Origin of the sequence: Pseudomonas sp. NFPP25 (assembly GCF_900116505.1) — a bacterium.
Lineage (GTDB): Bacteria > Pseudomonadota > Gammaproteobacteria > Pseudomonadales > Pseudomonadaceae > Aquipseudomonas > Aquipseudomonas protegens.
Genome location: NZ_FPBG01000002.1, coordinates 398,993 through 455,020, shown reverse-complemented (window position 1 = coordinate 455,020; position 56,028 = coordinate 398,993). Strand labels below are relative to the sequence as shown.

The 56,028-nt window shown below is 62.2% G+C and carries 56 protein-coding genes (2 of these 56 only partly in view); 29 read left to right on the top strand and 27 right to left on the bottom strand.

Features of this window, described 5'->3' with window-relative positions; translation table 11 throughout:
• Positions 1–1,223, bottom strand: partial view of a 5-guanidino-2-oxopentanoate decarboxylase gene (locus tag BM382_RS09080; protein ID WP_011063066.1) — the 5' portion only. Its footprint begins 415 nt before the window's first position; the window shows 1,223 of its 1,638 coding nt (coding positions 1–1,223); it begins with the start codon at positions 1,221–1,223; its stop codon lies beyond the left edge, outside the window.
• Between the two features lie 159 nt (positions 1,224–1,382).
• Here BM382_RS09080 and BM382_RS09075 point away from each other — a divergent pair, with 159 nt between their 5' ends.
• Complete coding sequence (locus BM382_RS09075; protein ID WP_011063067.1) at positions 1,383–2,264, top strand: LysR substrate-binding domain-containing protein; 882 nt, start codon at positions 1,383–1,385, stop codon at positions 2,262–2,264.
• A gap of 104 nt (positions 2,265–2,368) precedes the next feature.
• Here the strand turns inward: BM382_RS09075 and BM382_RS09070 are convergent, their stop codons facing one another.
• Together BM382_RS09070 and BM382_RS09065 are read right to left on the bottom strand one after the other, a co-directional pair.
• A complete protein-coding gene (locus BM382_RS09070; RefSeq protein ID WP_015636794.1) occupies positions 2,369–2,983 on the bottom strand; it encodes an NAD(P)-dependent oxidoreductase in 615 nt (204 codons plus the stop codon).
• A 69-nt stretch (positions 2,984–3,052) separates the two neighbouring features.
• Positions 3,053–3,937: an MBL fold metallo-hydrolase gene (locus BM382_RS09065; RefSeq protein ID WP_072442658.1), complete on the bottom strand. Its 885-nt coding sequence runs from the start codon at positions 3,935–3,937 to the stop codon at positions 3,053–3,055.
• Between the two features lie 113 nt (positions 3,938–4,050).
• Here BM382_RS09065 and BM382_RS09060 point away from each other — a divergent pair, with 113 nt between their 5' ends.
• Both BM382_RS09060 and BM382_RS31860 read left to right on the top strand, forming a co-directional pair.
• Entirely contained in the window at positions 4,051–4,956 is a 906-nt protein-coding gene (locus BM382_RS09060) for a LysR family transcriptional regulator (protein WP_011063070.1), read from the top strand.
• A 141-nt stretch (positions 4,957–5,097) separates the two neighbouring features.
• Positions 5,098–5,274 carry a hypothetical protein gene (locus BM382_RS31860; protein WP_015636796.1) on the top strand — a complete coding sequence of 59 codons (177 nt, stop codon included), beginning with the start codon at positions 5,098–5,100 and terminating at the stop codon, positions 5,272–5,274.
• On the opposite strand, the gene BM382_RS09050 is transcribed toward BM382_RS31860, so the two are convergent.
• Positions 5,267–6,181 (bottom strand): helix-turn-helix domain-containing protein, encoded by a 915-nt coding sequence (locus tag BM382_RS09050; RefSeq protein WP_011063072.1) that lies wholly within the window; start codon positions 6,179–6,181, stop codon positions 5,267–5,269. The two genes, BM382_RS31860 and BM382_RS09050, sit on opposite strands and share 8 nt — an antisense overlap.
• Positions 6,182–6,577: 396 nt before the next feature.
• On the opposite strand from BM382_RS09050, the gene BM382_RS09045 reads away from it, so the two are divergent.
• On the top strand, positions 6,578–8,095 hold the full coding sequence (locus tag BM382_RS09045) for an MDR family MFS transporter (RefSeq protein WP_019092982.1): 1,518 nt from the start codon (positions 6,578–6,580) through the stop codon (positions 8,093–8,095).
• 65 nt (positions 8,096–8,160) lie between these two features.
• Here the strand turns inward: BM382_RS09045 and BM382_RS09040 are convergent, their stop codons facing one another.
• The 4 genes from BM382_RS09040 to BM382_RS09025 form a co-directional block, all read right to left on the bottom strand.
• Positions 8,161–9,006, bottom strand: coding sequence for a cache domain-containing protein (locus BM382_RS09040; protein WP_072442656.1), 846 nt, complete (start codon positions 9,004–9,006; stop codon positions 8,161–8,163).
• A gap of 123 nt (positions 9,007–9,129) precedes the next feature.
• Complete coding sequence (locus tag BM382_RS09035) at positions 9,130–9,969, bottom strand: coiled-coil domain-containing protein (RefSeq protein WP_011063075.1); 840 nt, start codon at positions 9,967–9,969, stop codon at positions 9,130–9,132.
• Positions 9,970–10,075: 106 nt separating this feature from the next.
• On the bottom strand, positions 10,076–11,068 hold the full coding sequence (locus BM382_RS09030; RefSeq protein ID WP_072442654.1) for an NAD-dependent epimerase/dehydratase family protein: 993 nt from the start codon (positions 11,066–11,068) through the stop codon (positions 10,076–10,078).
• Between the two features lie 97 nt (positions 11,069–11,165).
• Complete coding sequence (locus BM382_RS09025; RefSeq protein ID WP_015636800.1) at positions 11,166–12,065, bottom strand: LysR family transcriptional regulator ArgP; 900 nt, start codon at positions 12,063–12,065, stop codon at positions 11,166–11,168.
• Between the two features lie 110 nt (positions 12,066–12,175).
• Here BM382_RS09025 and BM382_RS09020 point away from each other — a divergent pair, with 110 nt between their 5' ends.
• From BM382_RS09020 to BM382_RS08985, 8 genes are all read left to right on the top strand, one after another.
• Positions 12,176–12,580 carry an ACT domain-containing protein gene (locus BM382_RS09020; RefSeq protein WP_011063078.1) on the top strand — a complete coding sequence of 135 codons (405 nt, stop codon included), beginning with the start codon at positions 12,176–12,178 and terminating at the stop codon, positions 12,578–12,580.
• A gap of 2 nt (positions 12,581–12,582) precedes the next feature.
• Positions 12,583–13,185 carry a LysE/ArgO family amino acid transporter gene (locus BM382_RS09015; protein WP_011063079.1) on the top strand — a complete coding sequence of 201 codons (603 nt, stop codon included), beginning with the start codon at positions 12,583–12,585 and terminating at the stop codon, positions 13,183–13,185.
• A 176-nt stretch (positions 13,186–13,361) separates the two neighbouring features.
• A complete protein-coding gene (locus BM382_RS09010) occupies positions 13,362–13,958 on the top strand; it encodes a superoxide dismutase (protein ID WP_011063080.1) in 597 nt (198 codons plus the stop codon).
• A gap of 303 nt (positions 13,959–14,261) precedes the next feature.
• Positions 14,262–16,313, top strand: coding sequence for a putative bifunctional diguanylate cyclase/phosphodiesterase (locus BM382_RS09005; protein WP_011063081.1), 2,052 nt, complete (start codon positions 14,262–14,264; stop codon positions 16,311–16,313).
• A gap of 162 nt (positions 16,314–16,475) precedes the next feature.
• On the top strand, positions 16,476–17,816 hold the full coding sequence (locus tag BM382_RS09000) for an imelysin family protein (RefSeq protein WP_011063082.1): 1,341 nt from the start codon (positions 16,476–16,478) through the stop codon (positions 17,814–17,816).
• Between the two features lie 200 nt (positions 17,817–18,016).
• Positions 18,017–19,438 (top strand): di-heme oxidoreductase family protein, encoded by a 1,422-nt coding sequence (locus BM382_RS08995; RefSeq protein ID WP_019092984.1) that lies wholly within the window; start codon positions 18,017–18,019, stop codon positions 19,436–19,438.
• A 43-nt stretch (positions 19,439–19,481) separates the two neighbouring features.
• On the top strand, positions 19,482–20,546 hold the full coding sequence (locus tag BM382_RS08990) for an imelysin family protein (protein ID WP_011063084.1): 1,065 nt from the start codon (positions 19,482–19,484) through the stop codon (positions 20,544–20,546).
• Between the two features lie 2 nt (positions 20,547–20,548).
• Entirely contained in the window at positions 20,549–21,646 is a 1,098-nt protein-coding gene (locus BM382_RS08985; RefSeq protein WP_072442944.1) for a DUF1513 domain-containing protein, read from the top strand.
• A 62-nt stretch (positions 21,647–21,708) separates the two neighbouring features.
• Here BM382_RS08985 and BM382_RS08980 read toward each other — a convergent pair whose 3' ends face one another.
• The 5 genes from BM382_RS08980 to colR all read right to left on the bottom strand — a co-directional run bounded on the left by BM382_RS08980 (position 21,709) and on the right by colR (position 25,486).
• Positions 21,709–21,933 (bottom strand): hypothetical protein, encoded by a 225-nt coding sequence (locus tag BM382_RS08980; protein WP_011063086.1) that lies wholly within the window; start codon positions 21,931–21,933, stop codon positions 21,709–21,711.
• A gap of 2 nt (positions 21,934–21,935) precedes the next feature.
• Entirely contained in the window at positions 21,936–22,649 is a 714-nt protein-coding gene (locus BM382_RS08975; RefSeq protein WP_011063087.1) for a lipopolysaccharide kinase InaA family protein, read from the bottom strand.
• Positions 22,650–22,653: 4 nt separating this feature from the next.
• Positions 22,654–23,337, bottom strand: coding sequence for a class I SAM-dependent methyltransferase (locus BM382_RS08970; RefSeq protein ID WP_015636804.1), 684 nt, complete (start codon positions 23,335–23,337; stop codon positions 22,654–22,656).
• Between the two features lie 195 nt (positions 23,338–23,532).
• Positions 23,533–24,813 carry a sensor histidine kinase gene (locus tag BM382_RS08965; protein WP_011063089.1) on the bottom strand — a complete coding sequence of 427 codons (1,281 nt, stop codon included), beginning with the start codon at positions 24,811–24,813 and terminating at the stop codon, positions 23,533–23,535.
• A complete protein-coding gene (gene colR, locus BM382_RS08960; protein ID WP_011063090.1) occupies positions 24,803–25,486 on the bottom strand; it encodes a two-component system response regulator ColR in 684 nt (227 codons plus the stop codon). The genes BM382_RS08965 and colR overlap by 11 nt, the downstream gene beginning before the upstream one ends.
• Positions 25,487–25,690: 204 nt before the next feature.
• Here colR and BM382_RS08955 point away from each other — a divergent pair, with 204 nt between their 5' ends.
• Complete coding sequence (locus BM382_RS08955) at positions 25,691–27,640, top strand: LTA synthase family protein (protein ID WP_072442652.1); 1,950 nt, start codon at positions 25,691–25,693, stop codon at positions 27,638–27,640.
• A gap of 141 nt (positions 27,641–27,781) precedes the next feature.
• Here the strand turns inward: BM382_RS08955 and groL are convergent, their stop codons facing one another.
• From groL to BM382_RS08935, 4 genes are all read right to left on the bottom strand, one after another.
• A complete protein-coding gene (gene groL, locus BM382_RS08950; RefSeq protein ID WP_011063092.1) occupies positions 27,782–29,425 on the bottom strand; it encodes a chaperonin GroEL in 1,644 nt (547 codons plus the stop codon).
• Positions 29,426–29,474: 49 nt separating this feature from the next.
• On the bottom strand, positions 29,475–29,768 hold the full coding sequence (locus BM382_RS08945; protein WP_011063093.1) for a co-chaperone GroES: 294 nt from the start codon (positions 29,766–29,768) through the stop codon (positions 29,475–29,477).
• A 252-nt stretch (positions 29,769–30,020) separates the two neighbouring features.
• A complete protein-coding gene (locus BM382_RS08940; RefSeq protein ID WP_011063094.1) occupies positions 30,021–30,497 on the bottom strand; it encodes an FxsA family protein in 477 nt (158 codons plus the stop codon).
• A 66-nt stretch (positions 30,498–30,563) separates the two neighbouring features.
• The gene (locus BM382_RS08935) at positions 30,564–31,295 is read right to left on the bottom strand and encodes a HugZ family pyridoxamine 5'-phosphate oxidase (protein WP_072442650.1); all 732 of its coding nucleotides are present in this window, start codon (positions 31,293–31,295) and stop codon (positions 30,564–30,566) included.
• Positions 31,296–31,459: 164 nt separating this feature from the next.
• Between BM382_RS08935 and BM382_RS08930 the strand changes: the two genes are divergently transcribed.
• Complete coding sequence (locus BM382_RS08930; RefSeq protein WP_011063096.1) at positions 31,460–32,218, top strand: SDR family oxidoreductase; 759 nt, start codon at positions 31,460–31,462, stop codon at positions 32,216–32,218.
• A 63-nt stretch (positions 32,219–32,281) separates the two neighbouring features.
• Here the strand turns inward: BM382_RS08930 and apbC are convergent, their stop codons facing one another.
• Positions 32,282–33,376, bottom strand: coding sequence for an iron-sulfur cluster carrier protein ApbC (gene apbC / locus BM382_RS08925; RefSeq protein ID WP_011063097.1), 1,095 nt, complete (start codon positions 33,374–33,376; stop codon positions 32,282–32,284).
• A 162-nt stretch (positions 33,377–33,538) separates the two neighbouring features.
• Here apbC and metG point away from each other — a divergent pair, with 162 nt between their 5' ends.
• From metG to BM382_RS08885, 8 genes are all read left to right on the top strand, one after another.
• Positions 33,539–35,584 carry a methionine--tRNA ligase gene (gene metG / locus BM382_RS08920; RefSeq protein ID WP_072442648.1) on the top strand — a complete coding sequence of 682 codons (2,046 nt, stop codon included), beginning with the start codon at positions 33,539–33,541 and terminating at the stop codon, positions 35,582–35,584.
• Positions 35,585–35,714: 130 nt separating this feature from the next.
• Positions 35,715–36,296: an Rnf-Nqr domain containing protein gene (locus BM382_RS08915; RefSeq protein WP_072442943.1), complete on the top strand. Its 582-nt coding sequence runs from the start codon at positions 35,715–35,717 to the stop codon at positions 36,294–36,296.
• Positions 36,293–37,498 carry an RnfABCDGE type electron transport complex subunit B gene (locus BM382_RS08910; protein ID WP_072442646.1) on the top strand — a complete coding sequence of 402 codons (1,206 nt, stop codon included), beginning with the start codon at positions 36,293–36,295 and terminating at the stop codon, positions 37,496–37,498. The genes BM382_RS08915 and BM382_RS08910 overlap by 4 nt, the downstream gene beginning before the upstream one ends.
• Positions 37,485–38,477, top strand: a complete 993-nt coding sequence (locus BM382_RS08905) for an RnfABCDGE type electron transport complex subunit D (protein ID WP_072442644.1) — start codon at positions 37,485–37,487, stop codon at positions 38,475–38,477. The genes BM382_RS08910 and BM382_RS08905 overlap by 14 nt, the downstream gene beginning before the upstream one ends.
• A complete protein-coding gene (locus tag BM382_RS08900) occupies positions 38,474–39,085 on the top strand; it encodes an RnfABCDGE type electron transport complex subunit G (RefSeq protein WP_065365280.1) in 612 nt (203 codons plus the stop codon). Before BM382_RS08905 ends, BM382_RS08900 begins: the two co-directional genes overlap by 4 nt.
• Positions 39,078–39,674 carry an Rnf-Nqr domain containing protein gene (locus BM382_RS08895; protein ID WP_072442642.1) on the top strand — a complete coding sequence of 199 codons (597 nt, stop codon included), beginning with the start codon at positions 39,078–39,080 and terminating at the stop codon, positions 39,672–39,674. The genes BM382_RS08900 and BM382_RS08895 overlap by 8 nt, the downstream gene beginning before the upstream one ends.
• Positions 39,675–39,681: 7 nt before the next feature.
• The gene (gene nth, locus BM382_RS08890; RefSeq protein WP_072442640.1) at positions 39,682–40,320 is read left to right on the top strand and encodes an endonuclease III; all 639 of its coding nucleotides are present in this window, start codon (positions 39,682–39,684) and stop codon (positions 40,318–40,320) included.
• 107 nt (positions 40,321–40,427) lie between these two features.
• Complete coding sequence (locus tag BM382_RS08885; protein ID WP_011063105.1) at positions 40,428–40,607, top strand: PA3496 family putative envelope integrity protein; 180 nt, start codon at positions 40,428–40,430, stop codon at positions 40,605–40,607.
• Positions 40,608–40,754: 147 nt separating this feature from the next.
• Here the strand turns inward: BM382_RS08885 and BM382_RS08880 are convergent, their stop codons facing one another.
• The 3 genes from BM382_RS08880 to BM382_RS08870 form a co-directional block, all read right to left on the bottom strand.
• Entirely contained in the window at positions 40,755–41,381 is a 627-nt protein-coding gene (locus tag BM382_RS08880; protein WP_011063106.1) for a response regulator transcription factor, read from the bottom strand.
• A gap of 386 nt (positions 41,382–41,767) precedes the next feature.
• A complete protein-coding gene (locus BM382_RS08875) occupies positions 41,768–42,985 on the bottom strand; it encodes an argininosuccinate synthase (protein ID WP_011063107.1) in 1,218 nt (405 codons plus the stop codon).
• A 129-nt stretch (positions 42,986–43,114) separates the two neighbouring features.
• On the bottom strand, positions 43,115–44,029 hold the full coding sequence (locus BM382_RS08870) for a flagellar protein MotY (protein WP_011063108.1): 915 nt from the start codon (positions 44,027–44,029) through the stop codon (positions 43,115–43,117).
• Between the two features lie 156 nt (positions 44,030–44,185).
• Here BM382_RS08870 and pyrC point away from each other — a divergent pair, with 156 nt between their 5' ends.
• Positions 44,186–45,232, top strand: a complete 1,047-nt coding sequence (gene pyrC / locus BM382_RS08865) for a dihydroorotase (RefSeq protein WP_011063109.1) — start codon at positions 44,186–44,188, stop codon at positions 45,230–45,232.
• Positions 45,229–45,900 (top strand): ribonuclease T, encoded by a 672-nt coding sequence (gene rnt / locus BM382_RS08860; protein WP_011063110.1) that lies wholly within the window; start codon positions 45,229–45,231, stop codon positions 45,898–45,900. Before pyrC ends, rnt begins: the two co-directional genes overlap by 4 nt.
• 70 nt (positions 45,901–45,970) lie before the next feature.
• Here rnt and BM382_RS08855 read toward each other — a convergent pair whose 3' ends face one another.
• Positions 45,971–46,573 carry a peroxiredoxin gene (locus BM382_RS08855; RefSeq protein ID WP_011063111.1) on the bottom strand — a complete coding sequence of 201 codons (603 nt, stop codon included), beginning with the start codon at positions 46,571–46,573 and terminating at the stop codon, positions 45,971–45,973.
• A 324-nt stretch (positions 46,574–46,897) separates the two neighbouring features.
• Here BM382_RS08855 and BM382_RS08850 point away from each other — a divergent pair, with 324 nt between their 5' ends.
• Both BM382_RS08850 and bfr read left to right on the top strand, forming a co-directional pair.
• On the top strand, positions 46,898–47,116 hold the full coding sequence (locus tag BM382_RS08850; protein ID WP_011063112.1) for a bacterioferritin-associated ferredoxin: 219 nt from the start codon (positions 46,898–46,900) through the stop codon (positions 47,114–47,116).
• Between the two features lie 212 nt (positions 47,117–47,328).
• Positions 47,329–47,802, top strand: a complete 474-nt coding sequence (gene bfr / locus BM382_RS08845; RefSeq protein WP_011063113.1) for a bacterioferritin — start codon at positions 47,329–47,331, stop codon at positions 47,800–47,802.
• 176 nt (positions 47,803–47,978) lie between these two features.
• Here bfr and grxD read toward each other — a convergent pair whose 3' ends face one another.
• From grxD to BM382_RS08830, 3 genes are all read right to left on the bottom strand, one after another.
• A complete protein-coding gene (gene grxD / locus BM382_RS08840; protein WP_011063114.1) occupies positions 47,979–48,317 on the bottom strand; it encodes a Grx4 family monothiol glutaredoxin in 339 nt (112 codons plus the stop codon).
• A 96-nt stretch (positions 48,318–48,413) separates the two neighbouring features.
• Entirely contained in the window at positions 48,414–50,522 is a 2,109-nt protein-coding gene (locus BM382_RS08835; RefSeq protein WP_072442638.1) for a molybdopterin oxidoreductase family protein, read from the bottom strand.
• A 135-nt stretch (positions 50,523–50,657) separates the two neighbouring features.
• Complete coding sequence (locus tag BM382_RS08830; protein WP_015636818.1) at positions 50,658–50,948, bottom strand: hypothetical protein; 291 nt, start codon at positions 50,946–50,948, stop codon at positions 50,658–50,660.
• Between the two features lie 415 nt (positions 50,949–51,363).
• Between BM382_RS08830 and argF the strand changes: the two genes are divergently transcribed.
• Positions 51,364–52,284, top strand: coding sequence for an ornithine carbamoyltransferase (argF, locus tag BM382_RS08825; RefSeq protein ID WP_019096003.1), 921 nt, complete (start codon positions 51,364–51,366; stop codon positions 52,282–52,284).
• A complete protein-coding gene (locus tag BM382_RS08820; RefSeq protein WP_011063118.1) occupies positions 52,281–53,390 on the top strand; it encodes an ABC transporter ATP-binding protein in 1,110 nt (369 codons plus the stop codon). Before argF ends, BM382_RS08820 begins: the two co-directional genes overlap by 4 nt.
• A 76-nt stretch (positions 53,391–53,466) precedes the next feature.
• On the opposite strand, the gene BM382_RS08815 is transcribed toward BM382_RS08820, so the two are convergent.
• Both BM382_RS08815 and ybaK read right to left on the bottom strand, forming a co-directional pair.
• Positions 53,467–54,249, bottom strand: a complete 783-nt coding sequence (locus BM382_RS08815) for a PhzF family phenazine biosynthesis protein (protein ID WP_041752529.1) — start codon at positions 54,247–54,249, stop codon at positions 53,467–53,469.
• 117 nt (positions 54,250–54,366) lie between these two features.
• Entirely contained in the window at positions 54,367–54,837 is a 471-nt protein-coding gene (gene ybaK, locus BM382_RS08810; protein WP_011063120.1) for a Cys-tRNA(Pro) deacylase, read from the bottom strand.
• A gap of 371 nt (positions 54,838–55,208) precedes the next feature.
• Between ybaK and BM382_RS08805 the strand changes: the two genes are divergently transcribed.
• Positions 55,209–56,028, top strand: partial view of an MIP/aquaporin family protein gene (locus BM382_RS08805; protein ID WP_011063121.1) — the 5' portion only. It continues 29 nt past the right edge of the window; only the first 820 of its 849 coding nucleotides appear in the window; it begins with the start codon at positions 55,209–55,211; its stop codon lies beyond the right edge, outside the window.

Below are 56,028 nucleotides of genomic sequence, written 5' to 3'. Positions count from 1 at the left end.
CCGGTGGAGGAGTTGAACCAGCGTCGTGGCTGCTCGGGGTTGAAGGTCAGGTTGCCGCTGTACACCGGCTGGGTGGAGTCGCCCACGAGGACAATCTCCGGCAGTTCCTGGACCACGGTCTGCAGAAACAGGGTCTGGGCCTGGGTCGGGCCGTCCCAGAGCTGGCTCAGCTCACTGCGCAAGGCGGCGGCGCGGACCTGGCCCCAGTCGCTGCGACGCGCTGCCAATTCCAGCCCGGCAAGTTGCGCCAGCAGCGCTTCGGCAGCGATCCGGGCGTCGGCCACCAGTGCCACTTTCGGCGGATAGTTGCGCACGGTCTGGTCGGCATCGATATCGATACGCAGCAGGGTAGCGGGAATCTCGAAACCACCGGCGAAGGTCACGTCGTAATCGGTTTCCGCCAGCTCGGTGCCAATGGCCAAGACCACATCGGCCTCTGCCACCAGGGCCCGGGTCGCCACCATGGACTGGGTGGAACCGATCAGCAGCGGATGCGCCGAAGGCAGCATGCCCTTGGCATTGATGGTCAGGGCCACCGGCGCTTGCAACAGCTCGGCCAGGCGGGTCAGGGCCGGGGCGGCATCGATGGCGCCCCCGCCCGCGAGAATCAGCGGCCGCTTGGCACTGGCCAGCAGTTGGCTCATCTGCGCGACAGCGGCCGGGGCGGCGCCGGCGCGGGCGATCTGCACCGGCTCGCTGGTCAACAGGTGGTCGGCGTCCTGGACCAGCACATCGAGGGGAATCTCGATATGCACGGGGCGTGGGCGCCCGGCCTGGAACAGGGCAAAGGCCCGGGCCAGCACCGCTGGCAACTCGTCGGCACACATCAGGGTGTGGGAAAACGCCGCCACGCCACTGACCAGCGCACTCTGGTTGGGCAGCTCGTGGAGCTTGCCGCGCCCGCCCCCCAGCTGGCTACGGGCCTGCACGCTGGAGATCACCAGCATGGGAATCGAATCGGCGTAGGCCTGGCCCATGGCGGTGGTGATGTTGGTCATGCCGGGGCCGGTGATGATGAAACACACACCGGGCTTGCCGCTGGTTCGGGCGTAGCCGTCGGCCATGAAGCCGGCGCCTTGCTCGTGGCGCGGAGTCACATGATGGATGGGCGAACGGGCCAGGCCGCGATACAGCTCCACGGTGTGTACCCCGGGAATGCCGAACACCTGCTCGACGCCATAACCTTCCAGTAGCTTGACCAGTACTTCACCGCACGTCGCCATCTCATCGCCCTTCTTATTGGAGGAAAACCGCACGTCGGCCACAGGCTGGAAAACGCCTGCGGGCGCCGATAGAGGGGCTATTGGAACGGTGGGCCTGTAGCCGCAACAATGGATAAAAAGTCATACTAGCCATGTCCCCACGTCATGCCTCGGCCAGCCATGAAACGCCTTCCTCCCTTACCCGCGCTGCACACTTTTCTGATCACCGCCCAGTGCTGCAACTTCACTCGCGCCGCCGAGCAGTTGCACATCACCCAGGGAGCGGTGAGCCGGCAGATCGCCGGGCTGGAAAGTCACCTGGGCTATCCGTTGTTCCTGCGCCAGGCCCGGGGCCTGAGCCTCACGGCCGAGGGGCTGGAATGGCTGCCACGGGTGCAGCAGGTGTTCGAAATGATCAATGGCGCGGTGGACGAGATCGGCGGCCAGAAGCGCAACCTGCGGCTCAAGGCCCCGACCTGCGTGATGCGCTGGCTGCTGCCGCGGTTGCTGCAGTGGCAGAAGGAGCGCCCCGATGTGCCGGTGCAACTGACCACCACCATTGCCCATGGCGTGGATTTCGGCCGCGAGCCGTTCGACGCCGCGGTCATGTACGGCGCGCCACCGGCACCGACCCTGGGCTCGCGACACCTGTTCAATGAACAGCTGACTCCGGTCTGTTCCCGGCCCCTGCTGGAAGGCCCGGTGCCGCTGACGAGCCCCAGAGACCTGCAACAGCACCTGCTGCTGCACCCCTCCCATGATCAGCGGGACTGGCAAACCTGGCTCAAGGCCGCTGGCACGCCCCTGGACACCCTGGGCAAGGGCCAGCACTTCGAGACCCTGGACCTGGCGATGTCCGTCGCCTCCCAGGGCACAGGTGTGGCGATTGGCGACTGGGCATTGATTGGCGATGACCTGAGTGCCGGGCGGCTGGTCATGCCCTTTGAATTGAAGGTGCCGACAGGGCAGGCGTATTACCTGGTGTACCCGGAGCGCCCGGGGCCTTCGCCGGCCCTGCAGGAACTGCTGGACTGGCTGGTGGAACAGGCCCGGCAGCGCTGAAATACCGGCAGACAGCGAAAAGCCCCGCGAGGGGCCTTCAACGCTTGCCGGAACAACCCGTTAGCCGCCTGCAACAGGCGGCTAACGGGTCAATCGGCCAGTGATCAGTAGCCGACGGTGAAACGCTGACGGCTATGGGCGGGCTTTTCCACCTCGTCGAGCATGGCGATGGCGTAGTCGGCAAAAGTGATCCAGCTACGGCCCTCTGCGCTGACCAGCAGGTCGTCCTGGCCCAGGCGGAAGTGCCCGGTACGCTCACCCTCGACGAACTCCGCCGATGGCGAAAGGAAGGTCCAGTCCAGGTCCTGCTCCTTGCGCAGGGTCTCCAGGTACACCCCGCCGGCGCTGGCTTCGGCCTTGTATTCCTCCGGGAAGCCCGGGCTATCGATGACCTTGCTGCCACCCGGCAGCAACAGCGAACCGGCACCGCCTACCACCAGCAGGCGCTTGACCCCGGCCTTTTTCACCGGGTCGATGATGGCATTGGCAGCGATGCTGGAAAAATGCGCCGCGCTGATCACCACATCGTGACCGGCCACTGCCGCTTGCAGCGCGGCGCTGTCGGCCACATCCACATCGCGGCTGACCACGCCGGCACGCGGACCGATCTTCGCCGTGTTGCGGGCGATGGCGGTCACGCTGTGGCCGCGACGCAGGGCTTCTTCCAGCAGTTGGCTACCGGCACGGCCGGTGGCACCAATGATTGCGATCTTGCTCATGACATGTCTCCAGTTGGCTAAGAGAGTACAGAGGCATCCGCCCCCACAAGGGAGCGGGTCAAACCGTTTTCACCACTTCATTTCGCCCTTGGCGACCTTGGCGCTCAGCTCCAGGGAGCTGTCCTCGCCCAGGTCCGGGTAACGCTTTTTCATGGCCTCGATCAGCTCGGCGGAATCCTTGGCCTTGGCGGTTTCCTCGTCGAAGGCCTTGATGTAGTCCGCGGTGAAGTGCACCGGGGCCAGGGAACGCGCGCTGTCACCGAGGAAGTGCCCGGGGATCACGGTCTTGGGTTGCAGGCTGTCGATGGTCTTGAGGGTAGCCAGCCAGTCCGCATGGGACTGCGGGGTCTGGGTGTCGGCCATCCACACGTGGATGTTTTCCGCGACCACCACGCCACCGACCACCGCCTTGATCGACGGGATCCACACAAAGCTGCGGTCCGGCTGCTTGCCGTCCAGGCCAATGACGTCGAGCTTCTGCCCTTCCAGGGTCAGGCTGTGGCCCTTGAGCACGCCCGGCACGATGGTCTTGGCCGGTACGTCAGCGCCCATTTTCGGGCCCCAGAACGCCAGCTTGCCATCCACCGTGGCCTTGATGTGATCCACGGTCGGCTGCGAAGCCACCACCTTGGCGTCGGGGAAGGCGGCGGTCAGGGTGTCGAGGCCGAAGTAGTAGTCCGGGTCACCATGGCTGATGTAGATGGTGGTCAAGTGCTTGCCGCTGGCGCGGATCTTGTCCACCAGTTGCTGGGCCTGGGACTTGCCGAACTGGGCGTCCACCAGGATCGCGTCCTTCTTGCCGCTGACCAGCACCGAGGTCACCGGGAAGATTGCGTTGGCGCCCGGGTTGTAGACATCCAGGCTCAGGGTCGGCTCGGCGGCCGCGGCATGGGCGGCAAAGCCCAGGGTGGCAGTGGCCAGCAGCAAGCGTTTGAGTGAAGTGAATCCGATCATGAGGGCAGCTCCGGCATCTGTTGGCTGGGTTGGGATGGACAGAGCTTAGTTGCCAGACTCGTTACAAAAAATGCGATGCTTGAACATAGTTTGTTTCTGAAAGCGGGCAAATCATGGATCGTCTCCAAGCAATGCGGGTCTTCGTCACCGTCGTCGACCTGGGCAGCCAGTCGGCCGCCGCCGATCACCTGGACCTGTCGCGTCCGGTGGTATCACGTTATCTGGCGGAATTGGAGGACTGGGTCGGCGCCCGGCTGATGCACCGAACCACGCGCAAGCTCAGCCTGACCGCCGCCGGCGGTGAGATCCTGCCCCGCTGCCGGCAGATGCTGGAGCTGTCCAGCGACATGCAGGCCGCGGTCGGCGAGCCGGACGATGCACCCCGCGGTCTGCTGCGCATCAGCGTCAGTACCTCGTTCGGCCAGTCGCAACTGGCGGATGCCGTGGCCGACTACGTCAAGCGCTACCCGGGGGTCAGCATCGACCTGCAGATGCTCGATCGCACGGTGAACCTGGTGGATGAACGCATTGACCTGGCGATCCGTACCAGCAATGACCTGGACCCGAACCTGATCGCCCGGCGCCTGACGGTCTGCCGCTCGGTGATCTGCGCCTCGCCGGCCTATCTGCGAGAGCACCCCGCGCCCCAGCGGGTGGAGGAACTGAACCGGCACAACTGCCTGACCCACTCCTACTTCGGCAAGAGCCTGTGGCATTTCGAACAGGATGGCGAACAGGTATCGGTGCCGGTGCAGGGCAACATCAGCGCCAACGAGGCCAGCACGCTGCTGCGCACCACCATGGCCGGCGCCGGGATCGCCATGCTGCCCAGCTACCAGGCCGGTGAGTACATCAAGCGTGGAGAGCTGGTACGCCTGCTGCCCCACGCCGAACCGCGCACGATGAACATGTACGCGGTCTATGCCTCGCGCAAGCACATGCCGGCGACCTTGCGCAGCATGCTCGACTTCCTGGTCCTCAGGTTTCCCCAGCAACCGCTCTGGGACGAAGGTTTGTAGATAGATGCACGGCGCTGGCCAGGCTGCTCGATCCAACTGCTGAATACCCTGCCAAACAGGCCGGGCAAGCCCACGCAACTGACCTATGCTGATAACAGTACCCCTTTAAACCAAAGGGGTATGGGTTCAGAGGTCGTTGCCATGAACGTCAAGACAAGAAGGTACCTGGCCATCTTCATGACCTGCACCGTGACCCTGGCGCTATACGGTACTGCCGCTTATCGCGTGGAGCAGGCGCGCATGCAACCGCGCAACTACGCCAGTTGCAACCTGGAGCGCTGCATGCCCCACAACGCCACCTTGAACGCCCTCAGGTGAGCGTCAGCGAATCGGCGTCGCCGGCCTGATCGGCCTTCAGGCGGTCGCGAAATACCTTGGGCGAGATCCCCTCCCGGCGCCGGAACAGCCGGGTGAAGTTGGTGGGGTCGGAAAACCCCAGGTCCGCGGAAATCTCGTAGATGGTCATCCCGGTGTAGGTCAGCAGCCGCTTGGCTTCCAGTAGCTGGCGTTCGTGCATGATCTGCAGCGCGGGCTGCCCTGCCAGTTCACGGCAGGTGCCGTTGAGGTGCGACACGGAAATGCCCAACTTGTGGGCCAGGTCCTCGACCTTCACATGCTCGCGGTAATGGGCCTCCACCAACTGGATGAAGCCATTGAAATACTCGCGGGCCCGCTGGGGACGCCGGCTGGCACTGCTGCGCTGCAACGCCTGGCGCCCGACCCAGACCACAATCATGCTGACCAGCGCATGCATGAGCATTTCCCGAGCCGGCTGCTGCCCCTGGTACTCCTGCTGCAAGGCGGCGAACAAACCGTTCAGGTACGCCTCGTCTGCCCCCGTCGGATATCCCTCGGGCCTGGCCAGGGTATTTTGCCCCTGCCCCAGTTGGGTTTGCAGATGGCTTACCAGCGGCGCTGCCAGCGTCACCACATAACCTTCTATGTCTTCGGAAAACCGGAAGCCATGGACCGACAGCGGCGGCAGGACCTGGACCATCGATTTGTCCAGCAGGGTACGCTGGCCTTCGATCTCCAGTTCCGCCTGCCCACGGTATACAAACAGCAACTGGCAGAGGTCGGCATGCCGATGGGGCTTGATTTCCCAATGGTGCTCGCGGCTGCGCTGGCTGATGGGCTCGCAATGAAGCAGGTCCGGGGTAGGCCAGTCCAGGCTCTCGCCATAGAGCTTGAACACCGGAATCGACGCAAGGGCAGGCTTGTTCATCACTACAGTCCAGGCCTCAGTGTGACGGGCGACGGGGGCGCCAGCGGGCGAACCATCAGACAACCGCCAGGGCTCTTCGATAAACGAATACGCCCGGGCGAAATGCAAGCAACAGCAACATCAATGGACATTGACCGGGCCGGTGTTCAGAGCACCAGCCCAGTGCCGGGCACTATACAGAATGCGTCCCATTACCAGCTAATTCCCGCCGAATAATCTGCGTTTTCGTCTGACCGCCCAGGTCTTCACAGAGCATCGTTCCCATCAGTTAAGCCCAGATGAAAAATCCCCGGAGACTTCCTTGTATGGCTATCTAGTAGGCTCCTATCTAGTACACTGAAGCGCACTTCCACCGGCCTTGCTCCGCCGGGTCAATCTCTGCCCGCAGGTTCTTTCGTGACCCACTTCCAACAGCCCGTCTCGCCCAAACCGGCCATTCGCAGCGTGTTGATCGCCCTGATGCTCGCGATCTTTCTCGGCGCCCTGGACCAGACCATTGTCGCCGTCTCCATGCCGGCCATTTCCGCCCAGTTCAAGGACGTCGGCCTGCTGGCCTGGGTGATCTCCGGCTACATGGTGGCGATGACCGTGGCAGTGCCCATCTACGGCAAGCTCGGCGACCTCTACGGCCGCCGCCGCTTGATGCTGTTCGGCATGGGGCTGTTCACCCTGGCCTCGCTGTTCTGCGGCCTGGCACAGAACATGGAGCAACTGGTACTGGCGCGGATTTTTCAGGGTATCGGCGCCGGCGGCATGATCTCCGTGAGCCAGGCCATTATTGGCGACATAGTTCCGCCTCGGGAGCGCGGTCGCTACCAGGGCTACTTCAGCAGCATGTACGCAGTGGCCAGCGTCGCCGGCCCGGTGCTGGGCGGCTACATGACCGAATTCCTTTCCTGGCGCTGGGTGTTCCTGATCAACCTGCCTCTGGGCCTGGGCGCCTGGTGGGTGGCGCATCGCACTCTGATCGGGCTGCCGGTGCCCCAGCGCAAGCCGATCATCGACTACCTCGGTACCGTGCTGATGATCATCGGCCTGACCGCCCTGCTGCTGGGTATCACCCAGGTAGGCCAGGGCTATTCCTGGCGCAGCGCCGAAGTGCTCGATCTGCTGGCCATCGCGGTCATCGTCCTGGCACTGTTCGTCTGGCATGAGCGCCGGGCCCGGGAACCCCTGCTGCCGATGCACCTGTTCACCAACCGCAACGCGCTGCTGTGCTGGTGCACGATCTTCTTCACCAGCTTCCAGGCCATTTCCCTGATCGTGCTGATGCCGCTGCGCTTCCAGAGCATCACCGGCGCCGGGGCCGACAGTGCCGCCCTGCACCTGCTGCCGCTGGCCATGGGCCTGCCAATGGGCGCCTATTGTGCCGGGCGCCTGACCTCGGTCACCGGGCGCTACAAGCCGATGATCCTCAGTGGCGCGCTGCTGATGCCGCTGTCGATCCTCGGCATGGCCCTGGTGCCGCCGCAGGCGGAGCTGCTCAGCGGCCTGTTCATGCTGCTCTGCGGGATCGCCGGCGGCATGCAGTTCCCCACCTCCCTGGTGGGCACGCAGAACTCGGTGGAACAACGGGATATCGGCGTGGCCACCAGCACCACCAACCTGTTCCGCGCCCTCGGCGGGGCGGTGGGCGTGGCGCTGATGTCGGCGTTGCTGCTGGCCTTGCTCCAGGATTCCAGCCTGGCCCATCTCGGTGGCGCCGGGCTGATGGTTGAAGGGCACTCCGGCAATGCCCTGCTGGAAGGCCTGAACGCCGCCCCCGGCCCGGCGCGGGACGCCTTGCGAGCCGAGTTGCTGACGACCTTCAAGCATCTGTTGCTGGTCAGTGCCGGGGTATCCCTGCTGGGGCTGGCAGCGGCGATCGCCATGCCCAATCGCCTGCTGCGCGGTCGTGAAGACAAGGCGCGTTAACCCACCCCGAGCTCCTGTAGCCGCTTTGGTCGACAGCCTGCGGCAGCGGCTGCAGGACAGCATGATCAAGGGCTGTAGTAGCCCACCGCAACCAGCAGATTCCCTACCTTGCGCAGGTAGGCGTGCTTGTCCTCCACCTTGCCGGTCACCGGGTTCTTCCAGCGGTATTGGTATTCGCCCTGATCCTCGCGAGCCATGAGCGCCAGCATCGGCTCGCCCACCGGCTTGCCTTCGGGATCCTTGATCTTGGCGAAGTCGGTGTTGAGCAAACGCAGGTTGGTGCCATGGGCCAGGTAGCGCCGGCTGTCCATGTCCACCACGAACACGTACAGATCGTCTTCGAGAAAACCGCCCTGCAACTGGTTGATCGCCTTGAGCGTGCCGTTGCGGTCCGTGCTCAGGGCCGTGGCTGCCCTCTCCAGCAATGCCCTGGCCTGCTCGGCCGACGCCCGGGGCTGGTAGTAACCCACCGCCAGGATGCGTTCGCCGACCCGCTGGAAATACACATGCTTGCGCTCGATCTTGCCGTCGGCCCAGTTCTGCCAGCGGTACTCGGCCTGCTGGATGCCATTGCCCTCCGGCGTCTTCAACGCTTGCTTGAACGCCTTGCGCAGGTCCGGCCCCAGGACTTGCGACACATCACGGCCAATCAACGCCGACGAGGGACCGCCACTGGCCAGCATCACGCCTTGGGTATCCACCACGAACACATAGCGGTCGTGGTCGACGAACTCGCCCTGGCGGCTGAAGGCAGCGAATGCCTTGTCGCCCTGATCGTGGTAGTAGCCCAGGGCCTTTTCCAGCAGCGCCCGGGCCGCCGCGCCATCATCCACCGACGGCGCCGCCTGCAGCGGGCCCAAGCACAACAGCAGCAGCCAGCCCACCCAGGTATTTCCAAGCCACAGTCTCATCGCCCGCTCCTCGTTCGTGTTGGCGTTCGAAGAGCGTAGACGGCTGCAGGATATGCGGAAACATTCAGCACACGGGGGGTGAACCGACGCCTTCCCACGCCAGGCGTGGGAAGGCGGCCCCCATCAAGGGCGGGTGTTGATCTGCTGCTGCAGGTTCTGGATCTGGCTTTGCAGCGTGTTGATGTTGCGGGTCACCTGGCCGCGAAAGGCGTCGAACTCGGCAGTGCTGGCACCGTTTTGCGCAGCGGCGGGACGGTTGTCCTGCTGGCTCTTGAGCACGATCAGGTCCTGTTCCAGACGCTCGATGGCGGCGCTCGGATTGCCCTGTTTCTTCAGCGTGGCCAGGTCGGCGCCCAGGCTCTTGAGCTGGGCATCGACCTTGCCATTGTCGGTCTGGGCGCTTTTCAGGCTCGCCAGTTCACCGCTCAAGGCTTTCACCTGAGCCTGCAACTGGCTGTTGGCTGCTTGCTGTTCGGCGGTCTGCGCGCTCATCTGCGCCAGGCGCTTGTCCAGATCGGTGGCCTGCCCCGCCACGCCCTGCTGCTGTCGGCTCTGGTCCTGCAGGCGGCTCTCCAGTTGCTTGATCTGCAGCTTCAGCGCTTCACTGTCGGTGGTGACATTGGTCTGGCTGGCCACCACCTTGCCGGAGATGTCCTGCAGGCGTCCGGCCGCTTCCTCACTGATCCTGGCGAAGCTTTCCTGGGTCGCCACCAATTGCTGTTCCATCAGCGAAATCTGCTGGAAGCTCCACCAGGCAAGGCCGATGAAGGCAAAGAACAAGGCGCCCACCAATGCCCAGAGCGGGCCGGTGCTGGGGCTCTTGACCTTGACTACCGGCGTGCCGCGCGAATGCACGGAGGTACGCTCGCGGGCAGCGCTGGTGGTGGGGAAGACATCGTCGTCGAGAGGATCGGCGCGCAGACTGGGAACGTCGTCGAAGTCATCGTTTGCATCGTTACGCATGGGGCAACCTTTGTGAAACGCGGTGGTGGCTGAGTGCGGCGAGTATAAACCGCTAATTCGCCCGGCCAATGGACCGGGCCGGGCAAACTCGGTTCAGTCTTTGGTTTCAGCTTATGTCCTGGGCTTTCCACCAGGCGCAGAACTCATCCAGGGCCGCCCACAGGCTGACCTTGGGCTCATAGCCGAGATAATGCCGGGCACGGCTGATATCCAGGGTGAAATTCTTGTTCATGACCTGCATTCCCAGGCGCGACAGAGTCGGCTCCGGTCGCCCCGGCCAGAGCTTGCAGAAACCTTCGTTGAGCGCCGCCACGCCATAGGCCAGGCCGAAGGAGCGATAACGGGTGACTTGCGGCACCTGCATCTGGCGCATCACATAATTGACCACATCCCACAAAGGCACCGGTGTGCCGTTGCTGATGTTGTAGGCCTTGCCCAAGGCCGAGCCGCTGGCGTGCAGGCTGCTGAACAACGCCTCGTTGAGGTTGTGCACACTGGTGAAATCGACCTTGTTCAGGCCGTTGCCGACAATGGCCAGGCGGCCCTTGCGCTGCATCTTCAACAGCCGCGGGAAGATGCTCATGTCGCCGGCGCCGGTGACGAAGCGCGGGCGCAGGGCAAGCACTTCAAGGCCGAACTCCTGGGCGCCGAAGACCTTTTGCTCGGCCAGGTACTTGGTGGCCGCATAAGGATGCCGGAAGCGCTTGGGCACTTGTTCCTCGGTCAACCCCAGGTGATCCCGGCCGTCGAAGTAGATCGAGGGCGAAGACAGGTGCACCAGCCGCTGCACCCGCTGCTTGAGGCAGGCTTCGACCACGTTCTCGGTGACCAGCACATTGCCCTGGTGGAACTCCTGGTAGCGCCCCCACAAGCCCACGGCACCGGCGCAATGCACCACGCTGTCGACGTCGCGGCACAGCTCGCGCACCAGATCGGCATCGCTCAGGTCACCCTGGACGAACTCAGCGCCACGGCGCACCAGATGCTCCACGGCTTCGGCGCGACGGCCATTGACCCGCACCTCCAGGCCCTGCTCAAGGGCAAAGCGGGCGAAGCGCCCGCCGATGAAGCCGCTTGCGCCGGTAACCAGAATCTTCATGAAATATTCCTAAGAAAGCAGTGACGAGCTACGAGCTACAAGCTGCAAGTTAAAAATCAGTGCGCAAGCTGTCTACTTGCAGCTTGTCGCTTGACGCTTACGGCTGCTCCCAGGGCACCAGCCATTGTGCCGACAAACGTGCCAGGTGCTCGGTGAGCAGCCCCAGCAATTGGCCGCCGTTGCGCCAATGATGCCAGTACAGCGGCACATCGATGGGTTTATCCGGCAACAGCTCCAACAGCAGGCCCCGCTCGAGCTGCTCGCGGACCTGCAACTCGGGCACCAGCCCCCAGCCCAGGCCGGCCTCGGTCAGGCGAATGAAGCCCTCGGAAGACGGGCACAGATGATGCTCGAAAGCACCGTCCACGCCCAGGGAAGCCAGGTAGCGATGCTGCAGGAAATCGTCGGGGCCAAACACCAGAGCCGGTGTGCGCGGCAACTGCTCGGCACGCACGCCCTGGGGAAAATGCCGGGCGATGAATTCCGGGCTGGCCATGGCCCGGTAGCGCATGGCCCCCAGCAGCAGGCTGCGGGCCCCGGCCACCGGGCGCTCGCTGGCACAGACGCAGGCCGCCACTTCCCCGGCGCGCATGCGCTTGAGGCCGACGGTCTGGTCTTCCACCACGAGGTCCAGGAGCAGATGGTGCTCGGCGCAAAAATCGCCCACTGCGCCAGCCCACCAGGTGGCCAGGCTGTCGGCGTTGAGGGCGATGCGCAAGCGCTCCGGCAGGCCCTCCTCGTCCAGCGCCGGCACCAGGCTTTGCAGGTCGCGCTCCAGCAGGCGCACCTGCTGCACATGGTTGAGCAGGCGCCGGCCGATTTCCGTCGGCGCCGGCGGCGTCACCCGCACCAGCACTGGCTGGCCGACCCGGGCCTCCAGCAGTTTGATCCGCTGGGAAATCGCCGACTGTGACAAACCCAGCACCTGGGCCGCCCGCTCGAACCCTGCCTGCTCGATCACTGCGGCCAAGGCCGAGAGCAACTTGTAGTCGAACATCAGTTTTCCTAATGAGAGATCAGCAATATTGGTTTTTCTTATACAACCCGGGCCGGGAAAATAGCCAGCGTAAAGCCTCAGCAATGCCTCTTCGTTCAAGGATTCCGTTCATGGCCGGTGAAACCTCCCTCGCAACCCTGCTGCGCAGCATGAGCCCGCAGCTCAATGACGGCGAGTACGTGTTCTGCTCCCTCCCCGACCGCAGCCTGCTGCAGGACTGCGAAGTGCTGGGCAGTTTTCGCGAGCGCGAAGGCCTGACCGTGATTCTCCCGCGCCAGCAGGCCGAGCGCCTGGGCCTGGGCTTTGACTATGTAGCCGCCTGGATCACCCTCAACGTGCATTCGGCGCTCGAAGCCGTAGGCCTGACCGCTGCCTTCGCCGGGGCCCTGGGCAAGGCCGGGATCAGTTGCAACGTGATCGCCGGCTACTACCACGACCACCTGTTTGTCGGCCAGGCGGATGCCGGGCGGGCTATGCAGGTATTGCAACAACTGGCCGCCGGCGAGGAGCAATAACCATGTGGCAAAGCTATGTGAATGGCCTGTTGGTGGCCTTCGGCCTGATCATGGCCATCGGTACTCAGAACGCTTTCGTCCTGGCCCAGAGCCTGCGCCGCGAGCACCACCTGCCGGTGGCGGCGCTTTGCGTCACCTGTGATGCGTTGCTTGTGGCGGCCGGCGTGTTCGGCCTGGCCACCGTGCTCACCCAGAGCCCGATGCTGCTGGCGGTGGCACGCTGGGGCGGCGCGGCATTCCTGATCTGGTATGGCGCCCAGGCATTGCGCCGGGCCTGCTCGAAACAGAGCCTGCAGCAGGGCGAAGGACAGACCGTGCGTTCGCTGCGGGCGGTGATGCTCAGCGCCCTGGCGGTGACCCTGCTCAACCCCCACGTGTACCTGGACACGGTGCTGCTGATCGGCTCGCTGGGGGCCCAGCAGACCGAACCGGGCGCCTATGTGGTGGGGGCCGCGAGCGCTTCGCTGCTGTGGTTCTTCACCCTGGCGCTGGGCGCCGCCTGGCTGGCTCCGTGGCTGGCGCGCCCGAGCACCTGGAGGATACTCGACCTGCTGGTGGCGGTGATGATGTTCAGCGTCGCCCTGCAGTTGATCAGCGCCGCGTGACTTATTCCAAAAGGCTCTGGAACCTCTATCCCACACAGTTGTTGCGTGGTTAAGCCGCACCCCCGGTGCTATGATCCGAACCCTGCGCCGCAAAGAGTACAAACTCCCCGGCGCTTGTCTGGCCGCCCGTGATCGGCCTTGCGCTCACCGCAACTGACCTGATTAGGAGAATCATCATGGCTTTCGAATTGCCGCCGCTGCCCTATGCACACGACGCTCTGCAGCCGCACATTTCCAAGGAAACCCTGGAATACCACCACGACAAGCACCACAACACCTACGTCGTGAACCTGAACAACCTGGTGCCAGGCACCGAGTTCGAAGGCAAGACTCTGGAAGAGATCGTCAAAACCTCTTCGGGCGGCATCTTCAACAACGCAGCCCAGGTCTGGAACCACACTTTCTACTGGAACTGCCTGGCGCCAAACGCCGGCGGCCAACCTACCGGCGCCCTGGCTGAAGCCATCAACGCTGCGTTCGGTTCGTTCGACAAGTTCAAAGAAGAATTCACCAAGACTTCGGTTGGCACCTTCGGTTCCGGCTGGGGCTGGCTGGTGAAAAAGGCTGACGGTTCCCTGGCCCTGGCCAGCACCATCGGCGCCGGCAACCCGCTGACCAGCGGCGACACCCCGCTGCTGACCTGCGACGTCTGGGAACACGCCTACTACATCGACTACCGCAACGTTCGTCCAAAATACGTCGAAGCGTTCTGGAACCTGGTCAACTGGAAATTCGTGGCTGAGCAGTTCGAAGGCAAGAACTTCGTCGCTTAAGTCCGTTTGCAGTGTAAAAAACCCGGCCTGGCCGGGTTTTTTTTGCCTGTGGCAAAGCCGGGATCTTGTCCCGCCCACCTGAAGCGCTAAGATTCATGGCAGGTAAAAAACAACGCCGCCCCTCAAGTTGCAAGGCGTCGCTACCGACACACTATCCACAGCACGAGCAATCCTGATTCTGATCACCCGGGCCTGGCCCGCAGACATCCTGTTCTCGGCACTAATGTCACTTTGACGGCCATCACGGGATTGCCAATACTCATGGCAACTTGACGCTACACGCACGGAACAAGGAATAGCCCTTTGAAGCTGGAACTCAAAAACAGCTTGTCGGTGAAGTTGCTCCGGGTTGTGCTGCTGTCGGCACTCATAGTGGGCGTGGTCCTGAGCTGCGCCCAGATCGTCTTCGATGCCTACAAGACTCGGCAGGCGGTAGCTAGCGATGCCCAGCGCATTCTCGACATGTTTCGCGACCCATCGACACAGGCGGTCTACAGCCTGGACCGGGAAATGGGCATGCAAGTCATTGAAGGCCTGTTCCAGGATGACGCTGTGCGCATGGCCTCCATTGGCCACCCGAACGAGACCATGCTCGCGGAGAAATCCCGCGACCTGCAGAAATCCTCCAGCCGCTGGCTGACCGACCTGATCCTCGGTCAGGAACGCACCTTCACTACGCAATTGGTGGGCCGTGGCCCCTACAGCGAATATTACGGCGACCTGAGCATCACCCTCGACACCGCCACTTATGGCCAGGGTTTCATCGTCAGTTCGGTGATCATCTTCATTTCCGGAGTCCTGCGGGCCCTGGCCATGGGCCTGGTGCTGTACCTGGTCTATCACTGGCTGCTGACCAAGCCGCTGTCGCGAATCATCGAGCACCTGACCACCATCAACCCCGACCGCCCCAGCGAACACCAGTTGCCCCTGCTCAAGGGCCACGAGAAGAACGAGCTGGGGATCTGGATCAATACCGCCAATCAGTTGCTGGCCTCCATCGAACGCAACACCCACTTGCGTCACGAGGCGGAAAACAGCCTGTTGCGCATGGCCCAGTACGACTTCCTCACCGGCTTGCCAAACCGCCAGCAGTTGCAACAGCAACTGGACAAGATCCTGGTGGACGCCGGGCGCCTGCAACGCCGGGTGGCGGTGCTCTGTGTCGGCCTGGATGATTTCAAGGGCATCAACGAACAGTTCAGCTACCAGACCGGCGACCAGCTGTTGCTGGCCCTGGCCGACCGCCTGCGCGGCCACAGCGGCCGGCTTGGCGCCCTGGCGCGCCTGGGGGGCGATCAGTTCGCCCTGGTCCAGGCCGATATCGAACAGCCTTACGAAGCTGCGGAACTGGCCCAGAGCATCCTCGATGACCTGGAGGCCACCTTCGCCCTGGATCACCAGGAAATCCGCCTGCGTGCCACCATCGGTATCACCCTGTTCCCGGAAGACGGCGACAGCACGGAAAAGCTCCTGCAAAAAGCCGAACAGACCATGACCCTGGCCAAGACCCGGTCACGCAATCGGTATCAGTTCTATATCGCCAGCGTCGACAGCGAGATGCGTCGTCGCCGCGAGCTGGAAAAAGACCTGCGCGAGGCCCTGGCCCGGGATCAGTTCTTCCTCGTCTACCAACCGCAGATCAGCTATCGCGACCACCGTGTGGTGGGCGTCGAAGCGCTGATCCGCTGGCAGCACCCCGAGCATGGCCTGGTGCCGCCAGACCTGTTCATTCCCCTGGCGGAACAGAACGGCACCATCATCGCCATCGGCGAATGGGTGCTGGACCAGGCCTGTCGCCAGCTGCGGGAATGGCACGACATGGGCTTCAGCGACCTGCGCATGGCGGTCAACCTGTCCACCGTGCAACTGCACCACGCCGAGTTGCCACGGGTGGTCAACAATCTGTTGCAGATCTACCGCCTGCCGCCCCGCAGCCTGGAGCTGGAAGTCACCGAAACCGGCCTGATGGAAGACATCAGCACCGCCGCCCAGCACCTGCTGAGCCTGCGCCGCTCCGGCGCCCTGATTGCCATCGACGACTTCGGCACTGGCTACTCGTCCCTGAGCTACCTCAAGAGCCTGCCCCTGGACAAGATCAAGATCGACAAGAGCTTCGTCCAGGACCTGCTGGATGACGACGACGATGCCACCATCGTGCGCGCGATCATCCAGCTGGGTAAGAGCCTGGGCATGCAGGTGATCGCCGAGGGCGTGGAAACTGCCGAGCAGGAGGCCTACATCATCTCCGAAGGCTGCCACGAAGGTCAGGGCTACCACTACAGCAAACCCCTGCCCGCCCGGGAGCTGGGGGCCTACCTGAAACAGGCCCAGCGCAGCAATGCGGCAATCCTCTGAGCCAGGCACGGCGCTGGCGAACCTGACCCAGCGCAATCCCCTGTTGAATAAGAAATATTTCCAGGCACAACCCTTTACACATAATGCAAATCTTTCGCATTATGTCGCAGCTTTTGCGCGCCCCCGCGCCGTCCACTCCCCTCTCGAAGCAGGATGTTCGCCATGATTCGTATGCCTCTGGCTACCGCCAGTCTGTTGGCCATCGCAATTTCCCTCGCCGGCTGCGGCGAAGGCAAAGACGACAAGGCTGCCGCCCAAGCGCCGACCCCGGCCACCAGCACTGCCACCCCAGCGGCCGATGCAGCCGGCAAGGTCGACGAAGCGGCTGCCAAGGCCGTGGTCGCGCATTACGCCGACATGGTCTTCGCCGTATACAGCGACTCCGAATCCACCGCGAAAACCCTGCAGACCGCCATCGATGCCTTCCTCGCCAAGCCCAACGACGACACCCTGAAAGCCGCCAAGGCTGCCTGGGTCGCCGCTCGCGTGCCTTACCTGCAGAGCGAAGTGTTCCGCTTCGGCAACACCATCATCGATGACTGGGAAGGTCAGGTGAACGCCTGGCCCCTGGACGAAGGCCTGATCGACTACGTCGACAAGAGCTACGAGCACGCACTGGGCAACCCGGGTGCCACCGCCAACATCATCGCCAACACCGAGATCCAGGTCGGCGAAGACAAGGTCGACGTAAAAGACATCACCCCGGAAAAACTCGCCAGCCTGAACGAGCTGGGCGGTGCCGAGGCCAACGTCGCCACCGGCTACCACGCCATCGAATTCCTGCTCTGGGGCCAGGACCTCAACGGTACCGGCCCTGGCGCCGGCGCCCGCCCTGCTTCGGACTACCTGGAAGGTGCCGGTGCCACCGGTGGCCATAACGATCGTCGTCGTGCCTACCTGAAGGCCGTGACCCAACTGCTGGTCAACGACCTGGAAGAAATGGTCGGCAACTGGAAGCCGGACGTGGCCGACAACTACCGCGCCACCCTGGAAGCCGAGCCGGCCGAGACCGGCCTGCGCAAGATGCTGTTCGGCATGGGCAGCCTGTCCCTGGGTGAACTGGCCGGCGAGCGGATGAAGGTTTCCCTGGAAGCCAACTCCCCTGAAGACGAGCAGGACTGCTTCAGCGACAACACCCACAACTCGCACTTCTACGACGCCAAGGGCATCCGCAACGTCTACCTGGGCGAGTACACCCGTACCGACGGCACCAAGATGAGCGGCGCCAGCCTGTCGTCCCTGGTGGCCAAGGCCGACCCGGCCGCCGACGCGGCCCTGAAAGCCGACCTGGCGGCCACCGAAGCCAAGATCCAGGTCATGGTCGACCACGCCAACAAGGGCGAGCACTACGACCAGCTGATTGCGGCGGGCAACGAGTCCGGCAACCAGATCGTGCGTGACGCCATCGCCGCCCTGGTCAAGCAGACCGGCTCGATCGAGCAGGCCGCCGGCAAGCTGGGCATCAGCGACCTGAACCCGGACAACGCCGATCACGAATTCTGATCCGCATTGCGCCAGGCAGAAAGGCGACCCTCGGGTCGCCTTTTTTGTGCCCGCCGCAGCCGTTTGCACAACCTGCAACATCGTTGCCTGCGCCCCGTCCAGCTTGTCCTGGGTCAAACCAAACGATAATTCCTCTTATTCAATCCAGGCCGCCCTGTTAGACTTTGCGCCCTTGTTTTGCTCGTCTTGCAGGATGTCCGATGCCCTCGTTGCCGCTTCGCTGGTCCGCTCTGTTCATGGCCCTGAGCCTGAGTGCCTGCGATGACGCGCCGCGCTTTACCCAGGCCGAACCTGGAGAAGCCCGGGCGGGCGGCGCGACCACGGTCAACAAGAGCGATCGCAATGCCTTCTCCCTGCCGTCGGCCAACCTGCCACCCACCCGGCGCCTGGACTTCAGCGTCGGCAACAGTTTCTTCCGCAGCCCCTGGGTCATCGCCCCCTCCACCACCACCGCCCGCGACGGCCTCGGCCCGTTGTTCAACACCAACGCCTGCCAGAACTGCCACGTCAAGGACGGGCGCGGCCATCCCCCGGCGCCGGATGCGCTGAACGCAGTGTCGATGCTGGTGCGCCTGTCGATCCCTGACGATCCGGCCTTTGCCAGGCTCATCGAACAGGCAGGCATCGTTCCGGAGCCGGTGTACGGCGGCCAGTTGCAGGACATGGCCATTCCCGGGGTCGCTCCGGAAGGCCGGGTACGGGTGGACTACGATCCCCTGCCGGTACGCTTCCAGGACGGCACTCAAGTGGAGCTGCGCAAACCCAAGCTGCAGATCACCGACCTGGGCTACGGGCCTATGCACCCGGACACGCGTTTTTCCGCCCGGGTGGCGCCACCGATGATCGGCCTGGGGCTGCTGGAAGCCATTCCCGAAGAGGCGATCCTGGCCAATGCCAGGCCGGCGAATAAAAATGCCATCGCCGGCCGGCCCAACTGGGTCTGGGATGACGCCCTGCAAAAGACCGTACTCGGGCGTTTTGGCTGGAAAGCCGGGCAACCCAACCTCAATCAACAAAATGTTCACGCGTTTTCTGGTGATATGGGCCTGACCACCCGCCTGAGACCCTTCGATGACTGCACCGACGCGCAAACCGCCTGCAAGCAGGCCCCCAATGGCAACGGCCCGGATGGCGAGCCGGAGGTCAGCGACAACATCCTGCGCCTGGTGCTGTTCTATACCCGCAACCTGGCGGTGCCGGCACGTCGCGATGTCGACTCGCCCCAGGTCCTGGCCGGCAAGAACCTGTTCTTCCAGGCCGGCTGCCAGTCCTGCCATACCCCAAGTTTCACCACCGCGGCTAACGCCGCCGAACCCGAGCTGGCCAACCAGGTGATACGCCCCTACAGCGACCTGCTGCTGCATGACATGGGCGAAGGCCTGGCGGACCACCGCACGGAGTTCAAGGCCAGTGGCCGCGACTGGCGCACCGCGCCGCTGTGGGGCATCGGCCTTACCGAAACCGTCAGCGGCCACACCCAGTTCCTGCATGACGGCCGCGCCCGCAACCTGATGGAGGCGGTGCTCTGGCACGGCGGCGAAGCCGAAGGCGCGAAACAACAGGTCTTGACCTTCAATGCCCAGCAGCGCGCCGCGTTGCTGGCATTCCTGAATTCTCTGTAACGCTCGACTCACACGTTTTCTCCACAATAAAGGGAGCCCGAACATGTTCCGCCCCAAACTGCTGTTCACCAGCCTTGCCGCACTCGCCCTGGGCGCCTGCTCGCCCCAGGACCCACAAGCCGTCACCTCGGCGGCCATCGCCAAGCAGGTCATCCTGCCGACCTACAGTCGCTGGGTCGACGCCGACCGCCAGCTGGCCATTAGTGCCCTGGCCTTCTGTGAAGGCAAGGAAAGCCTGGACACCGCCCGGGCCGACTTCCTCCATGCGCAAAAAGCCTGGGCCGAGCTCCAGCCGTTGCTGATCGGCCCACTGGCCGAGGGCAACCGCTCCTGGCAGGTCCAGTTCTGGCCGGACAAGAAGAACCTGGTGGGCCGTCAGGTGGAGCAACTGGTCACCGCCAACCCGCAGATCGATGCCGCCGCCCTGGCCAAGTCCAGCGTCGTGGTGCAGGGGCTGTCGGCCTACGAATACATCCTCTTCGACAGCAAGATCGACATGGCCGACAGCGCGCAGAAAGCCCGCTACTGCCCGCTGCTGACTGCCATTGGTGAGCGCCAGAAACAACTGGCCGAAGAAATCCTGTCGAGCTGGAACACCAACGACGGCATGCTCGCGCAGATGAGCAAGTTCCCCAACCAGCGGTACGCCGATTCCCACGAGGCCATCGCCGACCTGCTGCGGGTCCAGGTCACGGCTCTGGATACCCTGAAGAAGAAGCTCGGCACGCCGATGGGCCGCCAGACCAAGGGCATCCCGCAGCCGTTCCAGGCCGATGCCTGGCGCAGCCAGTCGTCCCTGCAGGGCCTGGAAGCCAGCCTCAGCGCTGCCCAGACGGTCTGGGCCGGGGTCGACAACAAGGGCCTGCGCGGCCTGTTGCCTGCCGATCAGAAGCCTCTGGCCGACAAGATCGACGCCGCCTACGCCGCCTCGCTGAAACTCTTCGCCAGCACCCAGCGCTCGCTGACCGAAATGCTCAGTGACGACGCTGGCCGCCAGCAACTCAACGACCTGTATGACAGCCTCAACGTGGTCCACCGCCTGCATGAAGGCGAATTGGCCAAGGCGCTGGGGATCCAACTGGGCTTCAACGCCAACGACGGTGACTGATGATGCTGCGACGTCAGGCTTTGGCGCTGGGCAGCCTGCTGCTCAGTGCGGTGACCTTGGGCGGCTGGACGCTGTTCAAGCAAAAGGGCAAGCAGCCCCTGCTGCTTTCGGCCAGGGACGATGGTGACGGCAAGCATTACGCCGTCGGTTATCAACTGGACGGTAAACAGGTATTTGCCACCCAGGTCGGCCAACGTTGCCATGACATCATCAACCACCCGCAACTGCCCATCGCCCTGTTCGTGGCGCGGCGCCCGGGCACCGAAAGCTACCTGATCGACCTGCGCAACGGCGCGCTCCTGCAGACCCTGACCGCGCAACCGGACCGGCATTTCTACGGACATGCGGTGATCCACAAGAGCGGCGAATGGCTGTACGCCACCGAGAACGATACCCGGGACCCGGGCCGGGGCTTGCTGGGTGTCTACCGCTTCGAGGGTGAGCGCCTGGTGCACAGCGGCGAGCTGTCCACCCATGGCATCGGCCCCCACCAGGTGTCATGGATGCCAGACGGGGAAACCCTGGTGGTGGCCAACGGCGGGATCCGTACCGAAGCCGAAAGCCGGGTGGAGATGAACCTCGACGCCATGGAACCGAGCCTGGTCCTGATGCAGCGCGATGGCACGCTACTGAGCAAGGAAACCCTGGCCCAGCAGATGAACAGCGTGCGCCACATGGGCGTTGCCGGCGACGGCACCATAGTCACCGGCCAGCAGTTCATGGGCGCTGCCCACGAATCCTCGGAACTGTTGGCGATCAAGCGTCCCGGCCAGCCTTTCGCCCCCTTCCCGGTAGCCCAGGAACAATTGCAGGCCATGGGGCACTACACCGCCAGCGTGGCAGTGCACAGCGACCTGCGGCTGGTGGCCCTGACCGCTCCCCGGGGCAACCGCTTCTTTATCTGGGACCTGGACAGCGGTGCCGTGCGGGTCGACGCCCCGCTGCCCGATTGCGCCGGTGTCGGAGCGGTAGCCGATGGCTTCGTGGTGACCTCGGGACAAGGTCGCTGCCGCTTCTACGACTGCCGCCAGACGCAAATCGTGGCCAAGCCCCTGGACCTTCCAGCGGGCCTGTGGGACAACCACCTGCATCTGATCTGATCATTTCCGGGCAAACAAAAGGCCTCGCATTGCGAGGCCTTTTTCTAGGGGCTGAACAAGTTTCAACTCTGGGGTTTCAATCCTTGAGCCATGCCGAACATGAACAGCAACAGGTCATGATCGGGCTTGACCGCCACAGAGGCTTTGGCCACCCGCGGCAACAGGCAATGGGCGTCTCCCTGGGCGCTCAGGACCTGCGTGCGCGGCTGCTCCCAGGCAGCTACGGCCAAAGAAGCGACTGCCAAGGCTCCTGCCAGAAACAAACCTCGTGCAATTTCTAGCTTCATCGCTATAAACCTTTGATGGGGCTGCCAAACACCGTCTTGTAAAAGTAGTAGAGCTTTTGCCAGTCCGCGTCATTCCACGACGAATGGCGACGCAGTTGCTTGAGGTCATGGGCTGCGGCCCGGCGGCTGCTCAAGCGCTGGCGGCATTTCTCGAAATCCAGCAATGCGACTCGCACCTGAGCCTGCTCGCCCTCGCCGTCCACCCGCACGAAAACGTGCTTGGCGTACAGGCAACCATGTTGCCAGCGCCCCTTGTGCATGCGCGCCAGGGTCGCAGCCACTGCCTGCAACAAACGATCATGAAAGGCTTCACCATGGCGCTCGCGCCCACCGGCGGCATACCAGTTGTCGACCTCCATGAAGCCCTCCAGCGCTGCGGTGACCAGCAACGCCTGCCATTGTCGCTCCGGGCCACGCCGGGCCCCGCAGAACACCAGTTCCGGGACCTCCACGTCCAGCAGGCGCAGGCCTTGCAGAGCCTCGCGCTCACGCAGGACCGTCGGTCGCCCGAAAGGGTGCAACCAACTGCGATGAATGTGCCCGATCTGCCGCTTGGCATAGAGCAGGCCGCCGCTACTGCTTTGAATGCGTTGGACGCCGCTCTCGCCGCCTCGACGCTGATTGGGTTCCTCGACCCATTCACCTTGTTTATTCCAGAAGTATTCGAAGCAATCTGTGGGCGCGGCATCCAGTTCCGAAGCACATTCAACAGCCATCCTCTTACCTCTTGCGTAATACGTAGACCCGCCACATGGCGTAGAGCGGAAAGAAGTCCAGGTGTTCCTGGACACGAAAGCCGGCTTGCCTGAATTCTTCTTCGACCGTGGCCGCCGGTAACACAAAACGATTCTGGTAACCCTCCTGCCCAACTTCAGCCTGGCGCTTGCGCTCCATGCGCTTGCGTTTCCAGGCCTTGAAGTTGCCATCGACCCACAACGAGATGATCACGCTGTCACGGCTGACCCGCTGAAACTCCCGTAGCAGCGCCATGCGGTGCTCCGCCTGGCCTATGTGGTGCAATAAACGCATGGAAAAAATGCAGTCCACGGCGTTGTCCGGCAAATCAATGGCAAACGCAGAGGTCTGCAAGGGCCGTACCCGTTTTACCACGTCGGCCGGCTGGGCCACCGTGGCGGTACTCAGCATAGCTGCTGAATTGTCAGCGCCAATGATCACTCGATTGGTTTTTTCTGCCAGCAGCGGCCAGAAACGACCGGCACCGCAGGGCAGGTCCAGTACCAGCCCGGGCTCTCCCGCCAGGGCCAGCGCAGTACGGGCCAATTGTTCGTCACGCTTGTGGGACAACTGCCGCGCCAGACCATCCTGGTGCTTGAGCAGGTATTCCTGGGCGTGTTGGGCATCGTATTTTTCGGAAAATTCCAGCTTGATCGGCGTAGCCATCATCAAAGTCTCCTGCAACTGATGGCGCCACCTTAAGCAGCGACGTGTCAGCGACAGGTCATCCCTTTGTGAAAACTTCGTACCGTCCAACGAGGAAATATTTCAGGGTTTTACAGGCTGAGGACAGTGGCCTGGGGCCACTTAAGAGGAAAAAACGACAAGTGACCGGCCCCGTAAAACAGGGCCGGGAAAGAACAATCAGGCCTTGGCCGAGTTCAGCTGAACGAAAAAACGACAGCCATTGGGCGTCATGGTAGTGAGGCTGACAGTCCAGCCCTGGTTCTCGCAGATCCGCTGCACCAGGGACAGCCCCAGCCCCAGGCCTTCCCCACGCTTTTCATCGCCCCGCACAAACGGCTGGAACATTGCCTCGCGCTTCTCCTCGGGAATGCCCACGCCGCTGTCCTCCACCACGAATCCATCGGGCACCAGGCTCAGGCGGATGAAACCCTGTTCGGTGTAGTGCAAGGCGTTGCGCAGCAGGTTGCCCATCACCGCATGCAGGAAGGTGGCGTTGTAGCGATTGTCACCTGGGGTTCCGGGCTCGAAGATCAGCTCGAGCCCCTTGGCCTCGATGGCTTCGCGCCAGATACCGGTCAAGTCACTGGCCGCCTGGCTCAGGCTCAGCTGCGGCGACATGCTGGCATCTTCACGCTGTGCTCGGGCCAGCATCAGGAAAGTCTGCACCAGCTCGCGCATCTCGTCGCAAGCGCGAGCGATGCGTTCGACCTGGGCTCGCCCACGAGGGTCCAGCCGTGGATTCTCCAGCAGCAGCTCGCAGGAGGTAGCCAGAACCATCAATGGCGTGCGCAGTTCGTGACTGACGTCGCTGGTGAACAGCCGCTCGCGGCTCAAGGCCTGGCGCAAGCGGCCCAGGGTTGCATCGAAGGCAATGGCCAGCTCTCCCACCTCGTCCGCCGCGTAGTCCGGCGCCAGGGGCGGAGCCAGGCCCAGCAGTTGATCCCGGTGGCGCACCTGCCGGGCAAGACGCACTACCGGCGCCATCACCCGGCGAGCCAGGATCCAGCCGAGAAACACCGCCAGCGCCAGGCTCAGGACAAAACCTACCAGCACCACGGCGAACAGCACCCGCTCGCGCTCTTCGAAATCGCTCTGGTCCTGCAGCAGCACATAGCGCCGACCGTCCACCACCTCGACCATGGCGTGATAGGACAACTCCTCGCGGAACACCTCGTGGAAACCCGGATCCAGATGGCGCAAATCCTTGGGCAGCTCGAAGTCGCCGCGCCCGCCACTGTAGTAGAACAACTGGTCGGGCTCGGGGCGGTGGCTCCAGTCGCCGACGTTATCCATCAGCAACAGGCGTTGCAGGTCACCGCCCAGGCCTGCGGAGATGAGCTTCTCCTCCACCAGGTGCACCGTCGCCACGATACCCATGGCGAACGCCCCCGCCACCAGTGCACTCATCAACGCAAAGGCGATGATGATGCGCTGGGCAAGGCTCTGCTTAAACTCCATCTCGGCCCTCGGCCAGGCGGTACCCGACACCGTGCACGGTGTGCAGCAGCGGCTTGGCGAACGGCTTGTCGATCACCTGGCGCAATTGGTGAACGTGGCTGCGCAGGCTGTCGCTGTCCGGGCAATCGTCGCCCCACAGGGCTTCTTCGAGGATCTCCCGACGCAGTACATGGGGGCTTTTCTGCATCAGCACCGCCAGCAGCTTGAGGCCCACGGGGTTGAGCTTGAGCAAGCGGCCTTCGCGGGTGACCTCCAGGGTATCGAGGTCGTAGCTCAGGTCGCCAACCTGCAGCGACCGACGGCCACCACCCTGGGAACGGCGCATCACCGCCTCGATACGCGCCGCCAGTTCCGAGAGAGCGAAGGGTTTGAGCAGGTAGTCATCCGCCCCGGACTTGAAGCCCTGAAGGCGGTCGTCGAGCTGATCGCGGGCGGTGAGCATGATCACCGGAGTATCACGCCGGGCGTCTTCGCGCAGGCGCTTGCACAGGGTATAGCCATCGATTCCCGGCAGCATGATATCGAGCACGATCAGGTCGTAATGCTCGGTGGCCGCCAGGTGCAACCCGGACAGGCCATCCTGGGCGCAATCCACGGTATAGCCCTTGAGCCCCAGGTAGTCAGCCAGGTTGGCGAGAATATCGCGGTTGTCTTCAACCAGTAGAATTCGCATCGGCACTCTCTCCGTACAGGGTTACGGCCATCTTGGCTCGCGCAGCTTAAGGCCAAGTCCGGCTCGCCGCCAGCCTTGTCGGCCGGTGCCTGGCAGAGTTTTCCCGAGCCTGGGGGCTTAACAATATTTTCACCAGCGGTTCACAAGCTGACTACAGGGACAACCCCAGACTGCGGGCCATTTGCCCCCAAGGAACACCCTCTGATGGATCTTCTCAAGACAGCTCCGGCGCGATTCGTGCTGCTGCTGACCAGCACCTGGCTGGCGATTTTCCTGCTGACCCGCGGCATTTTGCTGCTCACCCACCTCGACGAAGCCGGTAGCGGCTGGCTGCCGCTGTTTGGCGTCGGCCTGCTCTACGACCTGGGTTTCCTGGCCTATGCCGCCCTGCCCCTGGGCCTGTACCTGGTGCTCTGCCCACCCGCCCTGTGGCGTCGGCGCGGCCACCGCTGGCTGTTGCAGGGCCTGTTCAGCCTGAGCCTGTTCGCCATGCTGTTCACGGCCGTGGCGGAGTGGCTGTTCTGGGATGAATTCGGCGTGCGCTTCAACTTCATCGCCGTCGATTACCTGGTGTACTCCGACGAGGTTCTCAACAACATTCTCGAGTCCTACCCGATCGGCCTGTACATGAGCCTGCTGGCCCTGACGGCAATCGCCCTGAGCCTGGCCCTGCGCAAGCCCCTGAAGGCTGCGCTGGATGCGCCCTTGCCGCCTCTGCGTGGCCGCCTGCTCAGTGCCCTCGGCCTGCTGCTGGTGGTCGGCGCCAGCCTGCAACTGCTCAGCCAGGACAGCCCGCGCAGCCAAGGCGGCAACGCCTATCAGAACGAACTGGCGAGCAACGGCCCCTATCAGTTCTTTGCCGCCTTTCGTAACAACGAGCTGGACTACCAGCAGTTCTATCGCAGCCTGCCCGCCGATGTGGTGGCCCGCCAGATGCGCGCCGAACTGAATGAACCCAATGCTCGCTTCATCGGCAAGGACCCGCTGGATATCCGGCGCGCCATCGACAACCCGGGGGCTCCACGCACACCCAACATCGTCCTGGTGACCATAGAAAGCTTCAGCGCCAAATACATGGGCAGCAACGGCGACGACCGCAACCTGACCCCGAACCTGGATGCGTTGCGCGCACAGAGCCTGTACTTCAACAACTTCTACGCCACCGGCACCCGCACCGACCGCGGCCTGGAAGCCATCACCCTGGCGATTCCCCCCACCCCGGGGCGCTCCATCGTCAAGCGCATCGGTCGTGAAAGTGGTTTCGCCAGCCTTGGCCAGCAACTGCGGTCCGTGGGTTACGACAGTGTGTTTGTCTATGGCGGCCGGGGTTACTTCGACAACATGAACGCCTTCTTCAGCGGCAACGGCTACCGCGTGGTGGACCAGAGCAGCGTCGAGGAATCCGAGATCCACTTCAAGAACGCCTGGGGCATGGCCGACGAAGATCTTTACACCCAGACCCTGAAGCTGGCGGACGCCGACTACGCACAGCAGCGGCCCTTCCTGTTGCAACTGATGACCACCTCCAACCATCGCCCTTACACCTATCCCGATGGCCGGATCGACATCAAGTCCGGCAAGGGCCGGGACGGCGCGGTCAAATACACCGACTACGCCATTGGCGAGTTCCTCAAGGCAGCCCGCCAGAAGCCCTGGTTCGACAACACCATTTTCGTGTTTGTCGCCGACCACACCGCAGGCAGCGCGGGCAAGGAAGACCTGCCCATCAGCAACTATCAGATTCCGTTGTTCATCTATGCGCCCAAGTTGATTCCGGCGCGGGAAAATGCACAGCTGGCCAGCCAGATCGACCTGGCGCCAACCCTGCTGGGCCTGTTGAACCTGGACTACGAGTCGACCTTCTTCGGACGCAACCTGCTGCAGGACAACCCCCTGCCTCCCCGGGTGCTGGTGGGCAACTATCAGCACCTGGGCCTGTTCGACGGCCAGGACCTGGCGATTCTCAGCCCGCGCCAGGGGTTGCGCCGGCATGACCAGGCCCTGGGCGCCAGCCAGGAATCCCGGGTAGCGGACAGCGATCCGTTGATCCAGCGCGGCATCAGCTACTACCAGAGCGCCAGTTATGGCTTCAAGCAGCAATTGCTGGGCTGGAAGGCGCCCAAGGCAGCGGCGGATGAACTGAGCCAGCGCTGAAGTCGTTCGCGGGCAAGCCCGCTCCTACAGAAGTGGAGCAGGCTTGCCCGCGAAGATCCAGGCGCCCCCCATATCCGGGGCATAAAAAAGCCCCGCCGGCTTTCACCGGCGGGGCTTTTTCAGTACAGGGGTAAGGCTGGCTTACATCATGCCGCCCATGCCACCCATGCCGCCCATGTCTGGCATGCCGCCAGCTGCAGGCTTGTCTTCCACGATTTCAGCAACAGCGGCTTCGGTGGTCAGGATCAGACCGCCGATGGACGAAGCTGCTTGCAGCGCGGAACGGGTTACCTTGGTTGGATCCAGGATGCCCATTTCGATCATGTCGCCGTATTCGCTGGTAGCAGCGTTGTAGCCGAAGTTGCCGGCACCCTGCTTGACCTTGTCCACGACAACGCTTGGCTCGTCACCGGAGTTGGCAACGATCTGGCGCAGTGGAGCTTCGATAGCGCGACGCAGTACAGCGATACCCACGTCCTGGTCGGCGTTGTCGCCTTTCAGGTCGTTGATGCCTTGCAGAGCACGGATCAGGGCTACGCCACCGCCAGGTACCACGCCTTCTTCAACGGCTGCACGGGTAGCGTGCAGGGCGTCTTCAACGCGGGCCTTCTTCTCTTTCATTTCAACTTCGGAACCAGCGCCAACCTTGATCACTGCAACGCCGCCGGACAGCTTGGCCAGACGCTCTTGCAGTTTTTCACGGTCGTAGTCGGACGAAGTGTCGGCGACTTGTTGACGGATCTGAGTCACGCGAGCCTGGATGTCCGCTTCAACGCCAGCACCGTCGATGATGGTGGTGTTTTCTTTGGACAGGATCACGCGCTTGGCGTTACCCAGGTGCTCCAGGGTGGTGCTTTCCAGGCTCAGGCCGATCTCTTCGGAGATGACGGTACCGCCGGTCAGAACGGCGATGTCCTGCAGCATGGCCTTGCGACGGTCGCCGAAGCCAGGTGCCTTGACGGCAGCGACTTTGACGATGCCACGCATGTTGTTCACAACCAGAGTCGCCAGGGCTTCGCCTTCAACGTCTTCAGCCACGATCAGCAGTGGGCGGCCGGCTTTGGCAACGGCTTCCAGCACTGGCAGCATTTCGCGGATGTTGGAGATCTTCTTGTCCACCAGCAGGATCAGCGGGCCGTCGAGTTCGGCGACCATGGTGTCCGGCTTGTTGATGAAGTAAGGGGACAGGTAGCCGCGGTCGAATTGCATGCCTTCTACGACAGACAGTTCGTTTTCCAGGCCCGAGCCTTCTTCAACGGTGATCACGCCTTCTTTACCGACTTTTTCCATCGCTTCGGCAATGATGTCGCCGATGGAGTTGTCGGAGTTGGCGGAGATGGTGCCGACCTGAGCGATGGCCTTGGAGTCAGCGCATGGCTTGGACAGACCCTTCAGTTCTTTGACGATGGCGATGGTCGCCTTGTCGATACCGCGTTTCAGGTCCATCGGGTTCATGCCGGCAGCGACGGCTTTCAGGCCTTCGTTGACGATCGACTGAGCCAGAACGGTAGCGGTGGTGGTGCCGTCGCCAGCGTCATCGTTGGCACGGGAGGCAACGTCTTTGACCAGCTGCGCGCCCATGTTTTCGAAGCGATCTTTCAGCTCGATTTCTTTGGCAACGGAAACGCCGTCCTTGGTGATGGTCGGAGCGCCGAAGCTCTTCTCGATGATCACGTTACGGCCTTTCGGGCCCAGGGTCGCTTTTACTGCGTCAGCCAGAACGTTGACACCAGTGAGCATTTTCTTGCGGGCGGAATCGCCGAATTTAACTTCTTTAGCAGCCATGATCGATATTCCTTAAATACTGTGTAGTAGCGGGAAAATACGCGGGAAATCAGCCTTCGATAACAGCGAGAATCTCGTTCTCGGCCATTACCAGCAGATCTTCGCCATCGACTTTCACGGTGTTGCTGCCGGAGTACGGGCCAAACACCACTTTGTCACCCACTTTCACGGCCAGCGCACGTACTTCACCGTTGTCCAGCACACGGCCGGTACCTACAGCGACGATTTCGCCACGGTTAGGTTTTTCAGCAGCCGAACCAGGCAGAACGATACCGCCGGCAGTTTTCGATTCTTCTTCGCTGCGACGGATGACGACGCGGTCATGCAGAGGACGAAGCTTCATTGTCGATCTCTCCTAATTGTGGTTTTCAACGGCCGGTGTCGATACCGGCGGGTTAGCAAATCCGGCTTTGCCGGGTGCGGCTCGACAAGCGAGCCGCGGAAGTCTGTCTGGTGTCAGCACCAGAAACCTTGCGGTGACCGTTACATAAGGGCGCATAAGGTTATTACAAGGGCTGGCCGATGAAATTTTTTACATCGCTGGCGCCAAAACGAACACGGCACCCGAAGGTGCCGTGAGACGTGAGCTTCTGACTCAGGAGTCGCGGTGCTCGAATTCGCCTTCGATCACGTTGGGCTCGCGGCCCAGCGGCTGCTGGGGCGCAGGGCCGCCACGGGCGGCACGCATGTCGTCGGCAAAGGCGCGCTGGCGCAGGGCCTGCTCCTCGGCACGCTGACGCATTTTATTGGCCAGCAGGCGACGGCTGATCGGCAACAGCATCAGCAGGCCGAACACATCGCTGATGAAACCCGGCAGGATCAGCAAACCACCACCCAGGGCCAGCATCAGGCCCTCGAGCATTTGCTGGGCCGGCAGCTCACCGCGATTGAGGCTTTCACGGGCACGCAGTGCCGTGGCCAGACCGGCCACGCGCAACACCAGCACACCGAGCATCGAACCGAGAATGATCAGCAGCAGCGCCGGGAAAAACCCGATGGCCGCGCTGACCTTGACGAAGACGAACAGCTCGAGCACCGGGAAAAGTAAAAAGAGCAACAGAAAAGGGCGCATCAAATGGTTTCCTCTGCGGAAGAATGCCTTCCAGTAGACCGTAAATGACGTCGCCAATTCGTGAATTCAAGCACCCAGGGGCGGATTTTTCGGCCATTGATCAGCTCGGGCCAGGAAAACCAGGGCCTCGCGTACTTGTGTCGGCGTATTGCAAGGCGCCTGGAAGGGCAGCCAATACAACGCCTGGCCGATGCGCAGGTGCATGCCTTCGGTATCGATCCCGGCCATCTGCGCCGGCGCGTTGTCCGGCAACCCGGTCAACTGGACATAGTGGGCAATGACCTTGGCATGGTCGCTGTTCATGTGTTCCACCATGCTCAGCTCGGCCTTTCCGGCGAAGGGGTTGGCCAGGGTCAGTTGGTCGACCCAGTGGATCGCCCCGAAGCCGCCGATGTAGCGGTGGCGTACCGGCTTGAGCACCCAGAAATCGAAGTCATGGGCCTTGTGGTAGTTCTGCGACTCGGGAAAGTAACGGTAGTAACGCTCGGCTGCGGCGTCGATGGCGGCCTCGTCCTCGAGCTTCTCAGCCTCGGCCAGGTAGGTCAGGCGACCGACTGCCTGCACGTCATCGGCATCGCGCTCACCCACCAGCAGCGAGCACTTGGGATCCTTCAGCAGGTTGTGGGTGTGCTGGGCGATACGGCTGATCAGGATCAGCGGCCGGCCCTCGGCGTCCAGGCAATAGGGCACCCCGGACCCGAAGGGAAATCCCGGCATGGCCTTGGAGTGAGTGGACAGCACCCCGCGATATTCCTTGAGCAGCAGTTCTCGTGCATTCTTGGCAGCTTCAACGCTCACTTTATGACTCCTTATATAGAATCCGTCGAAAACGGACGGGCGCCTGGAGCATTGTTCCAGCTACGCCAACAGGGCAATTCTCATCTGCAGCCAGGCCAGGTCCGGCAGCCGAGCGAGGGTTCCCGAAAAGGACTCCCCTCAAGACCAGCTAGCGGGACATGCGAATGCAACTCACTGACAAAGTAATCATTATCACCGGCGGTTGCCAAGGTCTGGGCCGCTCCATGGCTGAGTATTTCGCAGCCAGGGGCGCGCGGCTGGCATTGGTCGATCTGAACCAGGAAAAGCTCGACCAGGCTGTCGCGGCGTGCAAGACCCACGGCGTCGAAGCCCGTGCCTACCTGTGCAACGTCGCCGATGAAGAGCAGGTGAACCACATGGTGGCCCAGGTCGCCGAGGACTTTGGCGCCATCCACGGCCTGATCAACAACGCCGGGATCCTGCGCGACGGCCTGCTGGTCAAGGTCAAGGACGGCCAGATGACCAAGATGAGCCTGGCCCAGTGGCAGGCGGTGATCGACGTCAACCTGACCGGGGTCTTCCTCTGTACCCGGGAAGTGGCGGCGAAGATGATCGAGCTCGGAAACAACGGCGCGATCATCAACATTTCTTCGATCTCCCGCGCCGGCAATATCGGCCAGACCAACTATTCCGCGGCCAAGGCCGGGGTCGCGGCAGCCACGGTCACCTGGGCCAAGGAGCTCGCGCGTTACGGTATCCGCGTGGCGGGCATTGCCCCGGGCTTTATCGAAACCGAGATGACCCTGGGCATGAAACCCGAGGCCCTGGAAAAGATGACCGCCGGTATTCCCCTCAAGCGCATGGGCAAGCCGGAAGAGATCGCCCACTCGGCGGCCTATATCTTCGAGAACGACTACTACACCGGGCGCATCCTGGAAATGGACGGCGGCCTGCGGGTCTGATCCTGCCGTCGCAACGGTAGGAGCCGGCTTGCCGGCTCCTACATGACTCACTCGCCTGGGGCTTCAGTCGTCGCTGATGGTGATGTTGGGCATCGCCGGGGCGGCCGCTTCTTGCAAGACGATGCGCGCGCCCACATGCCGCGCCAACTCCTGGTAGACCATGGCGATCTGGCTTTCCGGCTCGGCGATCACCGTCGGCTTGCCGCCGTCGGCCTGCTCGCGGATCAGCATCGACAGCGGTAGCGAGGCCAGCAGCTCGACGTCGTACTGGCTGGCCAGCTTCTCGCCGCCGCCTTCGCCAAACAGGTGCTCGGCATGGCCACAGTTGGAGCAGATGTGCACCGCCATGTTCTCCACCACGCCCAGCACCGGGATATTGACCTTGCGGAACATCTCCACGCCCTTGCGCGCATCCAGCAGAGCCAGGTCCTGGGGCGTGGTGACGATCACCGCACCGGCCACCGGGACTTTCTGCGCCAGGGTCAGCTGGATGTCGCCGGTGCCTGGCGGCATGTCGATCACCAGGTAGTCCAGGTTGCCCCAGTCGGTCTGGGTCACCAGTTGCAGCAAGGCCCCGGAGACCATAGGACCGCGCCAGACCATCGGCGTGTTGTCATCGGTGAGGAAGGCCATGGACATGACCTCCACGCCGTGGGACTCGATCGGCACGAACCACTTCTGGTCCTTGATCTTCGGACGGGTGCCTTCGGCGATGCCGAACATGATGCCCTGGCTCGGACCATAGATATCGGCGTCGAGAATCCCCACCTTGGCGCCTTCGCGGGCCAGGGCCAGGGCCAGGTTGGCCGCGGTGGTGGACTTGCCCACACCGCCCTTGCCGGAAGCCACCGCCACCACGTTCTTGACGTTGGCCAGGCCCGGGATCTGCGCCTGGGCCTTGTGCGCGGCAATGACGCTGCTGATCTCGACCTTGGCCGAGCTCACGCCGTCCAGGCCCTCGATGGCCAGTTGCAGCATCTGCGCCCAGCCACTCTTGAACAGGCCGGCGGCATAACCCAGTTCCATGCGGACCGTGACCCGGTCGCCCTGGACCTCGATGTCCCGCACGCAGCCGGCGCTGACCGGGTCCTGGTTCAGGTAAGGGTCGGTGTATTGACGAAGGACGGCTTCCACCGCTGCGCGATTGACGGCGCTCATGGGCAACTCCGATAACAAGACAGGAAAATCAGCCGGCTATCCTACGCCGCCGACTCCTTCGTGGCGAGAAAGCTTGCTGCGCACAATGTGCCTGGAAGGGTGAAAATTCCGCTCCGGCGCTTTATAGTGGCCGACCTCCGTTTCATCAAGTAGCCGAGCCCCATGTCCGAGCCACGCAAGATCCTCGTCACCAGCGCCCTGCCCTATGCCAATGGTTCCATCCACCTTGGCCACATGCTTGAGTACATCCAGACCGACATGTGGGTGCGCTTCCAGAAGCTACGCGGCAACCAATGCATCTATGTCTGCGCGGACGACGCACACGGCTCGGCCATCATGTTGCGCGCGGAGAAGGAAGGCATCACCCCGGAGCAGTTGATCGCCAACGTGCAGGCTGAACACTGCGCCGACTTTGCCGAGTTCCTGGTGGATTTCGACAACTTCCACTCCACTCACGCTGAAGAAAACCGTGAGCTGTCGAGCCAGATCTACCTCAAGCTGCGGGACGCCGGGCACATCGCCACGCGCTCCATCACCCAGTATTTCGACCCGGAAAAGAAAATGTTCCTGGCCGACCGCTTCATCAAGGGCACCTGCCCGAAATGCGGCACCGAGGACCAGTACGGCGACAACTGCGAAAAATGCGGTGCCACCTATGCCCCGACCGACCTGAAGGATCCTAAGTCGGCGATCTCCGGCGCCACTCCGGTGCTCAAGGACTCCCAGCACTTCTTCTTCAAGCTGCCGGACTTCCAGCAGATGCTGCAGAGCTGGACCCGCAGCGGCACCCTGCAGGACGCCGTGGCCAACAAGATCGCCGAGTGGCTGGACGCCGGCCTGCAGCAGTGGGACATCTCCCGCGATGCACCGTACTTCGGCTTCGAGATCCCGGATGAGCCGGGCAAGTACTTCTATGTGTGGCTGGACGCGCCGATCGGCTACATGGCCAGCTTCAAGAACCTCTGCAGCCGTCGTCCGGAACTGGATTTCGACGCCTTCTGGGGCAAGGACTCCACCGCCGAGCTGTATCACTTCATCGGCAAGGACATCGTCAACTTCCACGCCCTGTTCTGGCCCGCCATGCTCGAAGGCGCCGGCTATCGCAAGCCGACCGGCATCAACGTCCACGGCTACCTGACGGTCAATGGCCAGAAGATGTCCAAGTCCCGTGGCACCTTCATCAAGGCCCGCACCTACCTGGAGCACCTGTCGCCGGAATACCTGCGCTACTACTACGCGTCCAAGCTGGGCCGTGGTGTCGACGACCTGGACCTGAACCTCGAAGACTTCGTGCAGAAGGTCAACTCCGACCTGGTGGGCAAGGTGGTGAACATCGCCAGCCGTTGCGCCGGCTTCATCCACAAGGGCAATGCCGGGGTGATGGTGGACAGCAATGCCGCCCCCGAGCTGACCGAGGCTTTCCTGGCCGCGGCGCCAAGCATCGCCGACGCCTATGAAGCCCGTGACTTCGCCCGGGCCATGCGCGAGATCATGGGCCTGGCCGACCGCGCCAACGCCTGGATCGCCGACAAGGCTCCATGGTCGCTGAACAAGCAGGAAGGCAAGCAGGATGAAGTCCAGGCCATCTGCGCCACTGGCATCAACCTGTTCCGCCGGTTGGTGATCTTCCTCAAACCGGTGCTGCCACTGCTGGCTGCCGATGCCGAGGCCTTCCTCAACGTGGCCCCGCTGACCTGGAACGACCACCAGCAACTGCTGGCCAACCATCAGCTCAACGAATTCAAGCCGCTGATGACGCGGATCGACCCGGTAAAAGTGCAAGCCATGACCGATGCCTCCAAGGAAGACCTGGCCGCCAGCCAGACCGACACCGGTGGCCCTAAAGGCAACGGTGAACTGGTGAAGGACCCGCTGTCCGCGGAAATCGACTTCGATGCCTTTGCCGCCATCGACCTGCGTGTCGCCCTGATCGTCAAGGCCGAAGCCGTGGAGGGTGCCGACAAGCTGCTGCGCCTGACCCTGGATATCGGCGACGAACAGCGCAACGTGTTCTCCGGCATCAAGAGCGCCTACCCTGATCCGTCCAAGCTCGATGGCCGCCTGACCATGATGATCGCCAACCTCAAGCCACGGAAAATGAAGTTCGGCATCTCCGAAGGCATGGTGATGGCTGCCGGCCCTGGCGGTGAAGAAATCTACCTGCTGAGCCCGGACAGCGGCGCCAAGCCCGGCCAGCGGATCAAGTAAGGCTGCAGGCTGGACCCCATCCCCCCGTTGCGCCCGGCGCAGCGGGGGGATTTGCATATCTGGCGGGCCCTGCGCCGACGCTGGAGTTTGCCTACTCTTGAAGGACAGCCTGCCCGTACCGGCCCCGACCATGACCGACTTCCTCCTCGCCCTTGTCAGCACTGCCCTGATCAACAACTTCGTGTTGCAGTGGCCGCTGGGTGTCGACCCGCTGCTGCAGGCCCCAGCCGATAGCGCTCGGCTTCGGATCCATGCGCTGGGCCTGGCAACGACGGTCTTGATGCTGGTCAGTTGCGTACTCGGCCATGTCCTCTATCGTGGCGTGCTGGTGCCCTGGGGGCTGCAGTCCTTGCAGCTGTTTGCCTGGCTGTCCCTGAGTGTGCTGCTGATCAGGCCGGCGCTACACTGGCTGCCCCGGGCCCTGCCCGGTTTGCCATTCGATGGCCTCTGGCCCTTGTTGCTGGCCAATGCCGGGATGCTCGGCCTGCTGTTGATCGCCAGCGGGGAAAACCTTGGGCTGGCGACCCTCGGCGCCATGAGCCTGGGTGCCGGGCTGGGCTTCTGGTTGGTACTGAGCCTGTTCAATGACCTGCGCCAGCGTATTTCCACCAACGATATTCCCCTGCCCTGGCAAGGCCTGCCGATCGACCTGATCAGCGCCGGCCTGCTGGCAGTGGCGTTTTTCGGCTTCAACGGACTGCTCAAGACATGAGTCTGATTCAACGCATCGACGCCCTTCTGCCCCAGACCCAATGCGGCAAGTGCGGCCACGCCGGATGCAAACCCTACGCCCAGGGCATCGCCAGTGGCGAGGCCATCAACAAGTGTCCGCCAGGGGGCCAGGAAACCATCGCCGGCCTGGCACAACTGCTCCAGCTGCCGGTGGTAGAACTGGACCACAGCCGTGGCGAAGCCCCGGCGCAGATCGCCCAAATCCGCGAAGCCGAATGCATCGGCTGCACCAAGTGCATCCAGGCCTGCCCGGTAGACGCCATCGTCGGCGCGGCGAAGCTCATGCACAGCGTATTGATCGACGAATGCACCGGCTGCGACCTCTGTGTGGCGCCCTGCCCGGTGGATTGCATCGACATGCTGCCGTTGCCCATGGCCCGAGTGCTGCCCATTGTCGGCGGCCTGGCCAGCAGCCCCGAGCAGTTGCAGGCTCGCGCCGCCAAACGCGATCACGCCCGGCGCCGCTTCGAGCAGCGCAATGATCGCTTGCAGCGCGAAGAGGCCCGGCGCCTGGCCGAACGTCAGGCCAGGGCCCAGCGCGCCACCCAGGCCAGCGACGCCAGCCAGGATCCGGTTCAGTCGGCTATCGAGCGGGTCCGCGCACAGAAAGCCGCGGCGGCCGATGCCGCCTTGAAAAAGGCCAAGATCGAGCTGGCCATGAGTCGCGCGCAATTGCACAAATCCCTCAAGGCCTTCGGTCATCCGCCGACCTTCGAGCAGCAATCGCAGTTGATCGTCCTGCAGCGCCAGTTCGAAGTGGCCGAGCAGGCACTGGCCCAACTGGAAACCCAGGCGCTTACACCGACCGCGCCGGTGGCCCGGGATGCCGACCTAAAGCGAGCCAAGATCCAGTTGGCGATGCGCCGCGCCGAACTGAAAAAGGCCCAGGCCGCAGCAGCCCCCGAAGCCGAACTGCAAACCCTGGCCGCGGCCCTGGCGGCGGCCGAACAGGCGCTGCACGCCGCAGAAGACGCCAGTGGCAAACCGGCACCAGTACTGGAGCGGATCGAGAAACGCCCGATCGCCCCACAACTGCGACAACTGAAGACCGAACTGGCCTACGCCCGAGCCGAACTGAGCAAACTGCAACGCCAGACCGATACCAGCAGCGAACAACTGGCCCAGGCCCAAGCCCGCCTGAGCGAAGCCGAGCGCCAGGTAAACGCCCATGACGTGCCCTGAAACAGTCGACCCGCGCCTGCGCCAGGCCATGCAGCGCGTGCTGCTGGCCACGCTGCCGGGGCTGCTGGTACTGCTGTGGTTGTATGCCTGGGGGCCACTGCTGAATCTACTGCTGGCAGCCAGTGGGGCCCTGGCCATGGAAGCCTTGGTGCTGTTCCTGCGGCGGCGTCCCCTGCAACCTGCCCTCAGCGATGGCAGTGCGCTGGTCAGTGCCACCTTGCTGGCCCTGGCCCTGCCACCCTATTGCCCCTGGTGGCTGCCGCTGAGCGCTGCTGCCAGCGCCGTGCTCTTGGGCAAGCAGGTGTACGGCGGTGTCGGCCAGAACCCCTTCAACCCGGCGATGTTGGGTTATGCACTGGCCCTGCTGTGCTTCCCGCAATCCATGACTCACTGGCCCGCGCCCCATGCCCTGGACCTGCTCGGCGGGCTGCAGCAGGTATTCGGCCTGGGAGGCAACCCGCCCCCGGACGCCTGGGCCCAGGCCACGGCGCTGGACAGCCTGCGGATCAACAAGAGCCTGACCGTCGATGAACTCTTTGCCGGCAACCCCGCCTTCGGTCACTTCGGCGGCCGTGGTGCCGAGTGGGTCAACCTTGGATTTCTGGCTGGCGGCCTGTTTCTGCTGCAACAGCGGGTCATCGGCTGGCAAGCGCCCGTGGGCATGCTTGGCAGCCTGCTGCTGATCAGCCTGCTGTGCTGGAACGGCAGCGGCTCCGACTCCCACGGTTCGCCGCTGTTCCACCTGCTCAGCGGCGCCAGCATGCTCGGCGCGTTCTTTATCGTCACCGAGCCGGTATCCGGCCCCAAGGCCGCCAAGGCCCGACTGCTGTTTGGCGTTGGCGTTGGCCTGCTCACCTACCTGATCCGCACCTGGGGTGGCTACCCCGACGGGCTCGCATTCGCCGTGCTGCTGATGAACCTGGCGGTACCGGCCCTGGAGCGCCTGAGCTCCGAAAAACCGCTGGAGCGCCCCTCATGAAAGGGGCTCGCAGCCTGTTGCTGCTGATGCTGCTCGGCTCCCTGGGCATCGGTGCCACCCTGTGGCTGCAATATGCCGCCACTCCACGCATAGAAGCCGAACAACGGGCCTTGCAGGCACGCAAGCTGTTGGATGTGCTGCCCGCCGGCAGCTATGACAACCAGCCCCTGGACCAGCCATTGCCCTTGGCCGATGGGCAACTGAGCAACAGTCGCCTGCTCGATGGCTACCTGGCCACCCGCAATGGCCGGCCCAGCGCCGTGCTGCTGCGCAGCCAGGTCACAGGCTACGCCGGCCCCATCGAGTTGCTGATCGCTATCGACAGCCAGGGGCGCCTGTTGGGCAGCAAGACCCTCCGGCAGGATGAGACTCCGGGGCTGGGAGCACGTATCGCCAGCTGGCCCAATGCCTGGCTCCAGGGGTTTTCAGGAAAATCCCGCAATGATCCGGGCGACAGCGCCTGGGCCTTGAAAAAGGACAACGGGCAGTTCGATCAGATTGCCGGCGCCACCATCACTTCCCGTGCGGTGATCAGTGCCTTGCATGATGCCTTGCGCTACTTCGACGAACACCGCGGACAACTGCTCCCTGGAACGCCTCATGAATAAGCCGCTGTCATTGCCGGGGCTGCTGATGCTGCCACCCCTGATCGGGGCTACGGACTCCTGGGTCAAGGCAATCGGCCTGGCCCTGGCCTGGGTATTGCTGATCGGCCTCTACGGCGCCGGCATGCGCTTGCTGCGTCCGCCCATCGAGGCCCGCCACCACTGGCTGGCCAGCCTGCTGCTCAGCGCCAGCCTCGGCAGTTGCCTGTGGCTGGCGCTGCAGGCCTGGAGTTATGAGCTGCACCAGCAATTGAGCCTGTACCTGGGCCTGCTGCCCCTGCAATGCGTGGTACTGGAACAGGCGGGCTTCTTCCAGCACCGCAACCGACTGCGCCTGGCCGGCGCTTTCTGTGTGGCCCTGATCGGCCTGGGTGCCCTGCGCGAGCTGCTGGGCGCTGGTACGCTGGGCAGCCATCTGGGGTGGCTTGTCGGCCAGCCGGATGCAGGCAGCGGCTGGGTCGTGCTGCCACATGGGGGGCTACGCCTGCTGACCCTCGCCCCCGGCGGTTTTATCCTGCTGGGTGCGCTGCTGGCCGCAAAACGAGCCTGGGCTGGCTCCTGGACCTTAAACCGACCGCCTTCGAGGAAATGAATCACCCATGAATGCCGCCAAACGCCTGGAAATCTTTCGCCGGCTACACGAAGACAACCCCGAACCGAAAACCGAGCTGGCCTATTCCTCGCCGTTCGAGCTGCTGATCGCGGTGATTCTCTCGGCGCAATCGACCGACGTCGGGGTCAACAAGGCGACTGCCAGGCTCTTCCCCGTAGCCAGCACCCCAGCGGCAATCTACGCCCTGGGCGTCGAAGGCCTGTCCGAATACATCAAGACCATCGGCCTGTACAACAGCAAGGCCAAGAACGTCATCGAGACCTGTCGCCTGCTGGTGGAACGCCATAACAGCGAAGTGCCACAGACCCGGGAAGAGCTGGAGGCTCTGCCCGGGGTGGGCCGCAAGACCGCCAACGTGGTCCTCAACACCGCTTTCCGGCAACTGACCATGGCGGTGGACACCCATATCTTCCGGGTCAGCAACCGAACCGGGCTGGCCCCGGGAAAGAACGTGGTCGAGGTCGAAAAGAAACTCATGAAGTTCGTGCCCAAGGAGTTTCTGCTGGACTCCCATCACTGGCTGATCCTCCACGGCCGCTACGTTTGCCTGGCACGCAAGCCACGCTGTGGCAGCTGTCGAATCGAAGACCTGTGCGAATACAAGCAAAAGACTTCCGACGATTGAGCAAGCATTGATTTTGCCGATAGATCGATTGAAAAAATCTTTTTTACCCGCCAGGAGAATATCGATATAAGGAGCGCCAATGGCAGTCCTAGCCTGGAGTCGACCTTATGAGTACTGGCAAAGAACAACTGGACGTAGAAGACGATTTCGTCGCAGCTGAAACAGATGACGCAGAACCGGTGGTCGAAGTGGCGAAAACCAATCTGAGCAAGCGCCGGACCATCGACAATCTCCTCGAGGAACGGCGCCTGCAAAAACAGTTGGCCGATTACGACTTTGACCTCTAGTCACAAAAGAACCTCCCCATGGAGGTTTTTTTGTACCTGTGCCCAGCCGCAAATCTGGCCGGTCAGCCTCCCCCACTGACCGGCTGCGTCGGCACTCAAGCGAGCCCATCCAGCAACACCGTCTCAATGCGCACGTGCTCTAAAGGCTCATATCAACCGATGCCGTTGAGCGAACTCGATCAGATCAACCAGTGAACGAGCATTGAGCTTGGCCAGCAGCCGGCGCTTGTAGGTACTGATGGTCTTGTTGCTCAAGCACAACCCCTCGGCAATTTCCTTGTTACTCATGCCGTTGGTGAGTTGTTTCAATACGATCAATTCGCGCCCTGAAAGCAGCTCGATCATCTGCTGCTCACTGCTGATGCCCTGGCTTGAGCGAAAGGTGTGCAAGGCCTCGTTGGGGAAGTAGCTGTATCCCGCAAGCACCGCACGCACGGCACTCAACAGCTCGGTGATGTCCTGCTGCTTGCACACATAACCGGCAGCACCGGCCTGCATGCAGCGCATGGAGAAAGGCCCAGGAACTTGCAGGGTCAATACCAGAATCTTGATCGACATACCCCTGGACATCAGCCGGTTTATAACTTCGAGCCCATCAAGTTGCGGAATTCCAATATCCAGAATCAAGATGTCTGGAACATATTCAAGAGCCAACTTCAATGCATCCGTGCCGTTATCTGCTTCCGCTACTACTTCAAGGCCATGGCGCTCCATCAACATGCGCACAGCCAAACGGACAACAGGGTGATCATCCACGATCAATACTCTTTTCATAGGTCCATCTCAGTCCTGAGAGTTTTTTTAGAGCCCGCACAATACCCCAGAGAATTGACTCTGACACCGTGCTACAGAGGGCTACGACCTTACGAGGACGATCCTTACAAACAATACCGAATTGCCTTACAAAACGACCTAGATAAAAGTGGTTCAATATCCAAACCGCCTAGGATCAATCGTCAAATCAGCTACTTTTCGTACTAATAAAACTCCAACCTACAAGCACTCTCAGTAGCGGTACTTGGTACTTCGCCCATCAAGAAGTGGCTTACCTTGCCCAACAGACATTTGCTGTTCTGAATTAGGCCCCGACGCTCACTGCAATTATCCAGGGCAAAAAAAAGCCCCGCTTATCGCGGAGCTTTCTTCAACCACTCAAAGCATCAGACCAGGGTCCGACCCTTGTTCGCGGCAATGCGCATGCGCAGGGCGTTGAGCTTGATGAAGCCAGCTGCGTCCGCCTGGTTGTAGGCACCGCCGTCCTCTTCGAAGGTAGCGATGTTGGCGTCGAACAGCGACTCGTCAGACTTGCGACCGGTCACGATCACGTTGCCCTTGTACAGCTTCAGGCGTACCACACCATTCACGTGGGCCTGGGAGGCGTCGATCATCTGTTGCAGCATCAGACGCTCAGGGCTCCACCAGTAGCCGGTGTAGATCAGGCTGGCGTACTTGGGCATCAGCTCGTCTTTGAGGTGAGCCACTTCGCGGTCCAGGGTGATGGACTCGATGGCGCGGTGAGCACGCAGCATGATGGTGCCGCCAGGTGTCTCGTAGCAGCCGCGGGACTTCATGCCCACGTAACGGTTCTCGACGATGTCCAGACGACCGATACCGTGTTCGCCACCAATGCGGTTCAGGGTCGCCAGCACGGTGGCAGGGGTCATCTCGACGCCGTCCAGTGCCACGATATCGCCGTTGCGGTAGGTCAGTTCCAGGTATTGCGGGGTATCTGGGGCCTTCTCCGGGGAGACAGTCCAGCGCCACATGTCTTCTTCGTGCTCGGTCCAGGTGTCTTCCAGCACGCCACCTTCATAGGAGATGTGCAGCAGGTTGGCATCCATCGAGTACGGGGATTTCTTCTTGCCGTGACGCTCGATCGGGATCCCGTGCTTCTCGGCGTAGTCCATCAGCTTCTCGCGGGACAGCAGGTCCCACTCGCGCCAAGGGGCAATCACCTTCACACCCGGCTTGAGGGCGTAGGCGCCCAGTTCGAAACGCACCTGATCGTTGCCCTTGCCGGTGGCGCCATGGGAAATGGCGTCGGCGCCGGTTTCGTTGGCGATTTCGATCAGGCGCTTGGCGATCAACGGACGAGCGATGGAAGTACCCAGCAGGTACTCGCCTTCGTAGACGGTGTTGGCGCGGAACATCGGGAAGACGAAATCACGCACGAACTCTTCGCGCAGATCGTCGATGTAGATCTCTTTGACGCCCATGGCTTGCGCCTTGGCGCGGGCCGGCTCGACCTCTTCGCCTTGGCCCAGGTCAGCAGTGAAAGTCACTACTTCACAGTTGTAAGTATCCTGCAGCCACTTGAGGATCACCGAAGTGTCCAGGCCGCCCGAATACGCCAGAACGACCTTGTTAACGTCCGCCATGCCATCACTCCACGGGGTTGTACGGAAAGCCGCCAAGTCTACCGATCCACGCGGATAATTTACAGAGGCGCGACAGCTTATGACGACCAAGCGACAGATTATGTCGAGCGAGCGACGACGACAGCCGTATCAGGAAGTCGCCGCTGCGCTGGATCCGGAAGCCGCCTGAGGCGCTGGGGCCGGCTTTTCGGCAGGAGCGACCCGCTCCAGATGCACATTGACCCGCCGGTTCTTCGCCCGGTTGGCCGCATTGGTGTTGGGGGCCAGGGGATAGCGCTCGCCATGGAAGCGCACCACGATCTGGTTTTCCGCCAGGCCATTGGCCTTGAAGAACTCCATGACCGCCAGCGCACGACGGCGCGACAGGTCACGGTTGGTCAGGCGGTTGCCACTGTTATCAGAGTGCCCGTCCAATTCGACATGATTGACCGTGGGGTCGGCCTTGATGAAGTCCACCATCACTTGCAGCTTGGCCTTGGCCCGGGCGTCCAGGTCGATGCCCCCCCCGGGGAAACCGATCTCAGCCTGCTTGACCTGTTCATAGTTCATCGGCAACAGCTTGGCCATGCAGCTTTGATAGTCGCCGTAGGCCTTGCTGAACTTCACCGGCAACAGGCGTACCTCGGACACTCCGCCTTCGCGGGAGAAGTGCCGGACCACCGGGCTGCGCCCCTCCAGCAAACCGACGATCAGACGTCCGGCCTGCATCTGGTTGCTGTTGAACAGCACCCCATCGGTACCGGCCTTGACCGCCCCGAGGTTGATGTCGCCACGCCCCGGCTGCCAGGGGGCGGCGGCCGCAAGCAGGGTCGCGGAACCACCGGCCTGCATGGGGTTGAAACTCTTGAGGCGGAAAATCGCCTGCTCGCCGGCGCGACGAACGAATTCGCCGGAACCGAAATCGGTAACCGGTTGGATCAGGCGGCACTCGAACTTGTCACCTTCGACCGTCCACTCAATGCTCTCCAGGCGAGTCTGGAAAGTGAGAGCCATCGCAGGCAGGCTGGCAAACACACTGAGCAAGGCTAGATAACGCTGGCGCACGGGAGGCTCCACTGACGTGTACAACAGAAAAATCGACAGGCGTTAATACGCCATACCTTCGGGATATCGGTTGCTCGTCGCAAAACTTGATAGCGAGTGCCTGGAAGAGTCTTTTCCGGTAGCATTCCCCCGAGTTTTACCCGCCTGGAACCTCCAATGTCCGACCGCCTGACCCTGCTGCGTCCCGACGACTGGCATATTCATCTTCGCGATGGGGCCGTGTTGCCCAATACAGTCGCAGATGTCGCGCGCACCTTTGGCCGCGCCATCATCATGCCCAACCTGGTACCTCCGGTGCGCAACGCCGCGGAAGCCGACGCCTATCGCCAGCGCATTCTAGCTGCGCGCCCGGCCGGCAGCCGCTTCGAGCCACTGATGGTGCTCTACCTGACCGACCGTACCCAGCCGGAGGAAATCCGCGCGGCCAAGGCCTGCGGTTTCGTCCACGCCGCCAAGCTGTACCCGGCCGGCGCGACCACCAACTCGGATTCGGGCGTGACCAGCATCGACAAGATTTTCCCGGTGCTTGAAGCCATGGCCGAAGTCGGCCTGCCGCTGTTGATCCACGGCGAGGTAACCCGCGGCGACGTCGACGTCTTCGACCGCGAGAAGATCTTCATCGACGAGCACATGCGGCGTGTGGTTGAACGCTTCCCCAGCCTGAAAGTGGTGTTCGAACACATCACCACCGCTGAAGCCGTGCAGTTCGTCAAGGAGGCTTCGGCTAACGTCGGCGCCACCATCACTGCGCATCACCTGCTGTACAACCGCAACCACATGCTGGTGGGCGGTATTCGTCCGCACTTCTATTGCCTGCCGATCCTCAAGCGCAACACCCACCAGGAAGCCCTGCTGGATGCGGCCACCAGCGGCAACGCGAAGTTCTTCCTCGGCACCGACTCGGCACCTCACGCCCAGCACGCCAAGGAAGCCGCTTGCGGTTGCGCCGGCTGCTACAGCGCCTACGCCGCCATCGAGCTGTACGCCGAAGCGTTCGAACAACGCAATGCCCTGGATCAGCTGGAAGCTTTCGCCAGCCTCAACGGCCCGCGCTTCTACGGCCTGCCGGCCAACACCGACAGCATCACCCTGGTCCGTGAAGAATGGACCGCTCCTGCCAGCCTGCCGTTTGGCGAGCTGACTGTCATTCCGCTGCGCGCCGGTGAAAAACTGCGCTGGCGCCTGCTGGAGGATCACTCGTGAGTGACGACCATTTCGACGACGAACAAGAAGGTAGCAGCGGCGGTCCTCGCCATCCGATGGCGGCACGCTTTCGCGGTTACCTGCCGGTAGTCGTCGATGTTGAAACCGGTGGCTTCAACTCGGCCACCGACGCCCTGCTGGAAATTGCCGCAACCACCATCGGCATGGACGAAAAAGGCTTCGTGTTCCCCGAACACACCTACTTCTTCCGGGTCGAGCCTTTCGAAGGCGCGAACATCGAAGCTGCAGCCCTGGAATTCACCGGGATCAAGCTTGACCATCCCCTGCGCATGGCTGTGAGCGAAGAAACCGCCCTCACCGATATTTTCCGCGGGGTGCGTAAGGCGCTGAAGGCCAATGGCTGCAAGCGCGCCATCCTGGTAGGCCACAACAGCAGCTTCGACCTGGGCTTCCTGAATGCCGCCGTGGCGCGCCTGGACATGAAGCGCAATCCGTTCCACCCGTTCTCCAGCTTCGATACCGCCACTCTGGCTGGCCTGGCATACGGCCAGACCGTGCTGGCCAAGGCCTGTCAGAGCGCAGACATCGACTTCGACGGTCGCGAGGCCCACTCGGCTCGCTACGACACCGAGAAGACCGCCGAGCTGTTCTGCGGCATCGTCAACCGCTGGAAACAGATGGGCGGCTGGCAGGATTTCGACGACTGAATAGTCGCTTTTCTTTGCCCCATAAAAAAACCGGCCCTAAGGCCGGTTTTTTTATGCGTGACGCCAAGCCTTACAGCTTGCCGGCGTTCTCGCTCAGGTAAGCAGCAACGCCTTCTGGCGAAGCGGTCATGCCCTTGTCGCCTTTCTTCCAGTTGGCAGGGCAGACTTCGCCGTGCTCTTCGTGGAACTGCAGAGCGTCGACCAGACGGATCAGCTCTTCCATGTTGCGGCCCAGTGGCAGGTCGTTGACGATCTGCGAGCGGACAACGCCTTTGTCGTCGATCAGGAACGCGCCACGGAAAGCCACGCCGCCTTCGGACTCAACGTCGTAGGCCTTGGCGATTTCGTGCTTCATGTCAGCAGCCATGATGTATTGAACCTGACCGATGCCGCCGGCATTGATCGGGGTGTTACGCCAGGCGTTGTGAGTGAAGTGCGAGTCGATGGACACAGCGATCACTTCAACGTTGCGTGCCTTGAAGTCGGCCATGCGGTGGTCCAGAGCGATCAGCTCGGACGGGCACACGAAGGTGAAGTCCAGTGGGTAGAAGAACACCAGGCCGTATTTGCCTTTGATGGCCGAGGACAGGGTGAAGCTGTCGACGATTTCGCCATTGCCGAGAACGGCCGGAACGGTGAAGTCAGGGGCTTGTTTGCCTACGAGTACGCTCATTGGATATCTCCTGGTGTGGACGTAGTAATGAAGAAGAAGGGTTGGCCCCGAGCCTGCCATGCTGATGCGACAGCCCCGTGACGTGCGCCCTCTTCGCAAGGACCGACCATCATACACGGCGTTTTTAAGCTGTCCTTAGTGGTTTTTCCTCTGGCCGGCCTCCAACGCGAAAAATGCTAATGATCTGTCATTAATGCCAAGAAAAGCCGTTCGTCACTCAAGCAAGAATCAGCAACAAAGGGCGTCGAAACCACTTTGACAATCATTCTCGTTAACATTAAGATCCATCGCAATTGAGCCCTAACCAGCGACGGTTCTCATCTTATGTATGTCTGCCTCTGCACCGGTGTCACCGACGGACAAATTCGCGAAGCGATCTACGAAGGTTGCTGCAGCTACCGCGAAGTACGCCAGGCCACCGGCGTTGCCAGCCAGTGCGGCAAATGTGCCTGCCTGGCCAAGCAAGTGGTTCGCGAAACCCTGACCGAATTGCAGAGCAGCCAAGCGGCAATCCCCTACCCTGTGGAATTTAATGTCGCCTGATTTAATCAATAATTAGCGGCGTTACAAACAACCGGACCTGGCGTCCGGTTTTTTTATGCCTGTAATTCAATCGCTTAGAGACAAAACGCGGAACACAAACATTCTTATTCCGATTAATTTTCATATATTATTCAATAACTTAGGTTTGACAGTAATGTTCATGCAGCTCAGACTCTGCCCATGTTCCACTAAATACAGGGCAGGACCCCATCATGAAAGGCGACATTACAGTCATCCAGCATCTCAATAAAATCCTTGCCAATGAACTGGTCGCGATCAATCAGTACTTCCTGCATGCGCGCATGTATGAAGATTGGGGCCTGAACAAGCTGGGCAAGCACGAGTACCACGAGTCCATCGACGAGATGAAGCATGCGGACAAGCTGATCAAGCGCATCCTCTTCCTCGAAGGCCTGCCCAACGTCCAGGACCTGGGCAAGCTGCATATCGGTGAGCACACCAAGGAAATGCTCGAATGCGACCTGCGTATCGAGCGCACCGGCCATGCCGACCTCAAGGCCGCGATCGCCCATTGCGAATCGGTTGGTGACTTCGGCAGCCGTGAACTGCTGGAAGATATTCTGGAATCCGAAGAAGAGCATATCGACTGGCTGGAAACCCAATTGGGCCTGATCGATAAAGTGGGTATCGAGAACTATCTGCAATCGCAAATGGGTGACGAGTAACTCAACTCGTAATACCCGAAGAATAAAAAAGCCCCGCTTCTCTTATGAGAGCGGGGCTTTTTTTATTACGCGGATATGTTCGCGTAACAAACCGAAGCAGAGTGCTTGCCGCAAGTTTCCGAGAATCACACGAGTAGCATGTCGATTCCCGGAAACCCTCGCGAGCAGGCGCGCTTTTACGCTTCGGTCTTGGCAGCGGCTTTTTCGGCAGCGGCCTTGATCAGGCTCTGCAATTCACCGTTGGCGAACATTTCAGCCATGATGTCGCTGCCGCCGACCAGCTCACCGGCCACCCACAGTTGTGGGAAGGTTGGCCAATTGGCGTACTTGGGCAGGTTGGCGCGAATTTCCGGGTTCTGCAGGATGTCCACGTAAGCGAACTTCTCACCACAGCCCATTACGGCCTGAGCGGCTTTGGCAGAGAAGCCGCACTGCGGGGCATTCGGCGAGCCTTTCATGTAAAGCAGAATGGTGTTGTTGGCAATCTGCTCTTTAATAGTTTCGATGATATCCATGGAACACCTCGGCTGAACTTTCCGACTCTGTTGTCGGCACGGTGGCGCATTGTAACGGAATCCTGAGCACCCTGCTCGGCCTCTCCGACAGACATCTCAGGCCGCCTGCACCCTGACCGGCACCCCGTTCAACGCCGCATTTCCCGACAGCACATCGAGCTGGCGCTCGTCGGTCAGGTCATTGGCGCTGCAACCCGGCTGCTCCGTGGCTATGTTCATCTGCACGCCCGGACGCCTATGCCCCCAGCCATGGGGCAGGCTCACAACCCCCGGCATCATCTCGGCGCTGGCCAGCACTTCGACTTCCACCGCGCCGACCCGTGAACTGATGCGTACCCGTTGACCGTCCTGCAAACCCCGGTGAGCCAGATCCTGCGGATGCATCAGCAGTTGGTGACGAGGCTTGCCCTTCACCAGGCGGTGATAGTTGTGCATCCAGGAGTTGTTACTGCGCACATGCCTGCGGCCGATCAACAACAGTTCCCCCTCCTGCGGCGCCTTCAGGGCAGCAAAGCGCTCCAGGTCGGCCATGATCGCCGGCGGTGCAGCCTGGACCCGCCGGTTTTCGGTTTTCAGGCGCCCGGCCAGATTCGGCTGCAGCGGCCCCAGATCGATGCCATGGGGATGCTCGGCCAGCGTCGCCAATGACAGCTTGAACGGCGAGGCGTCGCCATAAGGCCCGGCACGCAGCCCCATATCAATCATTTGCGCCGGAGCGATAGTCGGCTTGAGCGAGCTTTCGGTGCGCTCGGCAAAGGCCTTGGCCAGGCCAACGAAGATCTCCCAGTCGTGCAGTGCACCTTCGGGCTTGGGCAGGATCGCCCGGTTGAAACGGCTGACGTTGCGCACCGCGAACAGATTGAACGTGGTGTCGTAGTGATCATTTTCCAGGGCCGAGGTGGACGGCAGGATCAAGTCGGCATAGCGGGTGGTTTCGTTGATGTACAGGTCGATGCTGAGCATGAACTCCAAGCCATCCAGCGCCTGCTCCAGCTGCCGGCCATTGGGCGTGGACAGCACCGGGTTGCCCGCCACCGTGATCAGCGCCCGTACCTGCCCCTCCCCTTCGGTGAGCATCTCTTCTGCCAGGGCCGACACCGGCAACTCGCCGCCGTATTCCGGAAGCCCGGAAACCCGGCTCTGCCAGGCATTGAAGTGGCCGCCCGAAGTCGCCGCTACCAGATCCACCGCGGGGCTGGTACACAAGGCGCCACCCACGCGGTCGAGGTTACCGGTGACCAGGTTGAGCAATTGCAGCAACCAATGGCACAGCGTGCCGAAGGCCTGGGTCGAGACGCCCATGCGCCCGTAGCAGACCGCTCTGTCGGCCGAGGCGAAATCCCTGGCCAGTTGGCGGATCTGTGGCGCCGCAATGGCGCACAGGGGGCTCATGGCCTCCGCCGTGAACCGGGATATGGCCTGGCGCACCTCGGCCAGCCCGTCCACCTGCAAGTGACTGTCGCGGGTCGGCCCCTCTTCGAAGATGCTGTTGAGCAGGCCAAACAGCAGCGCGACATCGCCCTCCGGGCGGACAAACAGATGCTGGTCGGCCATGGCCGCGGTTTCGCTGCGCCGCGGATCGACCACCACTACCTTGCCGCCACGGGCCTGGATCGCTTTCAGGCGCTTTTCCACATCCGGAACGGTCATGATGCTGCCGTTGGACGCCAGGGGATTGCCGCCAAGAATCAACATGAAATCGGTGTGATCGATATCCGGAATCGGCAACAGCAAGCCGTGGCCATACATCAGGTAGCTGGTCAGGTGCTGAGGCAATTGGTCGACCGAGGTAGCCGAGAAACGGTTGCGCGTCTTGAGCTGGCCGAGAAAGTAGTTGCTGTGGGTCATCAGCCCATAGTTGTGCACGCTGGGATTGCCCTGGTAGGTCGCCACCGCGTTGTTGCCATGACGCTGCTGAATACTCGCCAGCCGCTCGGCCACCAGGGCAAAGGCCTCGTCCCATTCGATCGGTTGCCACTCATTGCCAACCCGGCGCACCGGCTGGCGCAGGCGGTCCGGGTCATTCTGGATATCTTGCAAGGCCACGGCCTTGGGGCAGATATGACCGCGGCTGAAACTGTCCTGAAGATCGCCCTTGATCGAGCTGATGCGCGGAGCACTGCCGTCTTCTTCAGTGATTTCCAGGGTCAGGCCACAGATGGCCTCACACAGGTGGCAGGCACGGTGATGGAGAGTCTTGGTCATGGCCAGTCTCTATTGTTTGAGAGCGCAGCGTATTCGCTTGCCGGAAGCAAAAACTATGGGCGCTCCCCTGACAGGACACCAGTGACGTTCGTCCCATGAATTCACGGCCATCAGCCCCGGCCATGATCGGCGCCTTCAGTTGGAGGGCAACCGTGGCGGCCCATCCGCTGAGACGTGGGTGGTTGCATCCACGGCCTCCCGCTCTCCATAGCCACCCGAGAGTTGTGCGAGCAATCGCCAATGCTCGTCCAGGCCTGCACTGAGGCTCATCATCCGGTCGATCATCTTGCGCGCGGCCGCTCGGGTCACCGGATCTTCACTGCGCAGCAGCTCGAAGGAAAACGCCGTCACCGAAGCTGTCATGTCGGTGAGTGCCCGGGCCGTGAGCCCCAAGAGCGTCATCAGTTGTTGCTCCCTGGATTCCATCGTTCACCCGTCCCTGCCACTGATTCGCCTTTATAACCTCAGCACTTTGCATTAGGAAATGTTTCAGGCTGCCAGCCCGCGGATTATCCGGGACGCAGCCCCCGCCCTCCAGGTCAGAAAACGACTGCATGGGCATCACCCGCGCCGCGCTCGATTGCCAAGGCGCGCCGGGGCAGTGTACAAATGCCCGGCTGCTGTCTGGAAACTGGTCTCAAAAGTGCCAGCGCATTCGCGTCCTGGCCTCTCATGCCCATAATCGCCGTAGCACTACTATTGGTAAGACGCGACATTTAATTATAAGATCGCGCCTTCCCCTATTTCGTCGCCCCGTGCGGCTTTCGCCGCAGGTCCAGCCCGTTGTTCGACTAAACAAGGCTTTGAGAATCTGCGGTCCGTTGCAAAAAGGTAGTTAATGATGAGCGCAAGGCACTTTCTCTCCCTGATGGATTGCACGCCCGAAGAGCTGGTCAGTGTGATTCGTCGAGGCATCGAGCTGAAGGACCTGCGTAACCGCGGCGTACTCTTCGAGCCCTTGAAAAATCGTGTGCTTGGCATGATTTTCGAGAAGTCGTCGACCCGAACCCGACTGTCCTTCGAAGCCGGCATGATCCAGCTGGGCGGCCAGGCCATCTTCCTTTCGCCACGGGACACTCAACTGGGGCGCGGCGAGCCCATCGGCGACTGCGCCATCGTCATGTCGCGCATGCTCGATGCCGTGATGATCCGCACCTTTGCCCACAGCACCCTGACCGAGTTTGCGGCCAACTCCCGCGTACCGGTGATCAACGGCCTGTCCGATGACCTGCACCCCTGCCAACTGCTGGCTGACATGCAGACGTTCCTCGAGCATCGCGGCTCGATCCAGGGCAAGACCGTGGCCTGGATCGGCGACGGCAACAACATGTGCAACAGCTATATAGAAGCGGCCATCCAGTTCGACTTCCAACTGCGCATCGCTTGCCCCGAAGGGTACGAGCCCAACGCGGATTTCGTAGCCCAGGCCGGCGACCGCGTGACCATCGTTCGTGATCCTCGCGAAGCCGTGCGCGGTGCCCACCTGGTGAGCACCGATGTCTGGACCTCCATGGGCCAGGAAGAGGAGACCGCCAAGCGCCTGCAACTGTTCGCTCCCTTCCAGGTCAACCGCGCACTGCTGGACCTGGCGGCCGAGGATGTTCTGTTCATGCATTGCCTGCCCGCCCACCGCGGTGAAGAAATCAGCCTCGACCTGCTGGACGACCCGCGTTCGGTGGCCTGGGACCAGGCGGAAAACCGCCTCCACGCACAAAAGGCCCTGCTCGAATTCCTCGTCGAGCCGGCGTACCACCACGCATGAGCCAGCCCTTGCTACTGAACCTGCGCAACCTCGCTTGCGGCTACCAGGACCAACGCGTGGTGCAGAACCTCAACCTGCACCTCAATGCCGGGGATATCGGCTGCCTGTTGGGCTCATCCGGCTGCGGCAAGACCACCACCCTGCGCGCCATCGCCGGGTTCGAGCCGGTGCATGAGGGGGAAATCCAGCTGGCGGGCGAGACCATCTCCAGCGCCGGTTTCACCCTGGCGCCGGAGAAACGCCGGATCGGCATGGTGTTCCAGGACTACGCCCTGTTCCCGCACCTGAGCGTGGCCGACAACATTGCCTTCGGCATTCGCAAACACCCGCAGAAAGAGCGGGTGGTGGCCGAACTGCTGGAGCTGGTGAACCTGAAAAGCCTCGGCCAGCGCTTCCCCCACGAACTGTCCGGTGGCCAGCAACAACGGGTGGCCCTGGCTCGTGCCCTGGCTCCCGAACCACAACTGCTGCTGCTCGACGAGCCCTTCTCCAACCTCGACGGCGAACTGCGACGCAAGCTCAGCCACGAGGTGCGTGACATCCTCAAGGCCCGTGGCACCAGTGCGATCCTGGTCACTCACGACCAGGAAGAAGCCTTCGCCGTGAGCGATCAGGTAGGGGTATTCAAGGAAGGCCGCCTGGAGCAGTGGGACACACCGTACAACCTCTACCACGAACCCCAGACGCCCTTCGTCGCCAGCTTCATCGGTCAGGGCTACTTCATCCGCGGCCAGTTGAGCAGCCCGGAATCGGTACAGACCGAACTCGGCTTGTTGCAGGGCAACCGTGCCTACACCTGGCCAACCGGCGGTGCGGTGGATGTGCTGTTGCGTCCAGACGACATCGTCCACGCCCCCGACAGCGCCTTGAAAGCCCGCGTCGTGGGCAAGACGTTCCTCGGCGCCTCGACCCTGTATCGCCTGCAACTGCCCACCGGCAGCCAGCTGGAATCGATCTTTCCGAGCCACGCCGATCATCAGGTCGGCGCCGACGTGGGTATCCGGGTCGCGGCGGAACACCTGGTGCTGTTCCAGGCTTCGGGCAGTACCGCAGCGCAGATCCCGCAAAGCGACTCAGGGGTGCGCCGCTACAGCAGCGCGCATTGAGCCGTCTGCGCTGGCAAGCCAGCTCCTACGACAGCGCACTGTAGGAGCCGGCTTGCCGGCGAAACCCCCAGCACAGTCATGGCAGATGCAACTGCCCACTGGCAATCAGCCGGGCATGCCCACCGATCTTCACCCGCTCACCTTCCAGACGACAAAACAACGCGCCACCTCGGGCAGAGCACTGGTAGGCGCTCAACTGCGGCTTATCCAACCGCTGCGCCCAGTAAGGCGCCAGGCAGCAATGGGTGGATCCGGTCACCGGGTCCTCATCGATACCGATGGCGGGGGCAAAATAGCGCGAGACAAAGTCGTGCTGCTCCCCGCGCGCAGTCACGATCACTCCGGGCCAGGGCAGTTTCGCCAGCGCCGTCATATCCGGCCGGCACTCACGCACCGCCTGCTCCGACTCCAGCACGGCCAATAGCTCGTTGGCCCCCAGCAATTCGACGACCTCAACCCCCAGCGCTTGCGCCACCGCCTCCCGCCCTGCCTGGCTGCTCGGGCTGCGCAGCGGGAAATCCAGCCACAACAGGCCCTCTTCACGGGTGACACTCAGGGGCCCGGACTGGCTGAGAAAGTCGATACGCTGCGCGGTCTGGCCATAAACCTCGAACAACACATAGGCAGTGGCCAAGGTTGCATGCCCGCACAACGGCACTTCAGTCACCGGGGTGAACCAGCGAATCCGCCAGCCCTGGGCCTCACGCACCACAAAAGCGGTTTCTGCCAGATTGTGCTCGGCGGCAATCTGCTGCATCAGCCTGTCATCGAGCCAGGACTCAAGCCGGTAAACCATCGCCGGATTACCCGCGAACGGGCGCTCGCTGAACGCATCGACCTGATGAAACTCAAGCTGCATATCCCTTCTCCGTGAATAACTGGCCCCCAGCATGGGCCCTGGCCCCCAACGGGGGACAGACACAGAAGTCGGGATTTTCCTGCATACAGCAGCGGCCCTGGCCGCAGCCGCTGCGACTCAAGGACGACCGATATCGGCGAACCTGGCCTGGGTATGCTCGGCCAGCACCGCCGGCGCCAGCTCGACTTCCAGGCCACGGCGCCCGGCGCTGACAAAGATGCTGGCGAACGGCTGCGCACTGTTATCGATAAAGGTCCGCAGGCGCTTCTTCTGCCCCAGCGGGCTGATGCCTCCCAGCAGGTACCCCGTGGCGCGCTGGGCGGCAGCCGGGTCGGCCATTTCAGCCTTCTTCACGCCCGCTGCGTGGGCCAGGGCCTTCAGGTCAAGACTTCCGACGACCGGCACCACCGCCACCAGCAACTCACCCTTTTCACTGCTGGCAAGCAAGGTCTTGAACACCTGCGCAGGATCAAGATCAAGTTTCTCCGCGGCCTCCAGGCCATAGGAGGCGGCCTTGGGGTCATGTTCGTAACTGTGGATGCGATGTTCGGCGCGAACTTTTTTCAGCAGGTCCAGTGCAGGGGTCATGGCAGCTCCAGGCGAGGAATGAAAAGGCAAAACCAAGCGCGCGAATTTTAGGTCATTCACCAGCAAAAGGCTCTATTCCAAGCCTTGATAACCGGCCCGTGTGCCTACGAAAGCAACCATGCCTGTCGTTCCCGCGACTATGCCCCGGAATCATTCATTTGATTGATATCTATAAAATGACCATCCGTTCACTTTCGACCTTTGACAGCGGTGTTTCTTGTCTATATTTTTTCGTTTCTGAATATCATGCGATAGATCCAAGGTTGTACCCAGTAGCAAGGCGAGGTCGGAATGGGGATTCCGCCTTCGTTTAAAGTCGCGCTCCATGCCTTTTGCAGCAGCGCCAGACAACAACAAAAATCGAGGTTCACATGACAACTGCTCTGCAACAACCGTCGCTATCGGGCCAATGCATCGCCGAGTTTCTGGGTACTGCGCTGTTGATCTTCTTCGGCACCGGCTGTGTCGCCGCGCTCAAGGTCGCGGGGGCCAGCTTCGGCCTATGGGAAATCAGCATCATCTGGGGGATCGGCGTGAGCATGGCGATCTACCTGACCGCCGGAGTTTCCGGCGCGCACCTGAACCCGGCCGTGAGCATCGCCCTGTGCCTGTTCGCCGATTTTGAAAAGCGCAAACTGCCGTTCTACATCCTCGCCCAGATCGCTGGCGCCTTCTGCGCGGCGCTGTTGGTTTACACGCTGTACAGCAACCTGTTCTTCGATTTCGAACAAACCCACCAGATGGTCCGTGGCTCCCAGGCCAGCCTGGAACTGGCCTCGGTGTTCTCCACCTTCCCCAACCCGGCGCTGTCCACTGCCCAGGCGTTCCTAGTGGAGTTGGTGATCACCGCCATCCTGATGGGAGTGATCATGTCCCTGACCGATGACAACAATGGCCTGCCGCGCGGCCCGATAGCTCCGCTGCTGATCGGCCTGCTGATTGCCGTGATCGGCAGTGCCATGGGCCCGCTGACCGGGTTTGCGATGAACCCGGCGCGGGACTTCGGGCCTAAACTGATGACGTTCGTGACCGGCTGGGGTGAAATTTCCTTCACCGGCGGCCGTGATATTCCGTATTTCCTGGTGCCAATCTTCGCTCCGATCCTCGGCGCCTGCCTGGGTGCTGCAGCCTATCGCGGCTTGATTGCCCGCCATTTGCCCAGCGCTGCTGTCGCCCCGGAGGCCGAACAGG

Coding starts and splice junctions, on each gene's coding strand:
- BM382_RS09075 (WP_011063067.1), top strand. CDS start 1,383: ATGAAACGCCTTCCTCCCTTACCCGCGCTGCACACTTTTCTGATCACC.
- BM382_RS09070 (WP_015636794.1), bottom strand. CDS start 2,983: ATGAGCAAGATCGCAATCATTGGTGCCACCGGCCGTGCCGGTAGCCAA.
- BM382_RS09065 (WP_072442658.1), bottom strand. CDS start 3,937: ATGATCGGATTCACTTCACTCAAACGCTTGCTGCTGGCCACTGCCACC.
- BM382_RS09060 (WP_011063070.1), top strand. CDS start 4,051: ATGGATCGTCTCCAAGCAATGCGGGTCTTCGTCACCGTCGTCGACCTG.
- BM382_RS31860 (WP_015636796.1), top strand. CDS start 5,098: ATGAACGTCAAGACAAGAAGGTACCTGGCCATCTTCATGACCTGCACC.
- BM382_RS09050 (WP_011063072.1), bottom strand. CDS start 6,181: ATGAACAAGCCTGCCCTTGCGTCGATTCCGGTGTTCAAGCTCTATGGC.
- BM382_RS09040 (WP_072442656.1), bottom strand. CDS start 9,006: ATGAGACTGTGGCTTGGAAATACCTGGGTGGGCTGGCTGCTGCTGTTG.
- BM382_RS09035 (WP_011063075.1), bottom strand. CDS start 9,969: ATGCGTAACGATGCAAACGATGACTTCGACGACGTTCCCAGTCTGCGC.
- BM382_RS09030 (WP_072442654.1), bottom strand. CDS start 11,068: ATGAAGATTCTGGTTACCGGCGCAAGCGGCTTCATCGGCGGGCGCTTC.
- BM382_RS09025 (WP_015636800.1), bottom strand. CDS start 12,065: ATGTTCGACTACAAGTTGCTCTCGGCCTTGGCCGCAGTGATCGAGCAG.
- BM382_RS09020 (WP_011063078.1), top strand. CDS start 12,176: ATGGCCGGTGAAACCTCCCTCGCAACCCTGCTGCGCAGCATGAGCCCG.
- BM382_RS09015 (WP_011063079.1), top strand. CDS start 12,583: ATGTGGCAAAGCTATGTGAATGGCCTGTTGGTGGCCTTCGGCCTGATC.
- BM382_RS09010 (WP_011063080.1), top strand. CDS start 13,362: ATGGCTTTCGAATTGCCGCCGCTGCCCTATGCACACGACGCTCTGCAG.
- BM382_RS09000 (WP_011063082.1), top strand. CDS start 16,476: ATGATTCGTATGCCTCTGGCTACCGCCAGTCTGTTGGCCATCGCAATT.
- BM382_RS08995 (WP_019092984.1), top strand. CDS start 18,017: ATGCCCTCGTTGCCGCTTCGCTGGTCCGCTCTGTTCATGGCCCTGAGC.
- BM382_RS08990 (WP_011063084.1), top strand. CDS start 19,482: ATGTTCCGCCCCAAACTGCTGTTCACCAGCCTTGCCGCACTCGCCCTG.
- BM382_RS08985 (WP_072442944.1), top strand. CDS start 20,549: ATGCTGCGACGTCAGGCTTTGGCGCTGGGCAGCCTGCTGCTCAGTGCG.
- BM382_RS08980 (WP_011063086.1), bottom strand. CDS start 21,933: ATGAAGCTAGAAATTGCACGAGGTTTGTTTCTGGCAGGAGCCTTGGCA.
- BM382_RS08975 (WP_011063087.1), bottom strand. CDS start 22,649: ATGGCTGTTGAATGTGCTTCGGAACTGGATGCCGCGCCCACAGATTGC.
- BM382_RS08970 (WP_015636804.1), bottom strand. CDS start 23,337: ATGATGGCTACGCCGATCAAGCTGGAATTTTCCGAAAAATACGATGCC.
- BM382_RS08965 (WP_011063089.1), bottom strand. CDS start 24,813: ATGGAGTTTAAGCAGAGCCTTGCCCAGCGCATCATCATCGCCTTTGCG.
- colR (WP_011063090.1), bottom strand. CDS start 25,486: ATGCGAATTCTACTGGTTGAAGACAACCGCGATATTCTCGCCAACCTG.
- BM382_RS08955 (WP_072442652.1), top strand. CDS start 25,691: ATGGATCTTCTCAAGACAGCTCCGGCGCGATTCGTGCTGCTGCTGACC.
- groL (WP_011063092.1), bottom strand. CDS start 29,425: ATGGCTGCTAAAGAAGTTAAATTCGGCGATTCCGCCCGCAAGAAAATG.
- BM382_RS08945 (WP_011063093.1), bottom strand. CDS start 29,768: ATGAAGCTTCGTCCTCTGCATGACCGCGTCGTCATCCGTCGCAGCGAA.
- BM382_RS08940 (WP_011063094.1), bottom strand. CDS start 30,497: ATGCGCCCTTTTCTGTTGCTCTTTTTACTTTTCCCGGTGCTCGAGCTG.
- BM382_RS08930 (WP_011063096.1), top strand. CDS start 31,460: ATGCAACTCACTGACAAAGTAATCATTATCACCGGCGGTTGCCAAGGT.
- apbC (WP_011063097.1), bottom strand. CDS start 33,376: ATGAGCGCCGTCAATCGCGCAGCGGTGGAAGCCGTCCTTCGTCAATAC.
- metG (WP_072442648.1), top strand. CDS start 33,539: ATGTCCGAGCCACGCAAGATCCTCGTCACCAGCGCCCTGCCCTATGCC.
- BM382_RS08915 (WP_072442943.1), top strand. CDS start 35,715: ATGACCGACTTCCTCCTCGCCCTTGTCAGCACTGCCCTGATCAACAAC.
- BM382_RS08910 (WP_072442646.1), top strand. CDS start 36,293: ATGAGTCTGATTCAACGCATCGACGCCCTTCTGCCCCAGACCCAATGC.
- BM382_RS08905 (WP_072442644.1), top strand. CDS start 37,485: ATGACGTGCCCTGAAACAGTCGACCCGCGCCTGCGCCAGGCCATGCAG.
- BM382_RS08900 (WP_065365280.1), top strand. CDS start 38,474: ATGAAAGGGGCTCGCAGCCTGTTGCTGCTGATGCTGCTCGGCTCCCTG.
- BM382_RS08895 (WP_072442642.1), top strand. CDS start 39,078: ATGAATAAGCCGCTGTCATTGCCGGGGCTGCTGATGCTGCCACCCCTG.
- nth (WP_072442640.1), top strand. CDS start 39,682: ATGAATGCCGCCAAACGCCTGGAAATCTTTCGCCGGCTACACGAAGAC.
- BM382_RS08885 (WP_011063105.1), top strand. CDS start 40,428: ATGAGTACTGGCAAAGAACAACTGGACGTAGAAGACGATTTCGTCGCA.
- BM382_RS08880 (WP_011063106.1), bottom strand. CDS start 41,381: ATGAAAAGAGTATTGATCGTGGATGATCACCCTGTTGTCCGTTTGGCT.
- BM382_RS08875 (WP_011063107.1), bottom strand. CDS start 42,985: ATGGCGGACGTTAACAAGGTCGTTCTGGCGTATTCGGGCGGCCTGGAC.
- pyrC (WP_011063109.1), top strand. CDS start 44,186: ATGTCCGACCGCCTGACCCTGCTGCGTCCCGACGACTGGCATATTCAT.
- BM382_RS08855 (WP_011063111.1), bottom strand. CDS start 46,573: ATGAGCGTACTCGTAGGCAAACAAGCCCCTGACTTCACCGTTCCGGCC.
- BM382_RS08850 (WP_011063112.1), top strand. CDS start 46,898: ATGTATGTCTGCCTCTGCACCGGTGTCACCGACGGACAAATTCGCGAA.
- bfr (WP_011063113.1), top strand. CDS start 47,329: ATGAAAGGCGACATTACAGTCATCCAGCATCTCAATAAAATCCTTGCC.
- grxD (WP_011063114.1), bottom strand. CDS start 48,317: ATGGATATCATCGAAACTATTAAAGAGCAGATTGCCAACAACACCATT.
- BM382_RS08835 (WP_072442638.1), bottom strand. CDS start 50,522: ATGACCAAGACTCTCCATCACCGTGCCTGCCACCTGTGTGAGGCCATC.
- BM382_RS08830 (WP_015636818.1), bottom strand. CDS start 50,948: ATGGAATCCAGGGAGCAACAACTGATGACGCTCTTGGGGCTCACGGCC.
- argF (WP_019096003.1), top strand. CDS start 51,364: ATGAGCGCAAGGCACTTTCTCTCCCTGATGGATTGCACGCCCGAAGAG.
- BM382_RS08820 (WP_011063118.1), top strand. CDS start 52,281: ATGAGCCAGCCCTTGCTACTGAACCTGCGCAACCTCGCTTGCGGCTAC.
- BM382_RS08815 (WP_041752529.1), bottom strand. CDS start 54,249: ATGCAGCTTGAGTTTCATCAGGTCGATGCGTTCAGCGAGCGCCCGTTC.
- ybaK (WP_011063120.1), bottom strand. CDS start 54,837: ATGACCCCTGCACTGGACCTGCTGAAAAAAGTTCGCGCCGAACATCGC.